This is a genomic window from Marinilactibacillus sp. 15R, assembly GCF_001895285.1.
Classification (GTDB): domain Bacteria; phylum Bacillota; class Bacilli; order Lactobacillales; family Carnobacteriaceae_A; genus Marinilactibacillus; species Marinilactibacillus piezotolerans.
In genome coordinates this window covers 1,038,086-1,095,756 of the sequence record NZ_CP017761.1, presented here as the reverse complement: position 1 = coordinate 1,095,756, position 57,671 = coordinate 1,038,086, and the positions used below count along the sequence as shown (strand labels likewise).

Genomic DNA, 57,671 nt, shown 5'->3' with positions numbered 1-57,671 from the left:
GCGTTTGCGGGAGAAATACGGAGCCGATAATGTGATTGCGACAGATATTCACAAACCAGAAAATTCTACCGTGGTTGAAAATGGCCTATTTGAATACTTAGACGTTACAAACCTTACAGCAATCGAAGACTTAGTGAAAAAGCATGAGATCGATACGCTGATCCACCTTGCCGCTCTTCTATCAGCTGTTGCTGAAGCTAAACCGCAATTAGCTTGGGAATTAAATATGGGAGGATTGATGAATGCTTTAGAAGTTGCACGAATTCATAATTTGAAATTTTTCACTCCTAGCTCTATTGGTGCTTTTGGCCCTCAAACGCCTAAAGACCAAACCCCACAAGTAACTTTACAGCGTCCAACAACGATGTATGGTGTAACAAAAGTCAGTGGAGAACTCCTTTGTGACTATTATTATCACAAATTTGGTGTAGACACCAGAAGTGTACGTTTCCCCGGCTTGATTTCATATGAAGCTTTACCTGGTGGGGGAACAACAGATTATGCGGTCGATATCTACTACGAAGCCTTGAAGAAACATGCTTATACTTCTTTCATAGATAAAGGTACATACATGGATATGATGTATATGCCAGATGCAGTAGAAGCAATTATTCGCCTAATGGAAGCTCCCGCAAATCAACTTATCAATCGTAATGCGTTTAACGTCAGTGCAATGAGTGTTTGTCCAGAAGACTTCGAAAAAGCCATCCAGAAGCATATATCTGATTTCAAATTATCATTTGAGGTAGATCCTGTTCGCCAGACGATCGCAGAGTCATGGCCAAACTCAATTGATACTACTAGTGCACGTGAAGAATGGAATTTTTCTCCCGAGTATAGTCTCGAGAGAATGACCACTGATATGTTAGAGAAGTTAAAAGAAAAAAGTAAAGCTTAATTGAACTGAGATACTAAAAAGGCAGAATTGCAATCAATAAAAGGAATGCGATTTTCTTGAACAAGAAAATCGCATTCCTTTTTTACATTTAAGCTGTTACTTTCTTCACCGACTGCTTATTTCAGTAAGTTTAATCTCAATTATTAATCGTTCATAGCTTTTACTGACAATAAACGTTTATCTTTTCAATAATTATCTATTTTTATTTTTTCAGTAATAACTCTATTTAATACCCTTATCTATTTACTACTTCAACAACTGGTCCTTCGCTAGTACCTACGATGACAGTATTGACACAATTTAAGAAAAGTCCATGTTCAACTACTCCGGTTAACGAATCTAACCATTTCGCTAATTTTAGTGGTTCTTCAATTAGACCCATGTTCAAATCAATAATCAAATTACCCGAATCAGTTACCAGTTGTTTTCCTTCTTTATCGTTTCTCCAAGTTGGCTTGTAACCTTTTTTCTCAAATAATTTAAATAGCTGACCCGAACCAAAATGAACAACTTCTATCGGCAAAGGAAATGCCCCTAGTTCGTCAACTAGCTTACTTTCATCCACAATCCAGATATTTTTATCTGACAAATTAGCGACGATTTTTTCAAATAAGTGCGCAGCACCTCCACCTTTAATTCCCTGATATTGACTAGAAATCTCATCAGCGCCATCAATGGTTAGATCAATTTTTTCTACTTCGTCTATATCTTTTAGAGGAATACCCAAGGCTCTTGCGTGATCAGCTGTTTTAAATGAAGTCGTCACTCCTACAATTTGCAGTCCATCTTCTTTGACACGTTTCCCTATAGCTTCTACCATATAATAGGCCGTTGAACCTGTTCCTAAACCAACTGTCATCCCGTCTTTCACAAATTCAGCAGCTTTATATCCTACCATTTCTTTTAAATTCATCGAATTGTCCTTTCCTTTGCTTTCTCCTATGTATCGCTTTCATTTCCATATAATTGTACCATAGATCAAATTAATTCCACGCTTCAAATTCTAAATTAATTCTTTCTCAAATATATCTTTCTTTTTAAGATTAAAAAATGATATAATTATCATTAAATATTTTTAACGGAGTGAGATTATGTATACTGCACTATCCTCAAATCTAATAGAAACAATAAAAGATCATGAACAGACAGTGCTTAATTATAGAAGGAAATTTCATGAATTCCCAGAACTATCTTTTCAAGAAGTTAAAACGAGTCAATTTATTTTTGATGAAATGAGTGCTCTTGATAATGTTGAAGTTACTCGTCCGACAAAAACTTCCGTTCTAGTTAAAATTACCGGAGCAAAGTCTGGATTGAAAATTGGATTACGTGCAGATATTGATGCCTTACCAATTCAAGAAGACCGCCCCGATATTCCATTCGCTTCACATGTAGATGGAGTAATGCATGCTTGTGGGCATGACGGACATACCGCTTTATTATTAACAGCAACAAAAATTTTGTCTGAACACACTGATCAGTTAGAAGGGGAAATATATAGTATCTTTCAGCATGCTGAAGAAAGTCATCCAGGTGGAGCGAAAGAAATGGTTGCAACCGGTTTGTTCGATGACTTCGATTTTATATATGGTCATCACTTGGTTTCAAGTTTAGATACAGGGCTTATTGATGTCAAAACTGGTGCTTGCTCTGGAAATTCAGACCGCTATGAGGTGACGATTTACGGGAAAGGCGGACATGCAGCAAGTCCTCATGAAACAATCGATCCAGTAATCATCGGAGCTCAAATTATTGATAAATTTCAAACCATTATTTCTCGGAAATTAGATCCTTTAGCTTCTGGAATTATTTCCAATACTGTATTCCAAGCAGGAGATCCAAACGCAAAAAATATTATTCCTGATAGCATTATTCTCGGTGGAAGTGTTCGTACCTTTGATGCAGATGTAAGAGCATTAATTGAAACTGAGATGGAACGAGTAATTCGCGGGACTTGTGATAGTTACGGCGCTACGTATGATTTCAATTTTCGTCATGGTTATGCAAGTGTGATTAATAATGCAGAAACTACTAAATTAGTAGAAAAAATTTCTAGAGATCTTTATCCTGAACAAATTGTTTCTTTACCACCTTTTATGGGAGGAGAAGATTTTTCTGCCTTTTCAGCTATCGTTCCTTCAACCTATTTATTTATAGGTTCTAGAAACGAAGATTTAGGATTCGATTTCCCTCATCATCATCCAAAATTTGGGTTGGACGAAAACAGTTTCTTAACTGGAATTACATTATTTGTCAGTGTTGCGATGAATTACTCAAAATTAGCTTCTAAATAAATCGACAGAATAAAAAGCCTTACTTTACTGATTCCAACAGTAATCTAATAGATTACCCGCAGTTAAACAATAAGTAAGGCTTTTAAATTATTTAATCTCTTCTCAGCATTTTAAACTCTAAAAATAAATCATTATATTTCCCTAAATACTCATAGCCAAGATTTTCATAAACTTCAAGATTTTCCATCATTTCGTCTGTGGGATAAAACTGTACATCATTAATAGTTTCTTCTGGTAATAATGCCATAGCATCTTGATTAGGTGTGCTGTATCCAATGTAGTCTGCATTTTGTGCAGCAATTTCTGGTTTAAGCATAAAATTGATGAAGGCATACGCAGCTTCTGTATTTTGAGCTGTTTTAGGAATGACCATATTATCAAACCATAAATTCGATCCTTCTTCAGGCAAGATGTAATGCAGTGATTCATTTTCCCACATCATGTCAGCTGCTTCTCCTGAAAATGTTACAGCGATAGGTGCTTCTTCCTGGATCATATACATCTTGATTTCATCAGCTACCAGGGCTTTGACATTTGGCGCTAACCCTTTCAATAACTCAAACGCATCAGCAAGTTCTTCATCGTTTTTCGAATTCAATGAGTATCCTTTTGTCTCTAGTCCAATACCGATGATCTCTCTTGCTCCATCAATCAGCATAATATCTTCATTATATTCAGAATTCCACAGATCACTCCATGACTGAATTTCATCTTCGCTGATCATTTTATCATTATAAATAATCCCTAAAGTGCCCCAGAAGTAAGGAATAGAGTATTGATTATCAGGATCAAAAGCCAAGTCTAAAAACGCTGGATCAATATGCTCCAGTCCTTCTATTTTAGAATGATCAAGCGGAAGTACCAGTTCTTCTTGAATCATACGATCAATCATATACTCACTTGGTATGGCCAGATCATACGCTGTTCCACCTTGTTGAACTTTTGTGTACATTGCTTCGTTTGAATCAAACGTTTCGTAAACGACGCGATACCCTGTTTCTTCTTCAAATTGTTCAAGTAATGCTGGATCAATATAATCTCCCCAGTTAAAGATATTCAATGTATCGGAACTCGCAGTTCCTTCAGAACGGTCTACATATAAACTTCCAATGTATAGCAATCCTGTAACACCTAAGATGATTACAGTAAGTTGAACGAGCCTTTTCATTAAGGAGACACCGCCTTCTGGTGATTCGCTGAATCTATATCCGTTAATTTGCGTTTTCGGTTTCGTTGTTGTTTTTGAACAAAATAATAACCACTTACTAACCCTAATGCCAGAATAAATAAAATGGTACTGAGGGCATTGATTTCCAAGCTGATTCCTTGTCTTGCTCTAGAATATATTTCAACAGACAATGTTGCAAATCCATTTCCAGTAACAAAGAATGTCACCGCAAAATCATCTATAGAATAGGTGAATGCCATAAAATATCCTGCTAAAACCCCTGGCGTAATGCTTGGAATAATGACACTTTTTAATACTTGCCAGTTATTGGCACCTAAATCTTTTGCTGCGGTAATCATATTCAGATTCATTTCTTGTAATTTTGGTAACACCATCAAAACAACAATGGGAATACTGAATGCAATATGAGAAAACAAAACAGAATAGAATCCTAATCGAAAGCCAGCCATTGTAAAGAGTAATAAAAAGCTAGCACCTATAATTACGTCTGGAGAAACCAGCAGAACGTTATTCAACCCTAATAAAGCTGCTTGTGTTTTTCGTTGGCTTACGAAAAAAATCCCGATTGCTCCCAGCGTTCCAATAATTGTTGCTATTAAAGAAGAAAGCAGTGCAACTCTAAAAGTATCTAGTGCTATTCGAATTAATCGCGTATCGTCTGCAAGTGACCCATAATGTTCTGTTGTGAAGCCGGTAAACTCGTTCATCGTTCCAGCCTGATTAAAAGAATAATAAATTAAATAGATAATAGGCGTATAAAGTAGAGCAAATATTAAAAATAAATAGGCATTCGACCAACTAAATTTTAACTTTTTCATAGTTTACGAGCCTCCTTTTTACGTCCAGAGGTCAACAGCATTATGATAATCATCAACAATATCAGTACGATACCAATCGTAGAACCCATTCCCCAGTTTTGTGTCACGAGAAAATGCTGTTCAATGGCCGTTCCCAAAGTAATGACCCTATTTCCACCGATCAACCTTGTTAACATAAATAGTGATAATGACGGAATAAATACAACTTGTATTCCACTTCTTACTCCTGAAAGAGATAAAGGAAAAACAACTGTTTTGAAGGTATCCCAACTGCTTGCTCCTAAATCACGGCTAGCATGCAGTAATGAAGAATCAATCTCTTCAATCGCATTGTATATCGGAAGGAGCATAAATGGAATTTCAATATATGTTGCAACTAGCAAGAAACTTGCATTTGTAAAGAGTAACTGCTGTCTACCAATTCCGATCCAGTCAAAAAATCCATTTATACTACCGTCCTGACTTAGTAAACCAATAAAAGCATAAGCTTTAAGCAAGACATTGATCCATGTAGGTAAAATCAGCAAGAGCATCCATAAATCTTTGCGTTTTGTCTGTGTTAAAAAATAAGCAGTTGGATAACTGATACAAAATGTTAGAAGCGTAATGATAAAAGCATATACAAATGATTGCAATGTCATGGTTAGGTACGTAGCTGAAGTAAAATAAGTGAGAATATTATCAAATGTAAATTCTCCATTTATCCCGATAAAGGACTGATACACAAGTAATCCGATTGGAATAAGAACAAATAAGCCAATCCAGATAAAATAAGGGAAAAAGAGTACTCTGTTTTGCTTAGACGTCATAGTTCAACTCCACTCCCTTTTCAATATCAATAGCTGCTTGTACACTAGTACCACTGTTGATTGCATATTCTGCTAGACGAGTATTGAAGGCTTCTTCTGTTTCTCCTATACGCATAATGTGGATATCTCTTGGTTCAAATGCAAGGCCTACTTCATCACCAACTTCTGCTTTACGCGTCGTATGGACCATCCATTCGTTTTCTTCTGGATCTTCTCCGATAATTTCGTAATGGACACCTCTGAATAGTTGCGATTGAACTTTCACTTTCAAGTTACCCAGTACTGGTCTAGTCATTACCAAATCTTCTGGTCGAATCACGATTTCTACTTGTTCTTCTTCAGTCATTCCGCCATCCACACAATCAAATATCTGTCCGGCAAACTCTACTTTGTAGTCTTTAATCATTTTCCCAGTAACAATATTACTTTCTCCAATGAAATCTGCTACATAATTATTCAAAGGTTCGTCATAAATATCAATAGGTGTACCACTCTGAATGATTTCACCTTCTTTCATAACAAAAATCTTGTCACTCATAGCCAGTGCTTCTTCCTGATCATGGGTAACAAAAATAAAAGTAATTCCTAGTCGTTGTTGTAGTTCTCTTAATTCATACTGCATTTCTGTTCTTAATTTCAAATCTAGCGCTGATAAAGGTTCGTCCAGCAGTAATATCTCAGGTTCATTGATAATTGCTCTAGCGATAGCAACACGTTGGCGCTGCCCACCAGACATTTCTGAAATTTCTCTTGTTTCAAATCCTGTTAAACGAACAGATTTTAATGCTTCTGTTACTTTTTGTTTTATTTGATTCTTGGGTAACTTCTTTATCTTCAATCCGAATGCAACATTGTCATATACATTCATATGAGGAAATAAAGCATAATCCTGAAAAACTGTATTTACTTTACGTTTATTAGGTGGTAGAGTGTTGACTTTTTTGCCATCTAGAATAATAGATCCAGAAGTGGCTTGAGTAAATCCTGCAATCAAATTTAAGATTGTTGATTTCCCACAACCTGACGGACCTAACAAGGTATAAAATTTACCTTTTTCTAAATCAAAAGAAATATCTTTTAAGATCATGTTTTCATCGAATTGTTTGTGAACATTTTGAAACGAAATTATGGTATTTTCCGCCACAGTCTAACACTCCTTTTAACTACTTTTTCATAAAATATTGTGAAACCTATATAATTATATCTTTAAGTGGGATAAAATCAATCACTTTTACCGATTATATCTTACAATTTATTAGTCTCTTATTCACAATTGAATGTTATTTTTCCTATATTTCTTGTAGCAACAGATATTATAAAGTTGAATTAAACATTTTAAAAACGACCGTTCCAATAGAACGATCGTCTTAAGAATGAATATCTATTTTATTTTCACAGTGAATAATATGATATTTTCAAGAAAAAGTTACTACACTTTCCTTGAAAATCAATTATAGAATTAATTAGAATCCCGCATTTTCCAAAATTGTTTCACAAACTTCATGGCTCTGCAAAACAGAGTCCAAAGGTACTGGATTCACTCCATTTGTTTCCACAGTTTCTAAGAAAACATCAATCATTGAAGCAAATCCTCTTTTATATAGTGTGTTCTCCCAGTCGCCATAGGACTTGCTGAACAAACCCGATTCATTATATCTTGTAAAATCTGCAAGATTTTCTAAACGCACAGTCTCATTCGAACTTTGGACTTCCATTGTTTCAAGTCTTGCTCCTGATTCTGTATTTACTGAAACCATTGTATTAGCTGATTCTGACTCCAGCATTACCCATGCACGTTTCAATGCGTCTTCTGTACCGACTATTCCAGTACCAATGATTCTGACAGGACCATCCACCATGTGTAAAGCTGTATCGATTGGATGAATCATCAAGTCATATATACGATATCTTGAAGCCTTCGTCGGTTGATTAGCCTGATTTTTTTGGAAAAAGATCATATTTTTGTTCTGAATTTCTTTTAATTCTTTAACTCTTGGTGCAAATCTGCGATTGAATCCTGTCATTAGTAAAGTATTTGTCTCTTTAGATAGTTTAATCAGTTCTTTAGTTTCCTCTAGTCGATCACTGATTGGTTTATCCACAAATACTGCAATTCTTTTTTCAAGCATAGCACGAATAATTTCAGCATGGGTAGTCGTAGGAGTGTGAATAAAGACCGCATCTATATCCAAATCCAATAGATCTTCCCAATCTGTATGTAATTGCTCAGCATTTATTCTATATTTTTTTCCTAAAACTTCTAGTTTTTCTTTATTTCTAGTGCTCAAATGCCATTCTACTTCTGGATGTTCTGTCATCATCATGGGTAAATAGGCTTTTTGTGCAATAGTCCCTAATCCAATCACGCCAACTTTCATTTAACTTCCTCCTAATATTTTATAATGCTTTTCTACTTTCTTCTTATATTATATAGAATTTTAAGCGTTTTAATATAATAAAATAATAAAAGCATACCTATCAGACATTTTTATTTTAAAAATAGTCTTCCTTGTATGCGTTTATTTAAAGCTCGTCAGCTAGTTGAACGGATTGTTCAGCATTAATTTTCTTCTTGAACTCCTTTGTTGCTTTTTTGATGATATTCTTCGCATGTACAATCTCGGTTTCAGTTGGATCTTCCCCAATAATGCGGACTTCAGTTTCTAATTGAACATCGTCTTTATCTAAAATAACCTCTTTAATATGTTCGATCAATTCAATATAATCTGTTGCTGTTGCCTGATTTACATTTACAATAAACCCTGCATGTTTTGTAGAGATCTGAGCTCCACCCCAAACCAACCCTTGTAAACCCGCTTCTTGAATAAGCTTACCTGTAAAGTAGCCTGTTGGACGTTTAAATACTGACCCGCACGAAGGATATTCAAGAGGTTGTTTTGTTGTACGGAGCATTGTTAATTCATTCATACGCTCGATAATTTTTTCTTGATCCCCTTCAGTTAGTAAAAATGTCACATCAATTACGATATCGCCTGTCTGCTGAATTTTACTGTTTCGATAAACAAATTCCATTTCTTCATTTGTTACTTCTTTTAATTCTCCTGTACGAGATAGTACAGTAACTTTCTGAATGACATCTTTAATTTCTCCATCGTAGGCTCCAGCATTCATGAAGACAGCACCACCTACACTCCCCGGAATCCCGCAAGCAAATTCAAGTCCGCTCAAACTGAAACCAGAAGCTTTTTTACTAACATCAATCAAAGCGGCACCAGCTTGTGCCACGATAGACTTTTCATGTACAGAAATCTGATCCATTTCAGTTAAAATCAGTGTGACTCCACGGATCCCACCGTCTTTAACGATTAAATTACTGGCATTCCCTAAAATGGTCAACGGCCAATTCTTTTCATGAATATAAGTTACGATTTCTGCGATTTCTTCTTTTCTTTTAGGGAATACTAGTACATCTGCAGGTCCACCAGTTTTTGTATAAGTATAATGCGCTAAGGGCTCATTTATTTTAATAATTGAATCTTTAAATTTTTGTTGGAATATTTTCAAGTCCATGTATCTTTACGTTCCTCTCAATATAATATCCGTTCTAGTCTGGTAGGCAATTTTCTGAAAAACTAAATTATCAGTTATTTTTTATTTTAACATGAATATACCATATGTAATAGTTATAATTCTAATTGTAACTAAACCGACAACCTTTTCACTCTAAAACATCATCATTCATTAATAAACGTACAATTATAATCTTTCGTTTTTACATTTCAGATTATATTAGATATGATTAGAGTAACATATATTGGAGGAATTACTTATGAAATTGATATCTTGGAACGTAAATGGCTTACGTGCGATTGTTCAAAAAGATTTTTTGAATCAATTCAAAAATCTAGATGCTGATTTTTTCTGCTTACAAGAAATCAAACTTCAAGAAGGACAAATTGACTTGGAATTTGATGGATATACTTCCTATTGGAATTATGCAGATAAAAAAGGGTATTCTGGAACAGCTATTTATACTAAATATGATCCGAAAAAGGTTAGCTATGGTATCGGTATTGATGAACATGATTCACTAGTGTTGCATTAAATAATTTAACTGTTTCAACACATAAAAAAGTCCTTTATAATGGGGTTGGATGACTTATCCAAGACCAAAACAAAGGACTTATAGCATGGATAAGTATAAAACAAAAATGACCATAAATAAATGGTTTTCGTACATTTCTTTAGAAAAATTAAGTGAAACGTCTCGACAGGTTATCGGTCAGTTTAATCGCTATTCAAAAAAGTTAACGTTTAAGAAAGTACTGAAACTCTTTCTCTATGCGATTAATGATGAAACCGATAGCCTACGGCATTTGGATCAACAGTTGGTCAACCCAAAATTAAAAAAAGTGATGGGTATTGAGTCTATTAGCTATTCTCAATTGTCACGTGCCCTGCGAAAGATGGAACCCTCCGTATTGATGGATATTTTCACGCAATTACTTTCACTGGTTCATGAAAAAACAGCGGTGCAATCAAAAGAAAGAGTGTTCTTAATTGATTCGTCCACTTTTTCACTGAATAAAACGCGGTATCCCTGGGGCACGTTTCGCCCGACTAAGTCGGGAATCAAACTGCACTTAAAAGTCTGTCATATGAAAGAAGGATGGGTGCACCCTGAACAATTCGAACTGTCCAATGCCTCTGAACACGACCATGATCACTTGAACGTCTTTATTAATGAGAAACGGGCGACCTATGTTTTTGATCGCGGGTATCTGGATTTCACTCAGTTTGATCAAATGAACTGGGAGGGCTACTTTTTCGTCTCCCGCATTAAAAAGAATACAGCCGTTCATGTTCAAGCGCACTTGGAAGTGTCTCATGAATCAGGGATTATCAGTGACCAATTGGTTCAGCTGGGCAAATCGACCTACCTGACGGGGTTGTTTCGTTTAATAACGATTGAACGTAAGCATCGATCGAATCTGCGTATCCTGACGAACCGAATGGATCTTTCAGCAGAGGACATCGGAAAAATGTATCAATCAAGATGGCAGATCGAGTTGTTTTTCAAGCATATCAAACAACATTTGACCATTAAAACGTACTATTCACAGTCTGAACAAGGTGTAGAGAATCAGGTGATTCTTGCGATGATAGTCTACTTATTGACGTTACTGATGAAACTTGAATTAAGGTTGAAATCAAGCCTCTTCACAATTTTGAGACAAATCAGAGCGTTACAGTATGAACCGTTTGAGTGTTTCAAAGCATCGTTCGCACCTGGTTAAGTGAAAGAAAGTGCAAATAGACTAAGCGACAACTGAATAACCCTAAAAATTTCTGGAAAAAGTCATCCCTTGCGCCAGCAATTGACTTTTTTGGAAATTTTAATGAAAACTACTTGTGATTAAAGTAACAATATATAAAAATCATTTATTCTAAGTTTTATGCAACACTAGTGAACATGATTCAGAAGGTAGAGTAATCACTTTAGAATATGATGATTACTTTATTGTTACTTGCTATACGCCTAACTCTCAGTCAGAATTGAAGAGAATTGATTATCGTTTACGCTGGGAAAAAGACTTTCAGGCTTACATCCGGTCCCTTAATTCAGTAAAACCAGTAATTTTATGTGGGGATTTAAACGTAGCTCATAAAGATATAGACTTAAAAAATCCTGATAGTAATCGCAGCAGTGCTGGATTTTCTGATGAAGAACGTTCTCAGTTTACTGCATTCTTACAAAGTGGATTTATAGATACTTTCCGCTACTTCTATCCTGACCAAGAGGAGATCTATTCTTGGTGGAATTACCGATTTGGAGCTAGAAAGCGGAACGCAGGATGGCGTATTGATTATTTTGTAGTTTCAAAACAGTTAGAAGACAAATTGGTAGATGCTAAGATCCATACTGACTATACCGGTTCAGATCATTGTCCCGTAGAACTACAAATAAGATTATAAACCAAAAGACTTTCTTGAGAAACTCAAGAAAGTCTTTGTGCTTTTATACATATGGATATTCAATAATTTCAGCTTCTGCTTCATCTATTACAACAGACGTAAAAGCATTTGCATTATGGAACATTCTCTTACAATCTTCACTAAGACGAATGATCTTAAACGTTTTACCCGCATCTTCATAACGCTTTGTGATGGAGCTGATCGATTCAACAGCTGAATAATCTGAAACTTTAGCATACTTCAAATCTAGAATAACTTTATCTGGGTCATTATCAACATCGAAAAGTTCTTTGAAATTTAATACAGATCCAAAAAATAGTGTACCATTGATTTTATATGTTTTTTCTCCGACATTCGTTTCTTCAACATTAGCGTAGATAACTTTCCCTTTTTCCCAGGCAAAAATCAAAGCTGAAACGATAACGCCTGCAATAACTGCTGTGGCTAAATCAGCAAAAATTGTAATAACAGATACGACTATCACGACAAGGATATCCTGTGCAGGAACTTTTCCCTTGTATCGTAAACTTTCCCATTTAAAAGTTCCAACTACAACCATAAACATTACTCCAACAAGTCCAGCTAAAGGAATAGCATTAATGAAACCTGAACCAAACATAATGAAAAACATCAACGCAGATGCAGCTACAATTCCAGATAAGCGATGTCTCCCGCCAGACTTAATATTTATGATGGATTGACCGATCATCGCATCTCCTCCCGTACCGCCGAAAAACCCATTAACGGTATTAGCAAGTCCTTGTGCAATAATTTCCTTATTCGTTCTTCCTCTTGTATTTGTCATTTCATCAAGCACTTGTAAGGTTAAGACCGCTTCTGTCAGTCCAACTAACCCGCCAATTACAGCATAAGGGGTAATAATACTTAATGTTTCAAGGTTTAAAGGTACTTGTGGAATATGAAACTCTGGTAATCCTCCTACAATTTCCATACCGGCAAAGTCTTGAACATTCTGAAGATGAATACCATATGATCCTAATACAACTGCAATGATCGTCATTACAACGATTGCAACCAAACTTGAAGGAATCGCTTTGGTGAATTTAGGAATAAAGTGAATCATCAGCATAGTGAATCCTACAAAAGCAATCATGAGTGTTAGATCAACCCCTTACATCCAAACTGATTCTGTTACAGATACACCATCCACTTCTGTTACTTGATTAACTTTAAATTGATCTAATTGAGCTATAAAAATTACAATAGATAGTCCATTTAAAAACCCTAGCATAACTGGATATGGAATTATTCTTGCATATTTACCTAATTTTAAAAGTCCTATACTGACTTGAATAATACCCACTAACAACACCGTCGCAAAAAGATATTCCAGCCCATGTGTTGCAACTAATGATGCAAACACAACTGCCATTGCTGCTGTAGAAGAACTGATCATTCCAGGTCTTCCGGTAAATATTGCCGCAACTAATCCAATGATAAAAGCAGTCTGCAAACTAAGTATTGGACTGACACCTGCTACAAATGCAAAAGCGATCGATTCTGGAATCAGTGCTAAAGCAACTGTTAGTCCTGATAACACATCATTTTTAGCTGCTGACTTATTATCTTTTAAAAATTGCAATGGTCGAAACCTACCATTCTTCAACAAACTATTATTTCCCATTCTATTCTCTCCTTTTTCAGCTATTCTATCCTAGCAGCTGCAATTAAACATGTTAACACATAAATTATTTAAAACAATGAAAAAATCACTTATAAGTGAATAAGTTAATTTTTAAGTGTTTCCATTATGAGAGTTCTCTTTTTTTAACCTGTTATTCATGCTATCATGTCTCTAGTATGTAAAAACTCAATCGAGGTGCTTTTATGGAAATCGGACCCAGAATCAAAGAACTTAGAATCGCTTCAAATATGACAGCCAAAGAATTAGCGCACAAAATCGACATATCTCCTTCATTCATTTCAGCAATCGAACATAATTCTACTAAACTATCTTTAAAGACTTTGGAGCATCTCTGTGAAGCATTAAATGTCAGTCTGGCAGAATTTTTCAATGACGAGATCAGCCCCATCGAGAAAAAATTGATTTCATTGATTCAATCTTTACCCGAAGAAAAGCAGTATGATCTATTGAAATTTTTAGATGGTTTAGTTATTAAAAGATAAATATATATCACTTTAAAATATGTAAAATTTAAATATCTTGCTTTTAAACATATACTTTTATATAATGAGTTCGACAATAAAATATGCTTACGGGAGTAACTTGCAGTGCAAACTGTTACAGTGCCACCAACCGTAGATAGTTCATATCTGCTGGTGCTGTATTAAATAGTGAGACGTATGCGGAGATTTTCCAACTCCGCATACGTCTTTTTCTATCTATTAGGGACCCTAAAACAGAAGAGAAAGGATTAAATGAATGAATTTTTATCAGCAATCCCCTGAAGATGTATTATCTTCTTTAAACACGACCGACAAAGGTTTAACTTCTGAGGAGGTTAAGAAGAAACAAGAGGAACATGGTTACAATGAATTAGAACAAAAAGATCGTCAATCCTTATTTTCATTATTTATTGACAGCTTCAAAGATCCTATGGTTATCGTTCTACTGATTGTTGCCATTATACAAATCGTTTTAGGAGAGACAATCGAATCTATTATCATCCTTACGGTTCTGATTATCAATTCTATTTTAAGCGTAGTTCAAACTCGAAAAGCAGAGGATTCATTAGCTTCGTTGAGAGACATGGCTGCGCCATCTGCAACAGTGGTTCGTAATAATAGCACACAGAGTGTTCCTTCTAAAGAGATCGTAGCAGGGGATATCGTTATTCTTGAAGCCGGAAACAATGTCCCGGCTGATGGTCGCTTACTCGAAGCTGAGTCTTTACAAGTTGAAGAAGGCGCCTTAACTGGGGAATCTGTTCCTTCTGACAAAGAAGCGATTATGATCAGCGAAGAAACTGCTTTAGCCGATCGAAAAAATATGGTCTATAGTGGAACGCTTGTGACTTATGGTCGTGCTCGTTACGTAGTTACTGGAATTGGTAAAGAAACCGAAATGGGCAAAGTTGCTGAACTGATACAAAACGTATCTGCTAAGCAAACTCCACTCCAACGTAAGTTAGAATCCTTCAGTAAAAAATTAGGATTTGTGATTCTTGGTTTATCAGTATTGATCTTTGCAATTCAGGCATTCAGAATTTTCACTGGTGAGGGACCTGAAGATCTGCAAATTGAGTTACTCAATGCTTTCATGTTTGCAATTGCTGTAGCTGTTGCCGCTATTCCAGAAGCATTACAATCCATCGTAACTATTGTATTGTCTGTTGGAACAAATAAAATGGCGAAAAAACATGCTATTATACGTAAACTTCCAGCTGTAGAAACCTTGGGATCAACAGGTGTCATCTGTACAGATAAAACAGGCACATTAACTCAAAATAAAATGACTGTTGTACAAGCTTACCTTCCCGAACACAAACAAGAACTCTATTCATCTGAACCAACTGATTGGTCCTTTGGTGAAAATAGATTAAATCAGATCGCTGTATTAGCAAATGACTCTTCTTTAAATGAAGAAGGCGAAGCAAGTGGCGACCCAACTGAAGTTGCTCTAATTAATTACAGTAATAAAATCGGACTGCCATTTTCTGATTTACGTAATAAATTTCCTAGAATTGAAGAATTACCTTTTGACTCAAGCCGTAAATTAATGTCTACTTTACATGAAATTGATGGTGAAAAGCTTTTACTAACTAAAGGTGGTCCGGATGTCGTATTCAAACGCTGTTCAAAAATTTTGATCAATGGCGAAGTTGTAGAAATGACAGAAGAGTATTCCAAAACACTTTATGAAAAAAATGAAGAGTATTCTAATCAAGCTTATCGCGTATTAGCGTTTGCCTATAGACCATTATCTAAAGAAGCGTTAGATTTAGAAGATGAAAATGATCTTATTTTCGTAGGTCTGCTTGCTATGATTGATCCACCAAGAGAAGAAGTTTCTCAGGCAATCAAAGAAGCAGCAGAAGCTGGCATTCGTACAGTTATGATTACAGGTGACCATAAAACAACCGCTCGTGCAATTGCTCTTGATTTGAACTTGTTCAAAGAAGATGATATTGCTTTGACCGGTCAAGAACTAGATGCTTTATCTGAAGAAGAGTTAATGGAAAAATTAGAACATATCAGTGTTTATGCACGTGTTACTCCAGAAAACAAAATCAGAATTGTTCAAGCTTGGCAAAACAAAGACCAAATTACTGCAATGACGGGAGACGGAGTAAATGATGCTCCTGCCCTTAAACAGGCAGATATCGGAATCGCAATGGGAAGCGGAACAGATGTGTCGAAAGATGCTTCTGCTATGATCCTGACAGATGATAATTTTGTTTCTATCGTAAGTGCTGTTGCCGTTGGTCGAAATGTTTACAGTAACATCAAAAAAGCAATTGCCTACTTGTTCTCAGGTAACTTAGGTGCTGTTGTTGCCATCATTGCTGCGCTACTCATGAATTGGATCAACCCATTCACAGCTTTGCAGTTATTGTTTATCAACTTAGTGAACGATTCCATTCCAGCTATTGCTTTAGGAATGGAAAAAGAAGAACCACATATTATGAAACAAAACCCAAGAGATCCTAACGAAGGGATTTTTACTGGTCAGACCTTACAATCTGTCATCTTAAGAGGATTTACAATTGGTATAGCTGTTATCATTTCTCAAGCTCTTGGAATTTACTATTTCGATTCACCAGAAATCAGTGTAGCTATGGCATTTACCACATTGATTTTATCAAGAACTTTACAAGTATTCCCTGCTCGTTCGAATACTCAAACATCATTACAGGCAGGGTTCTTTTCAAATAAATATGTTGTTGGAGCATTTGCAGTATGTATGACACTTTATGGAATTACCATGCTTCCATTTATACGTCCAATTTTTGATATTCCAAGTACATTTGGATTAACAGAGTGGTCAATTGCGGCCGGTCTTGCACTAGCAACTACGATTATTCTAGAATTAAAAAAACTTGTCTTTCCATCAAAATTAGCTGATTAGTTCTAACTATCGGCTGATACAAATATTTCAAAAAGCCACTAGAGAAATCATTTTCTGATTTCTCTAGTGGCTTTTTCGTCTAAATCTTAAAGCCAAATCCTACAATTAAAAAAGTGTTATATCCATGTTACACTGTTAGTAGAGACACTATTGTTTACCCATAAAGTTATTCAATAGGATTACATAACTAGGAGAGAGAATATATGAAACATTCAAAAGTATTTTTATTAAGTGTATCAACCTCTACTTTATTTTTCCTTTCAGCTTGTCAACAGACTGATGATACTATTGATACAAATAGTCAGTCAGCTGATACTCAACAGGCGAAAGAAGAACAGGAAATAGTTGAACGACAGACCGATGCACCTGAATCAGAAGATGTGAGTTCAAATATTCCTGATAATACAGAAAGCAAATCAAATTCGACGTCTCACGATGTAGCAGCTGATTCTAACCAAACTACTAGGCTAAAAGAAGAATATATGGCAAAACTTGAAGATGAAAAAGAACAAACAGAAGAATTAAGAGCGAATCCTTCTGACTCTTCTACATATGCTATGAAAGAAATTGAAGGAAACCTTTTCGATACTTGGGACAGACTTTTGAATGAAATTTATGGCGTCTTAGAAACCCAGCTTTCTACTGAAGTTATGGCATCCTTAAGAGTAGAACAGCGTGAATGGATTAAGTACCGCGATAATACTGCAAAAAAATCTTCTTTAAAATACGAAGGAGGTACTCAAGAACAGCTTGAGTATGTAGCTGTTGAAAATAACTTAACAATGGATAGATGCTTTGAATTAGTAAAAAAATATATGTAATACTTTACTTTTTTATCCAAACAACGAAAAGCCTGAAGACTGCAAATCTTCAGGCTTTCCATATATATTTTATACTTTTTCTTTAACGTTTGTTTTCATCAATTCATCAACATTCTGAACTGTTTCAGGTTGGTTTTCTTCAATATCTCTGATTTTGTCAGCGAATTGTGGAAGGTATTCTTTATGTGCATAAAGCATCTCATCTAGAACCGTTTTAGCAATTGTTCCGCCTGGAATCAACGGATTAACAGTGAAGGCTTGTAAGGCAGCACCGTAATTTCCTTCGATTGCAGCTCTAATAACTGTTTCTTCCATTCCTTTCATATTCTGGATGATGCCCCGAGCTCCAGCGTTAGGGAATTCTCCCCAGTTGTATGGTTCAAATCCGTGAGCCGTTACAACACCTGATACTTCAACTGCACAGTCATATGGTAAATCAGTGATTGTACCATTATTTTTAGTTGATACAACCATCTCAGTATGTTTATCATTTTGGATTGAAGCAATGATCTCACATGCTGCATCGCTATAATGCGTTCCGCCACGTTGGGATAGTTCTTCTGGTTTATGATCCAATTCCGGATCTTTGTATAGTTCAAATAAACGCGCTTCCGTTTCTTTAACAACCTGTGCTCTAGTCTCACCATTTTCAAATTCTTCAATTGAATGTTCCAGCATTTCATCTTCAATATAATAGTAACGATGGTATCCACAAGGCAACATATGCAAATCTTGAATTTGTTCATAATGGAATAATGCACTGTGAATATTCTTCAAATGATTATCATCTTCATTCTGATTAGGTCCATAAATCAAGTCGATCAAATCATCCGTCCGCTCTTTACCTGATTTATCCCAGACTTTATGCCAGTGGAAATGGTTGATTCCTGCAAATTTGAAGAAAAGATCTTCTTTTGGCAACTCTAGTTTTTCTGAAGCTGTTTTAACGTGCCCGATTGGTACGTTACATAATCCTACTGTTTTTTCCCAACCACCATGTTTGATAGCTGCTTCTGTTACCATACCTGCCGGATTGGTAAAGTTAACCAGCCAAGCATCCGGACACTGCACCTTCATATCTTCAATAATGTCTAAGATAACTGGTATTGTACGGAATGCTTTAAAGATTCCCCCTGCACCATTCGTTTCTTGACCTAAGATCCCATGAGATAATGGAATTCTTTCATCTTTTACACGAGCATTCAATAGCCCTACGCGAAATTGAGTCGTAACAAAGTCAGCATCTTTTAAAGCTGTTTTACGGTCTAATGTTAAGGTTACAGTCCAGTCAAGACCTGCTGCTTCTACCATTCGCTTAGCCATAGCCCCAACGATTTCAAGTTTTTCTTTACCATCTTCAATGTCTACCAGAACGATTTCTTTAATTGGAAGTTCATCTTTACGTAAAATATACCCTTCGATTAATTCCGGAGTGTAGCTTGATCCTCCACCAATTGTAACGATTTTTAATCCATCTTTTGCCATTATTCATTTCCTCCTTAGGTAAAAACACTTATTAAAAAACGCTTTCATTTCTTTACATACTTACTCTATTCTATGTAATGGTTTACACACAAGCTTATTTGTTATTTTATTTGAAAAAAATTTATCTTGTATCACTAAAAAAGAGTAAGCCGGGAATAATTATTCCAGACTTACTCTAAAAGATTTTATTTATATAAAGGATACTGCTTAGTCAATTCGCGAACTTCTATTTTAATCTCATTTAATATGTCATCATTATATTGATTTTCAAGTGTTTTAATAATCAATTTTGCAACTTTCTTACTTGCTTCTTCATCAAATCCTCTAGTTGTAATAGCAGGCGTGCCGATACGAATTCCACTGGTTTTAAATGGACTTAATGTTTCATATGGTATTGTATTTTTATTAACAGTAATACCTACTGTATCCAGTAACGCTTCAGCTTGTTTTCCATTCATATCAAAGTTAGTTACTTCAAGCAATAACAAGTGATTGTCTGTTCCACCACTGATTACGCGGCCTTTAGATTCTTTGAATACTTCAGCCATGATTTGAGCATTTTTGATGATTTGCTGCGTGTATGTTTTAAACTCAGGCTGCAGTGCTTCTTTAAAAGCAACTGCTTTTGCAGCAATGACATGCTCAAGGGGACCACCTTGAATCCCGGGGAAGATGGCACTGTTCAACCGTTTAGCATATTCTTCTTTAGCTAAGATCAAGCCACCTCTTGGACCTCTTAATGTTTTATGTGTAGTACTCGTTACAACATCTGCATAAGGAACTGGATTTGGATGTTCTCCAGTAGCGATCAGTCCCGCAATATGAGCCATGTCAACCATTAAAATTGCGCCTACTTCATCTGCAATCTCTCTGAATCTCTGGAAGTCAATTTCTCTTGGATAAGCGCTATAGCCTGTGATAATCAATTTTGGTTTATGCTCCAAAGCCAGTTCACGAACTTGTTTGAAATCAATGGTTTCTGTTTCTTTATCTACACCATAAGGAACAACGTTATATAACTTTCCACTGAAATTCACTTGTGAACCGTGAGTCAAATGTCCTCCATGTGACAAATCCATTCCCATATAGGTATCTCCAGGTTCTAAAAAAGTCTGAAAAATCGCCATATTTGCTTGAGAACCTGAATGAGGTTGAACATTTGCATATTCAGCGCCAAACAGTTTTTTTACTCGCTCAATAGCTAAATTCTCAACAATATCGACAAATTTGCAGCCTCCATAATATCTTTTGCCTGGATAACCTTCTGCGTATTTATTGGTCAGTACGCTTCCCTGTGCTTTCATCACCTCTTCAGAAACAAAGTTTTCGGAAGCAATCAGTTCAATATTTTCTTCTTGTCTCTTTTTCTCTTGTTCTATAGCATCAAATACTTCTTGGTCAAAACTCAATGCACACAACTCCTTCATGTGATATAAAAAGAGTATAGCATAGTGAAACGATTCAGACTTATAATCTTGAAAATTTATCAATGAAAAATCATGATTATTCGGGTATGGAAACTTAAAGGTATATTTAAGAAATAGAGCTTATAGGAAATTAATTTAAGCTTATTTTACTATTGAAACATGTCTGATTCATGGTATACTTTATAAGAATACACGTTCGTTTTAGACAGATATTTTAATAGATCAACTTAACCGCTCACTTAGAAAAGGCAGGGATATAATGAATTTTACTGCGATCGATTTTGAAACAGCAAACCGTCAGACTCATAGTGCTTGCTCAGTAGCCCTTACTGTTGTAAGAAACAATCAAATCGTGGATGAATATTATACTTTAATCAAACCCGATACTTGGTTTGATGCAACAAATATTCGCATACATGGTATTCGAGAACAAGATGTGCTGCACTCTCCTTATTTTCCAGAAATCTGGGAAGAAATGTCTTCCTACTTCACAGCAGAACAACTTGTGGTTGCTCATAATATGCCATTTGATAAAAGGATACTACAAGGAACATTGAACTATTATGGCGTAGAGCAACCATCTTTCCAAACTTTATGTACTGTTCAATCATCAAGACGATTGTTGAAGCAGCTGCCTAATCATAAATTAAACACTGTTGCCGCTCATTATGGTATTTCATTAAACCATCACCACGCATTAGATGATGCCAGAGCTTGTGCTAAGATATTAATCAACCAAGAAAAAGAAAATGGTATAGAAGCTTTGAAAAGTTTAGTAAAATATTCGTGAAAACAATACCCCTCAGTGAGATTATGTTAAATCTCATTGAGGGGTATTTTAAATCCGCTTTAAGTATAATCTTCCTATATACTGCGGTTATTTAGTCATTATATTCTTTCTATAATATAGAGATATAAGGATTTGCACTTAGCTTATTGAATGAAATACTTTTGAGTTATATCTAAGACTTTTTTTCGTCCAGCTCATGCTTTGTTTCGGCTTGCAAGTTTGATGGCATACGGTATTTCCTTCTAGCTCATGACTGGTCCAGCTTGCGAGTTTGATGCAAACTAGATTTCCGTCTAGCTCATGACTGGTTCAGCTTGCGAGTTTGATGCAAACTAGATTTCCGTCTAGCTCACGACTGGTTCTACTTCTGAGTTAGATGCAATCTGGATTTTCGTCTAGTTCACGGCTTGTTTCTACTTGCGAGTTAGATACAAACGGTATTTTCTTCTAGCTCATGTCTTTTTCTACTTACGAGCTAGAAGAAAACAAATTTTCCATGTTACTCACGATCTCAAGTGGATTCGAGTTACTATAAAGTCCCCTTTCAAGGCTAAATCAAATTAATTTCGACATCATACAAACCGGCAAAAATTCTCCATCGTCTCTAACACCTCTTTGCATGACACCTTCTAGTTCAAACCCATATTTTTCATACAAATGGATTGCTCGTTCATTTCTTTGTTGGACTTTTAATTCAATACGATTAATTGTCTCTGAGTCTTCTGCCCATCTTAGAACTTCCTCAAGCAGTTCTGTACCGATTTTAAATCCCCAGTACTCTTTATCCACTACTATACCCAGTTCTCCTATATGATTGATCTTAGGTTTATCTGATGCATGGATCGATGCCATTCCAATGATTTTGCCATCTAATAGGGCAACAATTAAGCAATTATTTGGAGAATCAAAAATTTGAGCAATATGACGACTTTCTTCCTCTATAGTCAATCCTGCTCCTTCTTCTCCCATTGTCATAAACCCCGTTTGCACAGCTGTTCTTTCTAGACAGTCCAGCAAAGCTTCAGCATCTGCTGGGATAGCTTCTCTAATGCCAATCTCAATCTGTTCTCTCATCTTCTAACTCCTTCAATACTGTTTCATACGCTGCTCCTACAGCAGAAATTGTCAATGTCCGCTGATTAATATCTATTAAAGAGGTGTCAATTTGAATCAGTAAATGACTTTCTGGTAATTCCTCTTCCACTACAGATCCCCATTCAACTATACAGATACCTTCACCATCGAAGTATTCATCTAATCCCATTTCTTCCGCACCAGTATTTTCCAATCGGTATAAATCCATATGATAAAGCGGTAACCGACCTTGTGTATACTCTCTAATAAGCGTATAGGTGGGGCTCTTAATAATTCTTTCAATTCCAAGGCCTTCAGCAAACCCTTTAGTAAAGGTAGTTTTTCCAGCACCCAACTCTCCTTCCAGCAGAATGGTCATACCGGGCTTCACAAGCTGAGCCAATCTATAAGCTAATGCTTTTGTTTCAGCTTCTCCATTTGTTTCAAAGACCTTAGTCATACGAATTCTTCCTTTACATAATTTGAAATTATTTTACCATATCCACTTTTAAAATCCTATAATCTTTGAAGGAGGATATTTATTCCATCATATGTTAACTTAATTCTTGATAAACCATTTATTTTTATTTTCAAACTAAAAAAACTTAATATTCTTAGCTTTTTATTCAGACATTATTTTGTGCTTTTCAGTTTTATTTGTTCAAGTGACTTTACGTATTTAATGTTAAATCTTCTTTTATTTAGAGGAACTAAAGCAGTCGAATAGAAAATAATCAAACATTTTTATTTTTAAAAAGATGTTTTTTTCTGGGAAATAAGTTTCTTGCCGTTCTCAATGTTATTTCTTATTTAAGAACGACTGCATTCCCCCTCCTCTTTATAAATACAATAATGCATTTAAACAAACTATTTTTACTCATTATGTCTTGGATAAGAAATAAAAATATATAAATTTCAGTTCTCCTCTTCTTGTTTTTCTTTATGTACAGTATCCTATAATCAATAGACACTTAGAAAGAAGATGACTTATGCCAACTTTATTCAGCCGAATGCATGATGGTTTATACTATGCTGAACTTGTAAAAAACAAATTAGCTTCTCCAGAAGAATTAGTCATGGAAAGTTTTAAGCAAATCAAAAAGAATAATACAAATTTAAACGCAGTAATTTCTACTAGAAAAAATGCTGCTATGCATGAAGCACGTACACGCCACTTTAATGATCTTCCTTTCGGTGGGGTACCTATATTATTAAAAGGGCTAGGCCAAAATTTAAAAGATGAACCAGCTACATCTGGATCCCGTATCTTAAGAAATGTAAAAGCCCAACATACAGCTCATTTTGTGAGAGACTTGGAACAGGCGGGATTCATTCCAATCGGTCACACAAATGTACCAGAATTCGGATTTACCAATATTACAAATCCTGATTTATATGGTCCAGCTAAAAACCCTTGGAATAACCATTATAGCCCCGGAGGTTCCAGTGGTGGTGCCGCTGCAGCCGTTGCTTCTAATATTACATCTATTGCAGGAGCCAGTGATGGCGGTGGATCTATTCGTATTCCAGCTTCTTTTACGGGACTAGTCGGATTGAAACCTACTCGGGGTCGCACCTCTGTAGGACCAGGAAGTGGGCGCGGATGGCAAGGTGCTTCTATTAGTTTTGCATTGACTAAATCCATTCGTGATACTGCTGCTTTATTAGACGTTCTTCAAGTTATCCAGCCTCAAGCTGCTTTTCAGACCCCATTATTTGAAGCAGGATATCGAAATGTTTTTTCTAAACCGTTAAATAGACACTTAAAAATTGCAGTAAATTTAAAGTCACCTAGCACTCACTCTATTTCAAACGAAGCAACCCAGGGCGTAAAACAAGCCGCTTCCTGGTTTGAATCAAATGGCCACTATGTAGAAGAAGCTAAACCTGATATCGACACAATCAAACTCATGAAAAGTTATTATACAATGAATGCAGGAGAAACAGCAGCACTTTTCGAGAACCTTGAACACAAATTCAATAAACAATTTACAATAGAAGACATGGAATTATTGACCTGGACATTGCTTCAGGCTGGAAAAAAGCTACCAGCTGCAGCTTATTCTAACGCTCTTGCTAATTGGGATCAAGCCGCTGAAAGATATCATTATTTTCATCAGGAGTATGATTTATTACTGGAGCCTGCTACAGCAGATGCAGCACCTGAATTAAACCGTAAATATTGGTCTGATACTCTCAAAGATAAAATGCGCTATACACAGGAGTACTCATCAAACGAAGCTCAGAAAATTATATGGGATATGTTTTCAAAAAGTTGGGACATTACCCCTTTCTCTCAGCATGCCAATTTAACAGGACAACCCGCCATCAGCTTACCGACTCATTTGACTGAACAAGGATTACCACTCGGTATACAACTTACTGCGCCTAAAGGGCAAGAACATCTTCTACTACAAGTTGGTTATCAGATGGAACAAGCTGGATTATTTATTTAAAATAGCCACATAAATAGAACCACTAGTATGAACTGGTGGTTTTATTTATGGCTGGAAGCTTTTTTCGACTTCAGATTGGAAGCTTTCTAGCATCCTCGGCATAGCCAGAAAGTTCAAAAACGTATAAAAAAGTGTTGATATAACAAATATATTCGTATTGTATCCAGACTCTAAAAGTTGGTAATATCACTTTTATTAATAATAAGTTAGTTCATGTTTATTCATTTTAGATTATCTCTGCTGTAACGTAAAAATTATATAAATTTTTCCAGTGCTTTGCTGACGCCATCATTATCGTTACTTGATGTAATATAATTAGCAGAGTTCTTTAATTTTTGAATAGCATTTTCCATAGCTATGCCTATCCCAGCTGATTTGATCATTTCAATATCATTCTCCTGATCACCTATACATAGTACATCTTCTAATTCAATATTGAAGTTTTTGGCTAATTTTTTTAAAGAATTTCCTTTGGAGCACTCCTTCCGCATAGCCTCAATGTAGTCTTTATCTGATTGAGTAGCTTCTAGTCCAATATCATTCCAAAATTCTCTCATATATTTCAAAATATCTTTATCAGCATGGTGAATGGATAGTTTATTAATTGGATAAGAATTTTGTATCATTTTCATACATTCTTTAAGGTCAGAATAAACAAAAGCCGAGTTGAAAAGTGGATGGGTTTCCTTATCATTGTTAAAGAGTATAGAATTAAAACCAGCATTACATACAATACCTATTCCAAGTTGTTTTACTTTGATTAAAGTCTCCTTTACATCATTATAAGATATAAAAGTCTGTTGAATCGGTCTACTCGTATAAGATTCTCCAATAAAAGCTCCATTTAAAGAAATGTAATATCCTTTAATTTGAAGAATTTCTTCTATTATATATTTCGCAGAATTAGGAGATCTTCCTGTAGCAATTACAACAATTATTTCTGATTGAGATACTTTTCTAAGCGTCTCAATATTACGATTTGAAACGATTCCTTCACTGTTCACCAACGTGCCATCTAAGTCTATTGCTACCAGTTTAACAGTCATAACTTCACCTTTTTATTTCTCTTCCATAAACCTCAACTTGGGTTAAAGCAGGGAAAGGAGAAGAATCTTTATTTTTTATCAGATTTTTTAGAGTAATGCTATTCGTAACCTTATTCTCTATTTTGAAAAATTGCCTGTCTAAATCATTAGTCGTTTCAACAGTTACTTTTTCTCCATCAGAAAATCCAAATGTGACATTTGTCCAAAAGCTGTCATGCGGATAATCAGCGCGTAAAACTAAGGCAACTTCCGAAACATCCACTTCCCTTCCAAAATCAATTGAGAGTTCGGCATCTTCCTGTTGATTAATTCCCCATGATTGATAGGGGAATGAACCATGCCCTTGATTGGCTATCATTCCATCAATCGCATTTCGAGCAAAAAAGGTGGAATCATTTCTTGTTTCTACATTGGCAGAAGCATGTGGATATGCCCCGGAATCATCTCTTTGATCATGAGCATTGCGAGCTAAATTTCTATAACGGTTTCTATCTATTTCAGATACTTTATACGCTCTAATATAGTGACGCTCACCTTGAAACAATTTTGGAGAATATGCTTTTTTCAATGATTCGTCTAAAATAACAGGATATGTCCATACTTTCTGTTTCATATAAATTAAACTAGGTTCTAACGCTTCATCTACTTGTACCCAAATGAATTGATCAGGTTCATCAAGTTCAACTATAATTTTTTCTCCATTATTATATGTTCTATTCTTATAAGCTAGATACGTTTCTTGAATATGACTTCTTTTATCGATGACATTATTGTTTTGGTCGCATAATTTTAAAGTTATCATTTCATACTCCTAACTTTTGTATTATCCATTGACAAGAAAAGTAATCATGCTGTGGTTTAGGAAGAGCTAATCCTATTTGCATTAATTCATCTCCTGTTTTTTTGTCTTTATTATTTATGAGATAGTCTGTTTTTGGCTCTAAATCGATTAATTTTAATCTTTTTGGTGCAGTATTAGGCTTAGTTAAAATATCGACATGACTCACTATTATTTCATTTCCTGATAAATTTTTTTTCATCCAAGCTTCTTCGTTTTGTTCATCATAAACGGGTAAACGATAATGTTTTCCTAACTGAATTGTATTTCTATAGGCTTTGTATTCAGAAATAAATTCTTTTATTTCTTCTTTTTCTTGGATAGAAAGTTTATTTAAATTTATTTCATAACCTACATTACCTTGTTGAGCAACTATTTGCCTTGTAAGTAAAGGGGTTATTCTACCAACTTGATGATTTGGAGATGAAGAAATATGACATCCCATGGAAATTGGAGGATAGATCAAACTTGTTCCTTTTTGAATAGATAGTCTTGCAATAGCATCTGTATTATCACTCGTCCAAGTTTGCGGCATATAGTACAACATTCCAGGATCAAATCTTCCTCCACCTCCAGCACAACTCTCAAACAGCACATCTGGATGTTTTTGCGTAATTTCAGTTAGAATATTGTATAACCCTAAAATATAGCGATGAGAGAATTCCTTCTGACGATCAGCAGGCAGAGTTAAGGTGTAAGCATCTGTAATATTTCTATTCATATCCCATTTCACATAATCAATAGCATTCTCAGTTAGTAATTTGTCTATAGTCTCTATTAGATACTGCTGTACTTCTTTATTTGTCAAATCCAATACATACTGATGACGGACTTTTTGTTGAAACCTTCCTGGTGCAGCTATAGCCCACTCGGGATGTCTTCGATACAATTCACTATCTGGCGAAACCATTTCCGGTTCCAGCCATATTCCAAAAGATAATCCTTTGCTCTTTATTTCTTTAATTAACTCAGATAAATTACCTAGTTTTTCTTCATTCGGAAACCAATCTCCTAATGATGAAGTATCGTCTTGTCTGTTTCCAAACCACCCGTCATCAACCACAAATAATTCTATCCCTAAGCTTTTAGCTTCATCTGCTAACTGTATAAGAATTTCCTTATCAAAATCGAAATAAGTCGCCTCCCAACAATTTAACAGCACTGGACGTTCTTCTTTCGCATATTTACTTTGTAATAAGCAATCTATATAAAATCGATGAAATTTTTGGCTCATATCGTTTAATCCATTTTCAGTGGTTACAAACACTACTTCCGGTGTATCAAAGCTTTCATTTGGTTTTAACGCCCAAGAAAATTCAAATGGATTGATTCCTATTTGTAAGCGACTGTTTTGATGCATATCTACTTCAACACAAGCTTTAAAATTTCCACTATAAATTAGATTACATCCGATGACATGCCCTGAAAGTTCGTTCGCTTCTGGTGATACTAAGGCAATAAAAGGGTTTTGTCCATGTCCGCTAGCTCCTCTTTTGCTGTCTATTCCTTGTATTCCCTGTTCTAATCTTCTTCGTGAAATGGTATTTTCTCTGCCCCATGCTCCTGTCAAAGTAATCAGATCGAGCTTATCTGTTAATAAATCTAAATTAAGAGACATCATTTCTTCTATCTGAACAGTTTCTGTTGAATTATTTATGAATTTTACTGACTGAGAAAACATATCATAATCCTCAAAAGCCGAAATCGTTATTACTATCTCGTTTTTCGTCAACTTATCTCTTAATGTTAACAATAAGGTTTCTGTTTTTTTATCTGATTGCGTATGGGGTAAATGATTTAATTCAGGTTTTTCTTTAACTAATGAATGGGACGCATATCTAAAATCTGATATACGCGTCCCATTACCATAAATTTCCTTATGCGCAGGACTTCTTAAATCTGGATTTCCATAAGCAGGGTAAACTTGTGGAATTTGTTCTAACTTAAAGTCTTTCTTCCCATCTGTATCCGCCAGATAACTTACACGTTCAATATCCTCAACAATATACCCTACGTTATTAACAGAAATCTTCTTCCCAAAATAGAGCAAAGAGACATATCCAGATTCCAATACACCTATAGTTAATTGAGAGTTTTCGGTTTTAAGCGTGATAGTTTCTTCCACTTTAATATTCATTAATTTGAGCCCCTTTTACCAAATCAAAAAATCTTTATCAAGTATACGTAAAACAGCTTCTACAAAATAGTAATCAGTATATATAATTGGAACTTCTGTCCACTTCTCATCATGATAGCTTCCTGTTGCACCAGTAATTATTCCGTCTTTTGAGCTATCCCAGTTAGCATAATGCTTTTCAACTGCCTTTAGGATATTTACTGCCGCATCTATATATAAATGTTTGTCAAATTCATCTACATGTTGAGCAATCTCTAAAAAGCCACATGCTGCACAAACCCCAGCTGAAGTATCAACCATCTTAGGTAATTCTGGAGCTCTAAAATCTACTAACGGAATCCAATCTGTCTTCTCAATTTCTGAAATAAAATAATGAGCAACTTTTTTCGCTGTATTTAAATATTTAATATCTTTTGTATGAAGATAACTCAAAGCAAATCCGTAAATAGCCCAAGCTTGTCCTCGAGACCATGAAGATCCTGGAGCATAGCCTTGACCTCTCGGTGTGTCTAACAATTCCCCAGTATGAGGATCAAATACGCCGATATGACTGACTGAACCATCTTCTCTAACAATGTGGTTCATTACTTTATCAGCATGATCTTTTGCTACATACCCAAATCTTGGATCTTCAATGGTCTTTTCTGCCCAATAGAGTAAAGGAATGTTCAACATGGAATCAATAATAACCCACCCTGATCTATCACGATTCCATGAACGGATAAAACCTCCACGAGGATTATATCTACCTGCTAATAAATGAGCAGCATGTAACCCGCGAGCTTTTGAACGTTTATTTTCCGTTAAACGATAATTAGCGACGGCTGTGTGTAACCACATAAAGCCAACATCATGATGCAATCCTGTATAAATTTCAAATGCAGCATCCAGCCTTTCTTCATTAGATTCAGCTGTTTTTTTATAAAGTTCATTATTTGTAGCATGATACATTTGCCACATAACTCCAGACCAAAATCCATTTGTCCACCATACGGGATCAGTTTCTCCCATATCTTCTTCGTATAAGAATGTTTTTTCATCCGGAATATACGGAATCTTATTTCCTAAACGTTTAGCTTCGGCAGATAACTTGTCGTCTAGTTTTTCAAAAATAGATTCCGCCCACTTTTTTGTTTCATTTTTATACATATTTAAAGTTCTCCTTTTGAATGCATATATTCTTTTCTTCAATAACTACTTTATATTCTTTTACATTAGACGATATTTCAATCTTTGGAATCTCCATTTTTTTTCTTGGAGAACCTACTACCATACTACTTAATGTATATTTACCTTTTGTTAATGTAGTAGTCAAAGCAGGAATAGCATTTTTTTCATAAGAATAGATATTGGTATTAGGGCCTTGATCTACATATATTGGAACTCTATTATTGGACAAGTCAATAATACTAGAAATTCCGTTTTCGTTTTTGAGTTCAATAGAAGATTTTGTACTCAAAGGTTCTGAATATTTTTTATTCCAATTAAATAAGGGAAATCCTCCTTCTACAACATCAATATTGTAGGGGGTTTCTATTTCATGAATTCGTATATGAACATCACTGGATATTGGTATTAAATAAGTGTAAATTTTTACTTTCCTCCAAACATCCCAATAAGATACTCCATACTCTTTATAAATTTTTGATTTTAAAATCCTACTTCGGGGTTGATACTGTTCATGACCACTAATTGAAATTGAAAGTGTTGAATCAACAGATGTTTTTTCTATATTTTCCGATCCTCTCGAGAGATTAAACCCAAAATATGATGAATATGCAAATTTACTATATTTTTCATGATGATGATATAACAAGTGATTAGTTGAATACTGTGTACTGGACAAAGCTAAAGTGTGATCATCTGAATGCTGAAAATGAAATCCTGCATGAGGTTGAACGATTTCTTTATTGCTATTCTGTTCTAATTTTTTTGTGCTACATTTCCAAAAAGGATGATTTTCCTCTAATTCAAGTAATATAAATGTTTTAAAAGCCCACATTGTTGATCCTAAAGAATTATAATCTTCTGATAACAATAAATTTCCATAGCTATAACCAATAGAAGGAGGATTTTCACTTGATATTTGAATTGGTTGTGTACTCCAAAAATTTAAATTCCTATAAATGATTCCTTTTATTTCACTTAACGATAATGTTGTTTCCTTATAGGCACCAGTAACTACAAGAGCACTCCAATAGCATACATGTGCAAAACGGTAAGTAAGACTTCTACCAAATGGTATTGAACGGCCTTTAGCATCAAACCAATGAGTAAAATATTTTGAAAACTTTATAGCTCTATCCAAAAATTTTTCTGCAAATTCATCTTTGCTTATACGTGAATAAAGTAGTCCGTAAAAATGAAAGGCAAATGCGATATAGTAATCCCTTTGCTTATTTTCTCCATCTGTATACCATCCATCTCCTAAATAAAGTGTATCTATTTCTTTTAAGGCCCATTCTAATTTTTCTTTAGAGTACTTTAGACGGTTCTCTTTAAGCGAACTATTTATTAAAATCACAAAAAATAACCAATTTCCTTTAGGTATATCTATTTGATTAACTTCGTTAAGCCAATCAACAAGATACTGTTGACCTTCCGTGCTAAATAGATTAAAAAAATTATGCTTATATGTCCCAATTGCATAACTTAATACTGCTGTTTCAACAGCAATTTGTCTATTTTTTGTAGAAATAGGAGGTAATTTTTGCTTTTCCACCATCTCTTTTAAATTTTTGATGTATGATTCACATTTTTCACTTTTTACACCTGAAAAATAAGCAGGCAATATTCCCCATAATGGTCGCAAGCTTCCCTCTAATAAACGAATTTCTGGTAAATAAGAGGCTCCTAACTGATTTAAATACTTAAAGTTATTTGGAGTTAACTGATCCATCCAATCTGCAAGCGATTGTTTACCTTCTTCAATCATTTTTTCCTCCTTTATACTCAAATACATATAGATAAGTAGAAGAGCTTCTTTTTTGAAGCTCTTCCTTTTTTTATCCAGTTATACCTAAAAATGTTAAAGCCAAACCTAAAATAAAGATAAATATCAGTAATCTTGTCGGTTTATTCTTCTTACGTAAGTACCAGAAGCACCCTAGTGTAAGAGATAGCGGAAGTAACCCTGGCATAATTTGATCAAGTATATCTTGCAATACAAATTCTTGCCCAGCAAAATCTGTCTGTAAAGTTGTAGCAAAATTAACATAATTTGCTACCATAGCGCCAACCATCATTAAACCAACTATTGAAAATGCTTTGGTAATAATACTTAACTTTCCAGTTGATATCGCTTCACTAATATACGACCCACCTAATTTATATCCTAAAACTCCTCCATAGTAACGAATTAAGACATTTGGAATATTAAAGGCTAGTAAAAACAGTAGTGGACCTAACGGGCTACCACTTTGACTTAAACCTATAGAAATAGCAGTTGCAATGATTCTAAAAGTTCCTAAAAATATAGAATCTCCTATACCTGCAAGAGGTCCCATTAAACTCGCTTTAATAGCTTCGATTGAAGAGGTATCAAAAGTTCCTTGGTTTTTCATATTTTCTTCTTCCATCGATATATTTAAACCAAAAATAAATGGAGCCATTCCCGGGGCTGTATTAAAGAAAGTTTGATGTTCTGTCATTCGATCATAGAATTCATCCGTTTCTTTTCCATAAATCCTTTCTAAAAAGGGAATCATCGTCCAAGCATAAGTCGTCCCTTGTTGTTTGGTATAACTTGTACAAAACATTAAATGAGCCGTTCTCCAAAATATTTTATTAATTAATTTTTTCTCACTTCTATCGAGTTTTAATGAATTTTTGACATTTATTTCTTCTACATTACTAGTCATTAAAGAAATCCTCCACTTCATCTGTGTTTGTTGTAGCCACTGCAGCTTGAGATTGTGATTTTATGTCATTTAATGCAATAAATACAGCTACAGCTACGGCGACAAATGCCACACTAATCAAATCTCCGCCAAAGAATGTAACTAAAGCAAAACCAATAAAGAAGAAGGCGGCCGTACTTTTATCCCAAATAGTTTTTAATAATAATGCCATACCTAATGCAGGCAACATGCCAGCTGCAACTTCCAGACCATTTATAATTACTTCTGGAATCATATTGACTAATGAATCGATTGCGTCTGCTCCCAACAAGAATGCAACAAAACCGATTACAAAATAAGACAGTAAGAATACCGCATATTGTATTTTCCATAATCTTTTAAACGTTCTCAAATTATGTTCTTTTGTATATGTTTCAAATTTCTCAGCAACAAATGTTACTCCCCCTTTAAAGAAGGTATAATAAACTGATCCTAACATTCCAATTGGAATAGATAAGGTAATTGCAACTGAGGCGTCTTGTCCGTAAACTAGTGCAAATGCACCACCAAAAACTGCTCCAGCTGTAAAATCTTGAGGCATAACCCCTCCTAAAGAAATAGTTCCAAGATAAACTAGTTCAATAGCTGCCCCCATCATAATTCCTTCAGTAGGTTGTCCTAACAGTAATCCGAGTAACGCTACAATAAATATCGGTCTTGATAATTGAGTGTTCATCCACCAATCTAACCATTTAGCTAAAGCAAGTACAAATCCTACTACAAAAGCTTCATACATATCACTCTGCTCCTTTTAATAATTCTTTTAGAGATTTTTTCTTATCATTTGGTAAAGGCTGATATTCAAAATCTAATCCTAAGTTAAAAATATCGTTAAAAGTCTTCTTATCTTCTTCCGTTACATAAACAGTTTCAGTAATCTTTTCTTTATCAGATAAAGTACCGCCAATTCTTCCATAATTTGCAATGTTTAAGCGAGGTTTTTCGTTAATTTTTTCTAGTAACTGTAAAATATTGTTTGGAGAATCCGTTACGACCATCACTCTTTTATTTTCTGATCGAGGATCATTAAGAATTGTTGCAGCTTTTTCAATAGATAATACAAATGCCTTTACCGAAGATGGTGCTGCCCCTTTTAACACATTTGCTTGAATTTCATTAGCTGCAATTTTATCACTTGCTACAATAATTCTGTCTACATTTAAATCCTTCGACCATATAACTGCTACTTGCCCATGAATTAAACGGTCATCAATTCTTGCCATTACAATCATAATATGCCTCCAATTAACTTATTTTAAAAAAAGAAATCATCTTCTATTTTTTCTAGCTTCATATGCTTAATTGATGTTTTAGCTACTTCAATTACTTTCTCAATTTCTTCATCTGTTTGTGGTTTTGTTAAAGCAACTTCAATAGCAAGGGGAAGGTTCACTCCAGCAATTAATGTTACATTCGGATACTCCAAAAGTGTCATTGCTGTATTATTCATACTGCCTCCAACTAAATCAGATAAAATAATAATTCTATCTTCTTCCTTGATTGAATCTTTTACTTTATTAATAATAATTTCTGGATGCTCTCCAGGTATTAATCCATATGCTTCTATAGAAGCTTGTTTCCCAACAATCATTTCTACAGCACTCTTGATCCCAACAGCAAAATCACTGTGTGAAATTAAAATAATTCTTTCATTCATATTTTCCTCCATCAACTACTTAAGGGAACTTTGCTATTGCTAAAATTTCCTTATCTATTTATCTTTATACGAAAAATGTAGAAAATCTGTATAACTTATTTTTTCTTTTAAATCAATTGCTGTTATTCCAACCATAGCTCCTGTATATGCCCAGCCATCCACTTTTTCATCTGACAAAAATGTCCCATCTATAATTTGACCAATTGAATGTTCTGGCTCATTATCATGTGAATAATAACATTGTATTTGAGCATTTTCTACACTAAATTTTAGCTTAATTTTTTCACAGTCATTCGGAAGGTATCCGTATAAACCACTTAAAGGTTCACTTATACTACCATTTTTATTCAACAATAAATTAACTACTCGCTGATGAGATATTTCATCTCTACTAACATATAGGAACAACCAGTTTTTTGTATTGTAATAGCAAACTATCCCGCTAAGTTCTTGATAATTATTTGGATTAAATCTAAAAGTCGTTTCTGTATTAAAATCAAAAGATTTCCATTTTCTTGCGAGCAAAGATTGGTTGAACAATGATGACAAACTATCTCCACCATACATTCGTAAAAATCCTTCGTTTAACTTTATTCTTTCACCGATTGGTCTTCTTAACATAAACCATTCTTTATCAAGGACGCCATTATTAAATGAGGTAGTAAAATATTCACTGTTTTTCTTTCTTGCCGGTAAACTTTCAATATTTACAAGAGGAGAATAATCAGTTCCTTTTAAACGTGGCCATCCGTCTTGCCATATTATTTCTTGTATAGCAGACTCCCTTCCAAGTTGACAAACTCTAGATTGTTCAGATATATATCTACTCGTTAAATGAACAAGGTACCATCGACCTTCATATGACTGAATAATATTTCCGTGTCCTGCTTTTTGTAATGGATTACCCATGTCATGGAATGAAGTAATGAGTGTCCCATAAGGTGATAGCTCATATGGTCCAGTCAATTGCCTTGATCTAGCTACGACAATAGAATGATGCCTTCCTGTTCCACCCTCAGCGCAAATCAAGTAATAGTAACCGTTCTTTTTAATAATATTTGGTCCTTCAGCCCCTCCTGTTGCAGTCCCCGTAAAAATAGTATGAGATTCTCCAACAAACTTACTTTTTTCATAAGAAAATTCTCTTAGTTCAATTCCTTTGAAACGAACTTTACCGTTAGTTGATCGATAGTCCCATTGTGGATTCAATACATATTTTCTATCCCCATCATGAAATAATGATGGATCAAATCCCGATGAATGTATATAGATTGGACTATCCCACTCTCCATTTATTTTTTCACATGTGGTAATATAATTTTCAACATCTTTAAATACTCCATCAATTTGTTTACAGATTGTATAAAACAACCAAAACTTCCCATCATGATAGGAAAGAGCTGGTGCCCAAATCCCTCCACTATCTGGTATACCTGTGAGATTCATATGCTTTTCATGAACCAATGGTCTTTTTACTAAATCCCAATCAACCAGATTAGTAGACTCCCATATTTCTACCCCGGGGTACCATTCAAATGTTGAGGTAGCTAAATAGTATTTGCCATTTGCCTTACAAATACATGGATCTGGAGAAAATCCTTTTATTATTGGATTAGTACTCATAATCTTTCACCTCCTTTTCCCTTCACTTATATATAAGCAAATAGTGTGCCAACTGATTTATCTGATTTAAACCGCTTATATGAAAGCGTTTGTTCAAGAAAAGAAAAAAGTGTCCAAATCCCTTACATTTAGCAAGAGAAATTTAGACACTTTTTTAAACACTACCGTACTCCATTAATTATTTGATAGAGTAAGGAAAGCTCATATGAGTTAATCTTAATATTAAATTTTTTATGGATATCATCAAAAACATTATATGTTACATCGGCAAATTCTTTTTCACTCTCACTTTTTGGCAACCACTCTTGATTTAACTCTTCAGGTTGAGTAAGTAATCGCTCGGTCATTAATGCTAAATGCATATAAAGATTTAACTTAACTTGTTCGGTAAAAACAACATTGTAATAATTCTCATAACGATTAATTACTTTTTCAATCTCATTGATTACCACTTTAGGATTAAGCAATGTTAATCGATCTGAAATTCCTTCAATTGATAAAAATTTTAGAATCTCATTTTTTAAAGCTTCAAATGTATGATAATCAATACTTTCTTTCAAAGCTAGCCAAAAGCTATTCTTTCCTTCCTCTTTAAAAATATCGTAGATATTCATACTTGGAATATTCAATTTATGATCTAAGTCAGTTGTTGTGATAATTAATTTTGTTTCTTTGAAATGACTTTCTTCGTTATTTTCAAGTATTCCAACTAGTTTATTGTATTCCATTGTAAGGATTTCTATTTGATGGTGAGAAATAACAGTAGAGATGATTTCTTTTAATTTTTCTGATAGTCCTAGTCCTGACATACAAGAAATAACAATATTATTCTTATTAGAAAATCCTTCGAAAAATTGAGTTTCAAATTTATAATTATTTTTAGAACTTTCAGCAATCAGATCAAAATTTTGATTATGTTGGATTTTTAATCCAATATCCAACGCTACTGCTGTGGTAACATTATTTATAATAAGCAAGTTTCCTTTTAAATTAGACTTAATTTCAGTGTATAACTCTCTTAAAGTCCCCATATCTACTAATAAGATTAATCCATTTGATGTATCCAGTTTTTTTAAGTAATCATTTACTTTTATTACTATTTGCTCAACAGATGTATCTATGGGCATATCCATTGCCTCAAAAATAAATGAACTACATAGATTATTTACTACTTCTTTAATACTTGTTGCAGTACTACTCCCATGCGCAACAATTAACCCCTGGAGTTCAACATTTTCATCAACATGCTTTTGGATAATGAATACAATAAAAAACAAGAGACCTTCTTTATTGCTAATATTTTTTATAAAAGGTTCTTTTTCCAATAAAATCTTTGCAATATAATAGGATCTCGGAAATAGCTCTTGCATAAAATCCATTATTTTCGAGTTGGGTTTATTTTGATTACGTGGATTTCCATTAAAATAATACCAATAATTATAGATTTGTCTCCTAGTTTCATCAGATATATTTAATCCATATGATTGCATTAAGTTTTCAATATTTTCTAAAAACAAGTACTTAATATTTTTATCAATTAAAGAAGCCTCTTTATTATAGGTATCATATGAAATTAAAAATTCGCGAGTAAATTTCTTGAAATATAACAATAATTCAACTTCATTGATATTTTCTTTATAAAGGAATTTTTCAATTTGTGTATAAAAATTTTCAAACACTTTGTTATCTAAAGTTTCTAAATCATTTGATAAATCCAGACTTTCTTCTTTTGAAATCGTAAATTCCTTTAAAGGATAATATGAATCTGCCGAAGGAGAGAACGCTTCAAGAGACAGGTGTGATAACTCGATTACTAGCCTTTCAGAATTTTGATTTTCTTGGTAAGCATTTGCACAACTTAGTTGAATGGTAGATTTTAATGTACCTATATTTCCTTTTACTCTATCAAAGCATAGTCTTTGTAAAACTTCTTTTGTTAAAGTAAAAGAGATACCTAATTTATTTGCTTCTCCTAAATACAGTTTTTGAACAAGTTGTAACCTCTCTGATAAAGGGTAACTTTGCAAATTAGGCATCTGTACTTTTAATGAAATTCTGCGACTGAACGTATCCAATAAAACTTCTTCATTTTTTTCTGTTGTTGCAAAGATAAATCTTACATTTGCTTTCTTTGATACACTGGTCTCGCCAAGTGGATAGTATTCACCAGTATCCATGAAGACAAATATTTTTTCTTGATTTTCTAGCGACAGACGATGCACTTCATCTAAAAATAAAAACCCTCCATCTGCTTGTGAAAGTAATCCCTCTTTGTCTTTGTCCGCTCCCGTAAAAGCACCTCTTTTATAACCAAACAAAGAAGCAGAAAGTAATTCAGGGTTATTTGCATAATCTGCGCAGTTTAATACCTTAAACGGTGCTTTTTTATTAATTACTTCAGTTTTTGTAGCATATTCGTATATAAGATTTGCTAAAAAAGATTTTCCTACTCCACTTTCTCCATTTAAAATAATAGGCATGCCGTTTGGAGGATAAGATATTGCTGCTTTACATTGATTGATGATTGTTTTTAAGCTTCCATTAGCACCAATAAATTTATTAAATACATCGGCCTCTTTTCTACCTTCTCTAGCTTTTTGTTTTAGCTTCCAGTAAACAGGACGAGTATTTTGCTTTTCTACATATCCTTCTTCTAATAATCTCGATAAATAATGACTTGTTACTTGTCTACTTAAAGACAACTTTTCAGCGAGATCATTTGTTGTCACAGTATAACTATTCTTTTCTTTAATTAATTCTTCTAGAGAGTTTAAAACTTTTTCTTTTGTTTTTTCTTTCAAGTTCCCCGCTCCTTAAAACATACTCTTATGTTTCCTAGTGTTGCATTAAATTTTTAGACGGTTCAATGGCACAAAAAAACCCTTTATAATCGGACCGGATGACTTATCCAAAACCAATACAAAGGACCTAAACAGGATAAGTATAAAATAAAACCGACCATAAATAAAGGGCTTTCTTTTATAAATGTAGAAAACTTTAATTTAATCACTTGAAAATCAATTCACCCGTTTGATATTTAGGTGAAAAAAACAGCTTTTGGCCGCATTTTAAAATAGTTATTTTACGCAAGTGATATCAAAACAGAAAGTTTATATCATTTTGACCAACAGATAGTGGAATATGACCAAAATAGTTTAGGATTAATGGATTCAGATATTCTCAACTTTCACGTACACTGAAAAATATAGATACAGCTACGAAATTCCCCCTGAACAAGAAACAACCTGACACAAATAGAATTTTGGTGTCAGGTTGCCACATAGAATTTTTTGTTTTTTCACTATTTAATTAATAGGACATAATTCCCATGCGTCCTCGTCCTAACCATTATTCTTATCATCTATTTTTTACTTTCAAGCGCTCCGTGTCCCATAAATGCTTGTAACATCCAAATTGTTTGATCTACTCCAGCTTTTTGAGAAATGAGCAAATCATTCGTTACGTCATCTTTTTCTTCGTCAGTTAACTGAATCCCTTTTGCAAGTTCATCTCGTAAGACTTCATAATCATCAATTACACTTTGTACCGTATCTTTCTGAGAAAGATTTTTTGAGTCTTTAGATTCTTTGATCAATGAATGAGATAGAAATTCTTCTAATGTAGCATAAGGTTCGCCACCTATTGCAAGTAGCCTCTCAGCTACATCATCCATTTGAACTGTCAATTCATCATAATATTCTTCTAATTTAGGATGTAGTGAGAAAAAATTCGGTCCCTTAATATACCAATGCGCCTGATGAAGTTTCACATAAAATAATCCTTGAGTAGCGACTAATGTATTGAGATATTCTTTTACTTTTTCATTTGCCATTGTACTTCCTCCTATATATTTATTCTACTATTACTATATGCTTTATTAATCACAAAGTCTAATAATTTGTCTTCCTTCGACAGTTCCATCATTATTCGATATAATGGAGAGAATAATGAGAAATCATTTGACCATATAACATTCAAAATGCATTTCGGGAGGAAGTCTAAATGATACAAGTACGACAAATCGTTACTGGAACTATTGAAGAAAATTGTTATATCGTATATAAAGACAATAAAGCACTTATTATCGATCCAGGAGATGAAACAAGTAAAATCAAAAACGAAATTGAAGAGTTGGAAGTTCAGCCTATTGCTATCTTGTTAACTCATGCACATTTTGATCATATTGGGTCTCTTGAAGACATTCGAGTCGACTATGATATTCCAGTTTATGTCAGTCCTGAAGAAAAAGACTGGTTAGGCGACCCTATTGCAAATTTATCTTTTAATAATCCATTTACTGTAACTGCAAATCCAGCTGAACAGCTTTTTGCACCTGTTCAAAAACTGACGATCGATGAATTCACTTTTGAAGTTGTTCCGACTCCAGGACATTCTCCAGGTAGTGTCAGTTTTATTTTCCATGAAAATCACTTTGTCATTTCTGGAGATGCTTTATTCAGAGGAAGTGTCGGTAGAACAGATCTTCCCGGAAGCCAACCCGAGGTCTTACTAGACGGGATAAGAAAATATTTATTTTCATTGCCTGATGATTATACTGTTTATCCTGGTCATGGTCGAGATACGACGATTGGTAATGAAAAACATACAAATCCTTATTTTAATTGATTGTGAGTGAATAATTTGAAACATATTTTAATATTGCATACTGGCGGAACGATATCTATGAGTACTGATCAAAGTACTGGCGTTGTAAAACCCAGTTCCGAACATCCTTTAAATGAATATAGTTATATGTTTGATAAAGAAGTTCGATTGACTGAAGAAGATATACTACAGCTCCCTTCTCCTCATATGACACCAGAACATATGCTTATCGTAAAAAAAAGAATCGATGCAGCAATTCGTTCAAAAGAAATCGACGGCGTCGTGATTACTCACGGAACGGACACATTAGAAGAAACGGCTTATTTTTTAGATTTAACAGTTGAGTCAGTCATTCCAATCGTACTGACTGGTGCAATGAGACCAACTAATGAAATCGGATCTGACGGCGTAAGGAACCTTCAAAGTGCTGTTTGGACAGCTATGTCAGATAATGCTGCTGAAAAAGGAGTATTAGTCGTAATGAACGAAGAAATCCATGCAGCCAGGTACGTAACGAAAACACACACCACTAATGTAGCAACGTTTAGGACACCTACCTTTGGTCCAATTGGAATTGTTTCAAAAAAAGAAGTTATGTTCTTCCAGAAACTAATTAAAACAGAGTATTTCCCAATTGAACAAGTTACTAAGACTGTGCCGCTTTTGACAGCTTACGCTGGTATGAGCGGAGCGTTTCTAGAAGCACTAGCTCAGACTGGTATTGACGGAGTAGTCATTGAAGCTTTAGGGGCGGGTAATCTTCCACCAGCTACATTGAACGGTATACAACTACTATTAGATCAAAATATCCCTATCGTTCTGACTTCTCGTGCTTTCAATGGTATCGCACAAGATATTTATGATTATGAAGGTGGCGGGAAACAATTGAAAAATGCCGGAGTCATTTTTGCTCCTGGATTGAGTGGTCCAAAAGCACGATTAAAGCTGCTAATCATATTAGAGAAGTCTTCTAATCATGATTATATATCCGAAGTTTTTGAAATTACGTAACTATATAGTAAACCCCGCAGGAATCAGAGTAGCTCAATGATTCCTGCGGGATTATTTTATTGGGCAGCATTTAAATCCCATTTTTTAACTTGAATCCTAGACCTACCTTCAAATTGAATCTCTCTTAGATTACTATTAGGATAGATTCTAGTCGTCATAACAAACTCTCCATCATTAATAAATATTTCCAGAGAAGATGAATCAACAAATAATTGGATACTTGTCAAAGTTGATAGTTCAATAGACCTCGTTTTCCTGCCATATCCTGATTCTCCTAACTCAAGTGTGAATAAATTACCATTAAAAGTAATCTTTACATCCTGAGACAAGAAAATTTTTAGTGGTTCAGTCGGTTTTTCTATATCAACGATCATTTCGTATGCATCACTTGTTTCTGAAACAGTGTAATTCGTTTCTATTAAGTCCACTCTTTGTGACCATTCATTTTTTCTAAGAACACGATATTCTTCCAATGGCCTTTGTTTCAGCTTACTATTTTCGATAGTTAATTCTCTTGGCATCGTCATAGCATGCTGCCAGCCTCGTTCAATGGTTGGGTTTGAATACTCCGGTTCTATATCCGGCAAGCCCATCCATCCCCAGAGAATTCTACGACCTTTTTCATCTTCAAATGTCTGAGGAGCATAAAAATCGAATCCTCTATCTAATTCTTCAAAATCCGTATTCGGTAAAAATTTCAATGTGCTCCAATCCGTTTCGCCTATTAAGAAGCCAGATTGATAGACATTTTCAAACTTATATCCTTCTCTTAGTACTCCTTGAGGAGACATCAATAGTATGTCTTGTCCGTTTAATGTAAAAAAATCCGGGCATTCCCACATATATCCTAGACCCGACTGGTTATCTAGTAAATTGCCTTTATAGTTCCAGTCATTTAAATTCTCCGATTCATATAGTAATATGGCACCCTTGTCCTGACTTGTACGTCCACCTAATACCATATAAAACAAGTCATCTTTTTCAATGATTTTCGGATCTCTGATATGTTGTGTAAATCCTTCTGGATATTCGTTTGCATCAATCACAACTTCTCGGGTATCAATTGCGAACCCGTCCTTACTTGTCATATGGACCGTATTCTGTTCCCTTCCGCTCACTATATAATCATGTTCCTTCCCAATATGCTTGACATTACCTGTATAAAAGAAATGTATAAGCCCATTTCTTTCAAAAGCACTTCCAGAATAGACGCCGTGACAGTCAAATTTCTGATCAGGAAACAAAAATACTTCTTCTTCTTTAAAATAAACTAAGTCTTTAGAGGTTTTATGGCCCCAATATTTCAACCCACCAGAAGCTTCTAATGGGGAATATTGATAATATAAGTGATATATTCCATCCTTTTGATGAACACCATTCGGATCATTCAACCATCCAGTTGGTGCTTGTTGATGGTACTTCAGTCTCCATGGGTCTATTTCAACCTGTTTCAATAATTCTTTTTGTCTAGCTCGGATTCCTTTTTGTAATTCTTCTCTTATCAAGTTCATAAACCCATTCCTTCATATTCTTAGTTAGCAGATTTGATTGTTACTTCATATTCAATTCAGCATGCACTGGACGGCTTTGTAGTTTGACTAAAACAAATCCTATTACAAAAGCTACTATAATTACGAGTAAATACTGAAGTAAGCTACTGATACTATTCGTATACAATAGAAGTCCCGGAATGAACGTAATGCCCATACCAGTTGCAGAAAGCCCCAAGATATATGTTAAAAATCCTCCAGCTGCTCCACCAATCATTCCAGAAATAAATACGCGCATTGATCTAAGGGTTACTCCGAATAGTAGCGGTTCTGTAATTCCGAATAAAGTAGATGCACTAGCACTTAAAGCGTTAGATTTTTTTAATTTGCTGCTCAATTAATAAAGCTGCACTTACAGCTGCTCCGAATTGTCCTGCCATACTAGCTGTTCCAAGCGTTTGTAGTACGTTTGATCCATTGTTATTCAATAAACTAATTTCAATAATACTAATTGAATGATGCAGACCCGTAATTGTAATTACTTGTTGGAAACCTGCATATATAATATAGCCAATACCAAAAGGAGCTTCTATTAGATAAATAATACTATTGATAACACCTGATTCTGCTATTTGAACAATTGGACCCAATAAAAATAACATAACTGATATTGTAATTACAATCGTTAAAAAGGGCGTAACAATTAGATCCATCATTTGAGGAACAAAAGTCCTAAACCACTTTTCTAACTTAGAAATCATCCATCCTGCTATTATGGCGGGGATTACCGAGCCTTGATAACCGATAATATCTACTCCAAGCAAATTCAAAGGTTCAGCATCACCACCAGCTACAGAATAAGCGTTTGGTAATTGCGGAGCTACCAGCATTAGACCCACTACAATTCCAAGTATGGGATTCCCACCAAATTTTCTTGTTGCGCTAAAAGCTATCAATACTGGCAGAAAAGCAAAAGCAGTATCAGTAAGCATCTCGAACATTGTTAACCAGTCCGGGCTCATCTGAACACCAAGTTCAATAATCAATCCTCTAATTCCCATTAACAAACCGGTTGTAACAAGTGCTGGAATAAGCGGTACCAAAATATCAGCTAGAGTGCGTACAACTTTCTGCACAGGACTCAAATTTTGATAGACATCATCTTTAAAATTACCTGAAGATTGATCGGACAAAGAGCCACCCATTCTCTGTTCCATTTCACTATAAACAGAATTAACTTTTCCTGTACCGAATATAAACTGATGCTGTCCAGTATTGAAAAAATATCCTTTACTTTCAGGGACTTCATCTACTCTATCTTTATCTAATTTGCTATCATCTTTTAAAATAATACGCAGTCTCGTTGCACAATGTTCAAAGTTTCTGATATTTTCTTCTCCACCTACTACGTCAATCAACTTATCAATTGTTTCTTTGTGCTTCATAATTGATCATTCTCCTTTTTAATTTTTAGCAACCGGTTCCATCATTGCTTATAAAATAATGTAACATAATCAAAATGATCAGCCTTAATAAGAACCGGTTCCTTTAAAGTGCTTTTCATTTTATCAGGAACCGGTTCTGTTTGCAAGAAAAAAAAAGAAAGCCAATACTTTTCAGACTCTCTTCTTTCTTATGGTAGAGTTTTTTACAATTAATTCATTAGGAAGCAAAGTTTCGTAAGGAATATCTGTACCTTCTAATAGCTTAGTTAAATTTTCAACTGCCTGAATACCCATTTCCTTATAAGGATAGCTCATAGTAGTAATAGTTGGTTGAACATAATCCGTTTCTTCATATCCTCCAAAGCCACTGATAGAAAATTTTTCTGGAATGGAATATTCTAATTCAACTGCTGCTTTCAACACAGCTATTGCAATATTGTCCGTTGCGCAAACTACATATGAAGCTGTTGATTTCGGAAGAGAGGTCAGTGCATCTTGATAAGCTATTCTTTTAGAAAAGCTTGTCTCAATAATCGTAACATTAGTTTCTGTTACATTTTCAAGACTGTCTAAGAACCCGTTTTTTCTTTCTGAACCAACAGCTTTATCCTGCTCTGAAACTCCAAAGAAAAGAAAATCTCGATGCCCTAATTCCACCGCATATCGGCCTATAGTATAGCCAGCTTCATAATCTGCATAAGCCATTGAATGTATTGCTTCCGCTTTTTGTCCAAGTACTAGAAAAGGAATATTTGCATCATTAATAAGCTTTCTATGACTTTCTGTAATTTCTCGTGCTAGTAAAATGATACCTTCGACTTTTTGTTTAATCAGTGTTTGTATATTTCCTAGTTCTCTTTGCATATTCTGATTTGAATTAGTAATAATCAAATCGTATCCATTTTCTCGGGCTTTTTGATCAATTCCACTTAATACTTCGTTCGTAGAAGCTGAATTTAATCGAGGTATAATCACACCAATCATATTTGTTTTCGCAGCTTTTAAACTTCTAGCAAAAGTATTTGGTGTATAGCCAGTCTCTTTAACAATTTCATCTAGTTTTTTCCTTGTGGCAGAACTAACGGATCCATTATTCAAGTATCTAGACACTGTACTTTTAGCGACACCTGCTTGTCGGGCAATATCATTGATGGTAACCACTATTATTCCCTACTTTCTCAATATAACTATGCTCTATTTTCCCACTTAAAGCTGGCACTGCAATTTGTTATGCCTTCTGTTCTAATTTTATGTGCTGATAAACTAGTTTCTTTATTTTCTGTTATACTTACATAACTTTGGATTACTTGACCTTCATAGACTTCTTTATCAAATTTCACGTTTGCATAAACTAATTTATGATTACTTAAAAATTCTCCTCCCAGCGTATTCAATGTCCAATCCAAGTATTTAGAATTATTTACATGCTGATTTGTATCAATGTCAAAATAGCGAACATGAAAGGGTTTAGAATAAGCTTTTTCTTCGTCAATCTCTACTGGCTTAGGTGTTCTTTTTACTCTTTTATTGAACGTTGCTTTGTAAGGTACAACGATTTCTTCCGGTATTCTTGCCATTTTTCTTTTAGTAAAGTCAAATAATGCAAAAGTGGAATGAATCATAATCAATTCATTTCCAGTCAGGTCGCGAATGACGAAATCACGATAACAGAACAATTTGTTGTATTCCGTGGCGTATGTCTCAATTTCAATTGTCTCTTTATTTTTCGGAAAGCGATCAATCTCGAATTCGTACTGTAATATAATCCAAGAATATCCTTTTTCCTGCATAACCTCTTCGCCTAATCCTAATTCTTCCGACTGTTCTCCGGAAACTTCTAATATTAAGTTCACAAGCATAGGTAATGTCAGTGTATGCGTTCGGTCACACATATAGTAACTAATTTCTTTTGTATTTTGATATTTTTTTACGGCCATCTTTTTTCCTACTTTCAATTCAAACTACACTTATAATTTTATCACACATCAAGTAATTCCAGATATTAAATTATAAGTTTTAGCTATCACTATTTTAAATTAAAAAAAATGAGAATGTCAACGTTTACTTTTTAAAAATATAACTAATATTATGATAATTGTTGAATCATTTTCACTGTTTGTATTAAACTCGATAGAGTACTTTATATTTAAAGTATCTTTTTTATTCAATAAACTATTTAAGATATAATGTTCAAACATTATTAAGGAGGATTTATTTATGAGTGGTTCTGAAAAGAACACAAACAAAGGTTTACTTGGAATGATTGAACGAGCGGGTAATAAACTACCTCATCCAGTCATCATCTTTATCATTTTTGCAATTGGTATTATTTTTATTTCTGAAATTTCAGTGCGCTTAGGACTAAGTGCCCCAATGGCCAATCCCGAAACGGGAGAAGCAGGTATAATAGAAGCTGTTTCATTAATGAACAGTGAAGGCGTGGCACATATATTCAACAGTGCCGTTTCAAACTTCACTGGCTTTGCACCATTAGGAACTGTTCTGGTCGCTATGTTAGGTGTTGGTGTAGCTGAGTGGACTGGCTTGATTTCTTCTTCTTTAAAGAAGCTATTAAGTAATGTACCGGCATGGTTATTGACTGCTATGGTAGTGTTTGCTGGTATTATTTCCAATATTGCATCAGATGCTGGATATGTTGTAGTCGTTCCACTTGGCGCTATTATGTTTGCAGCTGCAGGTCGTCACCCAATTGCTGGTTTAGCTGCTGCTTTTGCTGGTGTTTCTGCTGGATTCTCTGCAAATCTGATATTCGGTCCTACTGATGCTTTGTTGGCTGGAATTACAAACGATGCCTTAAGTTCCGCAAATATCAGTTATGAAGTAGAAACCACAGGTAACTGGTACTTTATATTTGTATCAACCTTTGTATTAACTGGTGTTGGTGCTCTCATTACCGAAAGATTTGTGGAACCCAGACTAGGAACTTACGATGGAGATTATAAACCTACTCAAGAACCGCTATCTTCTAAAGAAAATAAAGGTTTACTATATGCGTTACTTACTTTAGTTGCCTTTTTAATTATTATGGGTCTATTAATGATTCCACAGAATGCACCACTTAGAGCACTTGATGAATCTACTGGTCAAATGACCTTGAGTAATTTCTTATCTAGTGGTTTACTATTCATGATTTTCTTACTATTTGCTCTGCCCGGCTTAGCATACGGCATAACAACTGGAAAGATTAAATCATCTCACGACTTTGTGCAAGGTATGACTGAATCAATGAGTTCTATGGGCGGATATCTGGTATTGGCTTTTTTTGCTGCTCAATTCATTGACTATTTTGCTTATACGAATTTAGGATCTATTCTTGCAAGTAATGGAGCTACTTTGCTGGAAAATATAGGATTTATCGGTCTGCCTTTAATCTTGGCCTTTATTTTATTCACATCCTTTATCAATTTATTCATGGGCTCTGCTAGTGCTAAGTGGGCTATTATGGCACCGATATTTGCTCCTATGATGTATAATTTAAATATTGCTCCTGAAATGACTTTAATGGCTTATCGTATTGCTGATTCTTCTTCAAATGTTGTCTCTCCTTTAATGAGTTACTTTGCTATGATTTTAGTATTTGCGCAAAGATATGATAAAAAAAGCGGTCTTGGAACGATCATTTCTACTATGATTTACTACACAGTTGCTTTCCTTATAGCATGGTCAGTCTTATTGATCATCTGGTACTCATTCGGATTACCGTTAGGACCTGGAGCCCCAGCTACTTTATAAATGTAAATAAAAAAACTCACTACGACCGATAAAAGTCTGTAGTGAGTTTTTTAATCCTTATTTACTTTAATTGACCGCAAATGATAAATAAGACCGAATATTTGCAGACTCAATATTGGCATCAGAGCTACTAATGCAATCATTCCAAAGCCATCTATTAAAATATCAGCTGATGGTGTCCCTTGCGCTGCACCTTGAATAAATGCCAGTATGAAAGTAGCGGTCATAGGTCCAGAAGCTACTCCTCCTGCATCAAAAGCCATCCCTACAAACACTTTTGGTACAACAAAACTCAATCCAACTGCCAGCAGGTACCCCGGAAGTAAAAAGTGCCATAATTCTAAACCTTCAATAACGACTCTCATAGTTGAAAACAAAATTGCTGATCCTACTCCGATAGACAATGTTGATAAAATTGCTGCTGGTTTAATTGATCCAGATGTCACATTACCGATTTGCTTTGTCAGAACACTTACCGCAGGTTCAGCTAAGATGCTGACAAATCCTAGTGAGAAGCCAACAACAAACAACATAATAATAGAATTTTGTTCAGCCAATGCAAATCCTATCAAACTACCCACATTCATAAATCCAGCATTAACGCCTGCTAAGAATACAATTAGACCTACAAATACATACCCTAGTCCCTTCCAGATACTTTTTAACTGTCTTCGAGGAAGTTTTAATTTGAATTTCTGGAAAAGACTAAAAATAATGACTATGGGAGCAATGGCAATAAACACATCAAGTGTTTGACTAATTAGCTCACTGCCAAAATTAGTAAAAAATCCTCTTTCAGCTCCTACGCTAATCTCTAACGATCCTGTTAATTCCTCCCCCATTGGAGAGAAAATATTGACGATCATAACGGATAGAATTGCCCCTGTAGAAGCAATCGCAACCAGACCAAAGCTATCCTCTTCTGAGGTTTTACTATTTTTCTTAAGTCCTGCAATACCAGTTGATAAAGCTAACAAGAATGGAACGGTTACAGACCCTGTCGTAGCACCCGAAGCATCGAAAGCAATTGATAAAAATTCAGACGATGTAAAAAATGAAAGAATAAAAATAATCCCATATGCTATGGTTAATACGTAAATCAATGAGAGACTATAAACAATCCGTAACAATCCAATAACCACCATAACAGCAATTCCTATTGAGACAACTCCTATGATGAACATACTCGAAACAGCATTCCCAGTAACTGTTCCAATCTGGTTTCCGAGAACAGCTAGACTTGGCTCTGCTGCAGAAATGAAGAAGCCTAAAATCAAACCAGCAAGCACAACTACAATTACTTTATTGGAGAATGCTATTCCTTTTCCCATGTTAGTTCCGATCGGGGTAATGGCAATATCAATCCCCACTAGAAAAATTGTCATACCGATAATAATGGCAACTGCTCCCATTAAAAATCCAACTAGAGCCGAACTCGGTAACGGTACAACCATAAAATGAATCAGCACAACTAAAATTACTATAGGAAGCACTGCTCTCAGGACTTCAAAAAATCTTTCTTTGAGTGCATTCACTATTAATCACCTTCCTATATTTATTGTATTCCTCGTGTTTCATTAAGATCGACTACGAATACAATTCCTTTGTTCGGTTCATTAATATCCTGTTCTCGACTAATTTTTTGTACGATCTGCTCTACTTGACTCTGCTCAGAGATAATCAGGATCATTTCTTTTTCAGGAACAATATCCATATTAAATATCTTTTTAGCTTCTTTGGAACCAGAACCGCGTGCTTGAATGATTGTTCCGCCTTGGGCACCAGCTTCTTGAGCGAGGTCCATCACATCTTCTGCTTCACCTTTATTCACTATTGCGAATATACCCTGATACATTTTTTTATACTCCCTTTCTTCTATTTGCTGTATCTTTTCTTGAATGGAGCCAGTATAAATTCCTAATACCTGGCTCAGTGATAGACGAAAGCCAATCCCTTTATTCTTAACATGCATTTTCTTTTTAAAAGCAATATAGTCTAATGCTTCTGTTGCTTGTTTTTCAGGAGCAATCAGTAAAACGATTTCCTTTCTTACTGTATCTAATCCTAATGCTGCTAATACGCCTTTACTTGACGTTCCTTCGCCATAAAAGACCGTCCCGCCTTCTATCCCTTTTTTTCTTGCTAATTCAATTACTCGATCTGCCTCATTGGGATTTACTATACAAACGACTAATTCCATTGAATGATTTGTTAATTGCTGCATTTTTTTACTCCTTTCATCCAAATATATCTTTTAACTAAAAACAACTTATCTATATACTTATGATACCACCTAGCCAACTTTTTCATTCATACCATCCGCAACAAGCGGTCTTGAAAAAAATTCAGTCTGCTAAAATATGTAATATTGAATTGAGAAGTACAATGAATTTTAATATATGACTATTTTGATTGAACGGGTTATTCTCGTGTATTTGCTTAGCTGAGTGTGAGGGAATATCACATTAGTAAGCTAAGAGCTGTATCAAAACATATAAAATAAAAAGTGTTACTTCATAAGCTTACCATATTCAAAGGAGTTTCTAAAGTAAATAGCTGCATAATACCAATAATGTTTTAGGATAGCTGAAATAGTATAAAAAATGCGAGAATCTTGAATAATACAGGATTCTCACATTTGAATACTATTCTAATTATGTTTAGCTCTTATACTCAATTCTTTTTTCTTCAAAATCAATTTTTCAAACTGACTTTCCAGTTCCTGAGAAGGTTCAATACTTATTTTTCCTAGAACTGCTGCAATTTCATTTTCAATTCTCATCAAATCTTCTTCAATAGATGTCAGTTTTTCTGAATGACCCGAAAGCAGATATTCTCGATAGGTTCCTTCAAATAATTTGATTTGCTTATTATCTATGATTAAAAGTCTGTCAGCGATCTGGTTCATAAATCTTCGGTCATGCGTAACAAAAATAACACTCCCTTCGTAAGCTGACAATAAAGTCTCTAACGCCTCAATTGCTTTGGCATCAAGAAAATTTGTCGGTTCATCTAATATCAGCGTATTGTAATCCCCTACAATTAATTTCGCCAGAGCTACTTTTACTCGCTCGCCTCCACTTAAAACATCGACGGGTTTATATACCTCATCTTGCTTAAATAAGAGCTGCGCTAATACAATGCGGATCAGCGTCTCTGCTTGTACTGATTCTTCAGCAACATTTTCTAAAATTGTTTGATTCTCTTTTAAATTACTTAAGTTCTGGGCAAAATAGCCTATTTTCATAGCAGGTGTCTTTTCTATCCCTTCCGAGCCATGTATTATGCGCTGAACCAGTGTTGTCTTTCCGCTACCGTTCGGTCCAACGATAGCTACTTTTTCTCCACCCTTAATAAAAAAGGTTGCTGGTCTCCAAAGGTTTTTTTTAGGAACCTGTACACTAAAGTCAGTTACACGAATTATATACTTATTCATAAACTCTCTAGAATTTGGGATTGTCATTTTGATCGTTTCTGGTTCTTCTGGTTTGTCTACTTTTTCTAATTGATCCATTCTCATATCAATTGACTTAGCAGTTTTGTAAAGTTTTTGTGCTTTTTTCCGAAAATAGAAATGCTTAGATTCATCCGTTATTTTATCTGCTTTATTTTTCTTTTTCTCTACTGCTTCCAGTAACTGTTTTTCCTTTTTCTTGTAAACATCATAAGAAACCTGTTGATGTCTCCGTTCTTTTTGCTTTTCTTCTTTATACGTTGAATAGTTTCCAGCATACTCTGTAATTCGTTCATGACTGATTTCCCATATCTGGTTACAAGTTTTATCCAGAAAGTCACGATCGTGAGATACAATCATATAGGCTCCTTGATATGCAAGAATTTCTTTTTCAAGCCACTCTACATGTTCTATATCTAAATGCGTTGTTGGTTCATCCGCTAATAAAATTTTAGATTTTTCATTTAATATCGAAATAATTGTACTTGCTGTAACTTCACCGCTAATATCGAAATAATTGTACTTGCTGTAACTTCACCGCCGCTTTTTGCCCCTATCACTTCCTTGATTTGAGGAAGCAGCGATACCGATTTCTGACGGTTTACTGTGCCCGATTCCGGTTGGATATTGCCTTTTATAATATTCAGTAAAGTCGTCTTGCCACTACCATTAGTTCCTACCAAACCAATTCTATCTCCTGGTTCAATTGTTAAATGATCAGCTTCAAATAATTTTCTTTCTCTGACTGAGTGTTTGATCTGCTTTAATTCTATCCAAGCCATTTTTATCCTGTCCCTTCTTGTGTAAGTGATTAAACATACAAAAAATTAAGACATCATAAAAACCTCCTATTCTATCTTTTGATAGAACAGGAGGCAGGTTGGCATATTTGTACTTGAAAAAACTGGAATTCTAAACCGTTCTCCAACTTATTATGCGTTTTGCACCCTGTACTATCAAGTTTAAGGCACAAAAAATAACGCTCTTATTCGAACTTTTTTTGACCTTTTGCATTCTGATAATAGGATTAGTTACGCATTGGCTTAGAAAACACCCCTATCTTTTAAATTTGAATTTAGGATACCTTACAAAGAAGTCTTTGTCAACAATCATACAATAAACAAATTAATCAAAACGAACAACTCTATACCAATTATTCTGATTTGTCTTATAATTATCTGTATCAAACCCAGATGAAGCAAATCCTAGAAAACTAAAAGCGATTCCTAGTATAATAAAAGCTAAACTCAACTTAACTATAAGCTTTTTCCCGATTTTCATCTGTTTACACCTCTTTTAAATAATAATTGATTTTTTAGATGATTCGTCATATTCTGACTAAACGTGATAAATTTTCTGCTGGTACTCATCGTAAACAATGTAGCAAGCAACCCTATTCCAAATAAAATCAGTCCCAATCCAAATTGTGTTATTCCAATGTGTAATCCGTCCATAAGAGCTAATGGACTCAATACTGTACTGGCTATCCCTCCAACTACTCCTGCAAAACCTATTGCACCAGTTGTAAAAGGGACACACCAGATCACTATATAGATACTCAATATAATTAAAACTAAAGCTAAGACTAAACTTCCCCATAACGGAAATCCTAAGATCAGCAGAGCGATTATATAAGGATTGAATTTTTTAGATATTGGTAAATTGATTTCTAAAGGTGTTCCTTTAATAGATTCTTTGATCTTTTCTGGACTGTCCACCCTGCTTACAGCTTCTTCGCTTAAACCATCTTCCATGAGGTCTAATATCATTTCATCATAATAGTCAACTAATTCTTTAACCTCATTCGGTTTCATAATATAAGAAAGCTGATTACTTAGTTCTTTAATAAACTCTATTCTACTTCTATTCATCTTCTACACTCCTTTTAATATAGTTATGTATCGCTTCAACTTTTTCCCAAGATTCTAAAAAACCCCGAATACTCTCTAACCCATTTGGCTGTATCTGATAATATTTTCTAAGCCGCCCATTATGCTCTTTAGAATACGTTATGACTTTACCTTGGGTCTCTAGCCTTTTCAAGATAGGGTACAAAGTAGATTCAGTAATCGGCAAATGAGATGATACAGTTTTGACAATTTCATACCCATAAGAGTCTCCATAATTAAGGTTTGCTAAAATATAATATTCAATCAATCCTTTTTTTAACTGTGTATCCAAAGCTTTACACCTCCTTATACGTAATACTATATATTACATAGTATTAAAAAGCAATTATTTTTTCCTTTATATTTATTCATACTATTTTTTTATTATTTATATGATACAATTTATGGACAAAGCCAGATTAGGGGGGATTACGATTTCTAAAGTAAAGCGTCTGTTATTACAATCGCTAGGGTTTATTATTGGACTAGCATTTGGTCTATGGAGACCACAACAAGTACAATTTATGTTACCGGTACTTGGAATCAGCGTAGGAATCGGTTATTTTCTGCTTTCTAAAGTCACCACAGATAAAGAAAAGAACTTGAGTGAAATTAGATGGTTTATCCCCATTCAGATGATAATGTATTTTATAATCGGCGGTGCAATTGGTTCTTCTATTTATCTATATATGGAAATATATTAAAAGAGCTATCTGACTGGGCTAATTCCCCTCTGTCAGATAGCTTTTATCCTGTATTTGGTTACTGAACCATTGCTAAAGCCCCCATTGGGTCCCATGGTTCTAGTTCTGTAACTGGTTCTTTAAGTGCTTTTAACCATTTCTCATCTACATATTTTCTGCTGACAGTGATTTGATAGTTGTATTCTTCAAACCACTTGTCACTCATTGAGTAGATTCCTTTATCTCCTGAAGTATCTCCCCAACTGTTTTCGACTTTCCAATTAATTGGTTTACCATCTTCATCTAAATCAACTCCCACAAAAACCATAGCATGAGTTAATAAACTTTCACCATAATCCAGTCTTTGTGCTTTAGTTAATTCGATAGTGTCACCTAACGTTGCTTCATAGTCATAAGCATGATGATCCATAATCCCAGCTTTACGATCCAGCATTTTACCAACATCACATCCAAACCAGACCGGTTCTCCATCTTTAATAGCAGTAACGGCAGCATCTTTCAAAACATCAATCGGTACATTGATATAAGTAACTGGTTTTGCTTCTTTTACAGTTCCCAGATATTTTACAGTATAAGCTTTACCATAAGGTTTATCTTCAGTAGGCGCATTTATAAGACTAACTCTATCTTCTAAATCCCACGCTACATATTCTTTGAAAAAATCTTGCGGAGTAATATCTTTAATCCGGTGGAACTTATCTTCTTTGTCTTTATATTCATAAGTGAAAGTTGTAGGAACCTCTCCTAAAGTTTTGACTAAAAGATTGTAAACAAAGTATAAATACTCATCCTTCTGCACAAGTAAATCTTCTTTTGTTTTGCCTGCTTTATATGCATCACGCAGTTTAGCAGCAAAATCTCTTAATTTTCCAGTTAATAAGCTATTCAACTCGCGTGTGTTTGATGAATGATAGGTTTCAGGCATCACTGATTTAGGTACAGCTCCATACTTTTCTAATAGTCCAGAGAACATATCCCACTGTCCTCCGTCTTGAATTGGATCAAATAGTAAATGCTGAACTAATCGAGAGTTTAATGGCTCTTCAACTGTATCGATAATATTTTCTAAAAAATAGTTAGATTTTTCAAGTTTATCCCAGAAAAGTGTATAATTTTGTGAAAACTCAAACGTCTTTATGTCAAGTTTTTTCATTGTATCTACTCTTGCTGTATTTAATGCAGCAAACATCCAACAGCGACCACTGGATTTCTGATTAGTGATGTCCCCTCTATTCGTTTCATCTGAAAAAACAAATGAATGGCGTCTAAGCATATTATTGTCAATTGAGGCATCTGCTATACCTACTTTAGCAATCGCTTGCTTAACTGCATGATTGGCTGAATTTGAATTGAATTTCTTTTGGTACGATGTTAAAAGACTTTCATTGATCGTCATCTGAACTTCCCCTTCTTTAATGAATTAGTACTATCATACCGAAGAGCTTTAAAAATGACAAGGTGTCACATAAAAAAACTGACTTATTCATTGTAGAATAAGTCAGTTTTCTATAATTATTGTGGAGGAAAGATGACTCCTCCGATCAATCTATTATCTGATTCTGTATTTCCCATTTCGCTATGGATGATAATCGAAGTACCACTCTCAGTAGCGAGTGTTCCATCTTCTTCAGGTAGGATTGATACATTTTCCAATTCTAAGGTCTGATTAATCACACCATTTTCAGAAACTTCTAGATTTGGTGTATCTATACCTGAGATTGCTTCTCCCGCATCCTCAAAACTAGGCGGAGTTGCTGAACCATTCTTATGAAGTTGTACATTTAATTCTCCAGAATTCACATTTTCAAGACTTAAGGTTAATGATACACTCTCTTCTCCCTCATCTAATATGGCTGTTCCTACGATTTCAGAATCACTATTATATAAATCTACATTTAGTGTAGCCATTTGCGCGTCTGTTTCAGTACTATTTTCTCCCTCTTCTTGATTTGCCCCTGGTGCAATTTCAGGAGCATCTGTATCTGCACAGGCTGAAAGAGAAACGCTAGCTACCAATAGCCATCCCCACTTAATCCATTGTTTCATTATGTTAGCTCCTTAATTTGATTGATTTCTTCTATATTGTACCAACAACGAATCAATATCACGATAATTATGTATTTTTGACTTATTGTCTTACTCTTTTCATGATAAAATAAACAACAACAAACAATAAGGATGATGATTAAAAATGAATTATGGTAGTTACCGATTTACACGTGCAGAAATCGATTTGGATCATATTGAATATAATTACAAAAAAATGAAAGAGTTTCTTTCTCCTAAAACAAAATTTATGTCCGTAGTCAAAGCCGATGCTTATGGTCATGGAGCAGTTGAGGTTAGCAAAAAGTTAGAAAGCTTAGGTACCGATTACCTGGCAGTTGCTGTTTTAGATGAAGCATTGGAACTTAGAGATGCCGGAATCGAAACACCGATTCTGATGTTTAGTCCCATTGAAGAAGAAACAATTACTACAGCTATTATAAATGATATTGCCATCACCGTATTCACAAAAGAAATTGCTCACCTTATCCGTTTGAAAGCTGAAGAATTACAAAAAACAGCATTAATTCATTTAAAAGTAGATTCAGGAATGTCTCGTATCGGTGTTCGTTCATCTGAAGAAGCTCTAGCAGTGATGCAAGAATTAAATTCTCTTTATGTTAAAAATGCCGGAATCTTTACACACTTTGCAGATGCTGAAAATTTAAATGATCCTTCTTTCACTAAAGAACAATTTCATAAATTTATGGATATTGCCGATTATCTAGAGACACAGAATATCTATTTTGAGTTAAAGCATTGTTGTAATACTGCCGCAACTCTGGCATTTCCCGAATTTCATTTGGATATGATACGTACAGGTATATCTCTATACGGCTATCACCCAGATAAGAAAATGGAAAGTTTTGTTAGCCTGAGACCCGCTATGAAGTTAACAACTCACGCTGCTTTTATTAAAACCATACATCCAGGAGACACGGTTGGATATGGTCGAACATTTACCGCTGAAAAAGAAATGCAAATTGCCACTATCCTTTTAGGCTATGCTGATGGTATTCCCAGACA

Annotated in this window: 47 protein-coding genes and 5 pseudogenes (2 of these 52 running past the window's edge); 15 read left to right on the top strand and 37 right to left on the bottom strand. The window is 34.7% G+C overall.

The window, feature by feature from the left end; genetic code table 11:
• Nucleotides 1-898 carry the 3' portion of an L-threonine 3-dehydrogenase gene (locus tag BKP56_RS05355; RefSeq protein ID WP_072694142.1) on the top strand. The gene continues 56 nt to the left of window position 1, outside the view, so the window shows 898 of its 954 coding nt (coding positions 57-954); its start codon lies beyond the left edge, outside the window; the stop codon is at nucleotides 896-898.
• 235 nt (nucleotides 899-1,133) lie between these two features.
• On the opposite strand, the gene rpiA is transcribed toward BKP56_RS05355, so the two are convergent.
• The gene (gene rpiA / locus BKP56_RS05350; protein ID WP_072694141.1) at nucleotides 1,134-1,811 is read right to left on the bottom strand and encodes a ribose-5-phosphate isomerase RpiA; all 678 of its coding nucleotides are present in this window, start codon (nucleotides 1,809-1,811) and stop codon (nucleotides 1,134-1,136) included.
• Nucleotides 1,812-1,989: 178 nt separating this feature from the next.
• Here rpiA and BKP56_RS05345 point away from each other — a divergent pair, with 178 nt between their 5' ends.
• Complete coding sequence (locus BKP56_RS05345) at nucleotides 1,990-3,192, top strand: M20 metallopeptidase family protein (RefSeq protein ID WP_072694140.1); 1,203 nt, start codon at nucleotides 1,990-1,992, stop codon at nucleotides 3,190-3,192.
• Between the two features lie 91 nt (nucleotides 3,193-3,283).
• Here the strand turns inward: BKP56_RS05345 and BKP56_RS05340 are convergent, their stop codons facing one another.
• The 6 genes from BKP56_RS05340 to murB all read right to left on the bottom strand — a co-directional run bounded on the left by BKP56_RS05340 (nucleotide 3,284) and on the right by murB (nucleotide 9,539).
• Nucleotides 3,284-4,360, bottom strand: a complete 1,077-nt coding sequence (locus BKP56_RS05340; protein ID WP_072694139.1) for an ABC transporter substrate-binding protein — start codon at nucleotides 4,358-4,360, stop codon at nucleotides 3,284-3,286.
• Nucleotides 4,360-5,199, bottom strand: coding sequence for an ABC transporter permease (locus tag BKP56_RS05335; protein ID WP_072694138.1), 840 nt, complete (start codon nucleotides 5,197-5,199; stop codon nucleotides 4,360-4,362). Before BKP56_RS05335 ends, BKP56_RS05340 begins: the two co-directional genes overlap by 1 nt.
• Nucleotides 5,196-6,008 (bottom strand): ABC transporter permease, encoded by an 813-nt coding sequence (locus tag BKP56_RS05330; protein WP_072694137.1) that lies wholly within the window; start codon nucleotides 6,006-6,008, stop codon nucleotides 5,196-5,198. Before BKP56_RS05330 ends, BKP56_RS05335 begins: the two co-directional genes overlap by 4 nt.
• Entirely contained in the window at nucleotides 5,998-7,095 is a 1,098-nt protein-coding gene (locus tag BKP56_RS05325; protein WP_072696000.1) for an ABC transporter ATP-binding protein, read from the bottom strand. The genes BKP56_RS05330 and BKP56_RS05325 overlap by 11 nt, the downstream gene beginning before the upstream one ends.
• A gap of 376 nt (nucleotides 7,096-7,471) precedes the next feature.
• Nucleotides 7,472-8,386, bottom strand: coding sequence for a Gfo/Idh/MocA family protein (locus BKP56_RS05320; RefSeq protein ID WP_072694136.1), 915 nt, complete (start codon nucleotides 8,384-8,386; stop codon nucleotides 7,472-7,474).
• A 145-nt stretch (nucleotides 8,387-8,531) separates the two neighbouring features.
• Entirely contained in the window at nucleotides 8,532-9,539 is a 1,008-nt protein-coding gene (murB, locus tag BKP56_RS05315) for a UDP-N-acetylmuramate dehydrogenase (RefSeq protein ID WP_072694135.1), read from the bottom strand.
• Between the two features lie 259 nt (nucleotides 9,540-9,798).
• On the opposite strand from murB, the pseudogene BKP56_RS05310 reads away from it, so the two are divergent.
• From BKP56_RS05310 to BKP56_RS05300, 3 genes and pseudogenes are all read left to right on the top strand, one after another.
• Nucleotides 9,799-10,056 (top strand): annotated as a pseudogene (locus BKP56_RS05310) (endonuclease/exonuclease/phosphatase family protein); the annotation flags it as partial.
• A gap of 103 nt (nucleotides 10,057-10,159) precedes the next feature.
• Complete coding sequence (locus BKP56_RS05305) at nucleotides 10,160-11,266, top strand: IS4 family transposase (protein WP_072693882.1); 1,107 nt, start codon at nucleotides 10,160-10,162, stop codon at nucleotides 11,264-11,266.
• Between the two features lie 172 nt (nucleotides 11,267-11,438).
• A pseudogene (locus BKP56_RS05300) lies at nucleotides 11,439-11,945 on the top strand (exodeoxyribonuclease III); the annotation flags it as partial.
• 43 nt (nucleotides 11,946-11,988) lie between these two features.
• On the opposite strand, the gene BKP56_RS14000 reads toward BKP56_RS05300, so the two are convergent.
• Complete coding sequence (locus BKP56_RS14000; RefSeq protein WP_232226958.1) at nucleotides 11,989-12,504, bottom strand: STAS domain-containing protein; 516 nt, start codon at nucleotides 12,502-12,504, stop codon at nucleotides 11,989-11,991.
• A pseudogene (locus BKP56_RS13995) lies at nucleotides 12,481-13,590 on the bottom strand (SulP family inorganic anion transporter); the annotation flags it as partial. The pseudogene BKP56_RS13995 and the gene BKP56_RS14000, both read right to left, overlap by 24 nt.
• A gap of 203 nt (nucleotides 13,591-13,793) precedes the next feature.
• Here BKP56_RS13995 and BKP56_RS05290 point away from each other — a divergent pair.
• The 3 genes from BKP56_RS05290 (at nucleotide 13,794) to BKP56_RS05280 (ending at nucleotide 17,816) form a co-directional block, all read left to right on the top strand.
• A complete protein-coding gene (locus BKP56_RS05290; protein WP_072694134.1) occupies nucleotides 13,794-14,093 on the top strand; it encodes a helix-turn-helix domain-containing protein in 300 nt (99 codons plus the stop codon).
• A 256-nt stretch (nucleotides 14,094-14,349) separates the two neighbouring features.
• Entirely contained in the window at nucleotides 14,350-16,995 is a 2,646-nt protein-coding gene (locus BKP56_RS05285; RefSeq protein WP_072694133.1) for a cation-translocating P-type ATPase, read from the top strand.
• A gap of 203 nt (nucleotides 16,996-17,198) precedes the next feature.
• Complete coding sequence (locus tag BKP56_RS05280) at nucleotides 17,199-17,816, top strand: lysozyme inhibitor LprI family protein (protein ID WP_072694132.1); 618 nt, start codon at nucleotides 17,199-17,201, stop codon at nucleotides 17,814-17,816.
• 69 nt (nucleotides 17,817-17,885) lie between these two features.
• Here the strand turns inward: BKP56_RS05280 and BKP56_RS05275 are convergent, their stop codons facing one another.
• Complete coding sequence (locus BKP56_RS05275; protein WP_072694131.1) at nucleotides 17,886-19,301, bottom strand: 6-phospho-beta-glucosidase; 1,416 nt, start codon at nucleotides 19,299-19,301, stop codon at nucleotides 17,886-17,888.
• Between the two features lie 185 nt (nucleotides 19,302-19,486).
• Complete coding sequence (glyA, locus tag BKP56_RS05270) at nucleotides 19,487-20,710, bottom strand: serine hydroxymethyltransferase (RefSeq protein WP_442914825.1); 1,224 nt, start codon at nucleotides 20,708-20,710, stop codon at nucleotides 19,487-19,489.
• A 277-nt stretch (nucleotides 20,711-20,987) separates the two neighbouring features.
• Between glyA and BKP56_RS05265 the strand changes: the two genes are divergently transcribed.
• Nucleotides 20,988-21,518 (top strand): 3'-5' exonuclease, encoded by a 531-nt coding sequence (locus BKP56_RS05265; protein ID WP_072694130.1) that lies wholly within the window; start codon nucleotides 20,988-20,990, stop codon nucleotides 21,516-21,518.
• A gap of 555 nt (nucleotides 21,519-22,073) precedes the next feature.
• Here BKP56_RS05265 and BKP56_RS05260 read toward each other — a convergent pair.
• On the bottom strand, nucleotides 22,074-22,592 hold the full coding sequence (locus BKP56_RS05260) for a GNAT family N-acetyltransferase (RefSeq protein ID WP_072694129.1): 519 nt from the start codon (nucleotides 22,590-22,592) through the stop codon (nucleotides 22,074-22,076).
• The gene (tsaE, locus tag BKP56_RS05255) at nucleotides 22,576-23,052 is read right to left on the bottom strand and encodes a tRNA (adenosine(37)-N6)-threonylcarbamoyltransferase complex ATPase subunit type 1 TsaE (RefSeq protein ID WP_072694128.1); all 477 of its coding nucleotides are present in this window, start codon (nucleotides 23,050-23,052) and stop codon (nucleotides 22,576-22,578) included. Before tsaE ends, BKP56_RS05260 begins: the two co-directional genes overlap by 17 nt.
• A 550-nt stretch (nucleotides 23,053-23,602) precedes the next feature.
• On the opposite strand from tsaE, the gene BKP56_RS05250 reads away from it, so the two are divergent.
• Nucleotides 23,603-25,048 (top strand): amidase, encoded by a 1,446-nt coding sequence (locus BKP56_RS05250; protein WP_198034024.1) that lies wholly within the window; start codon nucleotides 23,603-23,605, stop codon nucleotides 25,046-25,048.
• Nucleotides 25,049-25,302: 254 nt separating this feature from the next.
• Here BKP56_RS05250 and BKP56_RS05245 read toward each other — a convergent pair whose 3' ends face one another.
• From BKP56_RS05245 to BKP56_RS05190, 12 genes are all read right to left on the bottom strand, one after another.
• Entirely contained in the window at nucleotides 25,303-26,094 is a 792-nt protein-coding gene (locus BKP56_RS05245) for a Cof-type HAD-IIB family hydrolase (protein WP_072694126.1), read from the bottom strand.
• 4 nt (nucleotides 26,095-26,098) lie between these two features.
• The gene (locus BKP56_RS05240; protein WP_072694125.1) at nucleotides 26,099-26,896 is read right to left on the bottom strand and encodes a hypothetical protein; all 798 of its coding nucleotides are present in this window, start codon (nucleotides 26,894-26,896) and stop codon (nucleotides 26,099-26,101) included.
• A gap of 1 nt (nucleotide 26,897) precedes the next feature.
• Entirely contained in the window at nucleotides 26,898-29,069 is a 2,172-nt protein-coding gene (locus BKP56_RS05235; protein ID WP_072694124.1) for an alpha-galactosidase, read from the bottom strand.
• Nucleotides 29,070-29,084: 15 nt separating this feature from the next.
• Nucleotides 29,085-30,218 carry a glycoside hydrolase family 88 protein gene (locus BKP56_RS05230; protein ID WP_072694123.1) on the bottom strand — a complete coding sequence of 378 codons (1,134 nt, stop codon included), beginning with the start codon at nucleotides 30,216-30,218 and terminating at the stop codon, nucleotides 29,085-29,087.
• Entirely contained in the window at nucleotides 30,211-32,004 is a 1,794-nt protein-coding gene (locus tag BKP56_RS05225) for a DUF2264 domain-containing protein (RefSeq protein WP_072694122.1), read from the bottom strand. The genes BKP56_RS05230 and BKP56_RS05225 overlap by 8 nt, the downstream gene beginning before the upstream one ends.
• A 70-nt stretch (nucleotides 32,005-32,074) precedes the next feature.
• Nucleotides 32,075-32,929 carry a PTS system mannose/fructose/sorbose family transporter subunit IID gene (locus BKP56_RS05220; protein ID WP_072694121.1) on the bottom strand — a complete coding sequence of 285 codons (855 nt, stop codon included), beginning with the start codon at nucleotides 32,927-32,929 and terminating at the stop codon, nucleotides 32,075-32,077.
• Nucleotides 32,922-33,704: a PTS mannose/fructose/sorbose/N-acetylgalactosamine transporter subunit IIC gene (locus BKP56_RS05215; RefSeq protein WP_072694120.1), complete on the bottom strand. Its 783-nt coding sequence runs from the start codon at nucleotides 33,702-33,704 to the stop codon at nucleotides 32,922-32,924. Before BKP56_RS05215 ends, BKP56_RS05220 begins: the two co-directional genes overlap by 8 nt.
• Before the next feature lies 1 nt (nucleotide 33,705).
• Nucleotides 33,706-34,200, bottom strand: coding sequence for a PTS system mannose/fructose/N-acetylgalactosamine-transporter subunit IIB (locus BKP56_RS05210; RefSeq protein WP_072694119.1), 495 nt, complete (start codon nucleotides 34,198-34,200; stop codon nucleotides 33,706-33,708).
• 23 nt (nucleotides 34,201-34,223) lie between these two features.
• Nucleotides 34,224-34,625, bottom strand: coding sequence for a PTS sugar transporter subunit IIA (locus tag BKP56_RS05205; RefSeq protein ID WP_072694118.1), 402 nt, complete (start codon nucleotides 34,623-34,625; stop codon nucleotides 34,224-34,226).
• A 54-nt stretch (nucleotides 34,626-34,679) separates the two neighbouring features.
• Nucleotides 34,680-36,248 carry a glycoside hydrolase family 43 protein gene (locus tag BKP56_RS05200; protein ID WP_072694117.1) on the bottom strand — a complete coding sequence of 523 codons (1,569 nt, stop codon included), beginning with the start codon at nucleotides 36,246-36,248 and terminating at the stop codon, nucleotides 34,680-34,682.
• A gap of 161 nt (nucleotides 36,249-36,409) precedes the next feature.
• Nucleotides 36,410-39,049, bottom strand: coding sequence for a sigma 54-interacting transcriptional regulator (locus BKP56_RS05195; RefSeq protein ID WP_072694116.1), 2,640 nt, complete (start codon nucleotides 39,047-39,049; stop codon nucleotides 36,410-36,412).
• A 560-nt stretch (nucleotides 39,050-39,609) separates the two neighbouring features.
• Nucleotides 39,610-40,080 (bottom strand): Dps family protein, encoded by a 471-nt coding sequence (locus BKP56_RS05190; RefSeq protein WP_072694115.1) that lies wholly within the window; start codon nucleotides 40,078-40,080, stop codon nucleotides 39,610-39,612.
• A 173-nt stretch (nucleotides 40,081-40,253) separates the two neighbouring features.
• On the opposite strand from BKP56_RS05190, the gene BKP56_RS05185 reads away from it, so the two are divergent.
• Nucleotides 40,254-40,874 (top strand): MBL fold metallo-hydrolase, encoded by a 621-nt coding sequence (locus BKP56_RS05185; RefSeq protein WP_198034023.1) that lies wholly within the window; start codon nucleotides 40,254-40,256, stop codon nucleotides 40,872-40,874.
• 15 nt (nucleotides 40,875-40,889) lie between these two features.
• Nucleotides 40,890-41,864 (top strand): asparaginase, encoded by a 975-nt coding sequence (locus tag BKP56_RS05180; protein WP_072694113.1) that lies wholly within the window; start codon nucleotides 40,890-40,892, stop codon nucleotides 41,862-41,864.
• Between the two features lie 56 nt (nucleotides 41,865-41,920).
• Here BKP56_RS05180 and BKP56_RS05175 read toward each other — a convergent pair whose 3' ends face one another.
• From BKP56_RS05175 to BKP56_RS05160, 4 genes and pseudogenes are all read right to left on the bottom strand, one after another.
• Nucleotides 41,921-43,375 carry a glycoside hydrolase family 32 protein gene (locus BKP56_RS05175; protein WP_072694112.1) on the bottom strand — a complete coding sequence of 485 codons (1,455 nt, stop codon included), beginning with the start codon at nucleotides 43,373-43,375 and terminating at the stop codon, nucleotides 41,921-41,923.
• 40 nt (nucleotides 43,376-43,415) lie between these two features.
• Nucleotides 43,416-44,799, bottom strand: a pseudogene (locus BKP56_RS05170) (PTS transporter subunit EIIC).
• Nucleotides 44,800-44,970: 171 nt separating this feature from the next.
• Nucleotides 44,971-45,960: a LacI family DNA-binding transcriptional regulator gene (locus BKP56_RS05165; RefSeq protein ID WP_072694111.1), complete on the bottom strand. Its 990-nt coding sequence runs from the start codon at nucleotides 45,958-45,960 to the stop codon at nucleotides 44,971-44,973.
• 26 nt (nucleotides 45,961-45,986) lie between these two features.
• On the bottom strand, nucleotides 45,987-46,736 hold the full coding sequence (locus BKP56_RS05160) for an acyl-[acyl-carrier-protein] thioesterase (RefSeq protein WP_072694110.1): 750 nt from the start codon (nucleotides 46,734-46,736) through the stop codon (nucleotides 45,987-45,989).
• A 280-nt stretch (nucleotides 46,737-47,016) separates the two neighbouring features.
• Between BKP56_RS05160 and BKP56_RS05155 the strand changes: the two genes are divergently transcribed.
• A complete protein-coding gene (locus BKP56_RS05155) occupies nucleotides 47,017-48,552 on the top strand; it encodes an AbgT family transporter (protein ID WP_072694109.1) in 1,536 nt (511 codons plus the stop codon).
• A gap of 50 nt (nucleotides 48,553-48,602) precedes the next feature.
• On the opposite strand, the gene BKP56_RS05150 is transcribed toward BKP56_RS05155, so the two are convergent.
• The 6 genes and pseudogenes from BKP56_RS05150 to BKP56_RS05130 all read right to left on the bottom strand — a co-directional run bounded on the left by BKP56_RS05150 (nucleotide 48,603) and on the right by BKP56_RS05130 (nucleotide 54,187).
• Nucleotides 48,603-50,087: a DUF1538 domain-containing protein gene (locus BKP56_RS05150; protein ID WP_072694108.1), complete on the bottom strand. Its 1,485-nt coding sequence runs from the start codon at nucleotides 50,085-50,087 to the stop codon at nucleotides 48,603-48,605.
• A 20-nt stretch (nucleotides 50,088-50,107) separates the two neighbouring features.
• Nucleotides 50,108-50,776 carry a P-II family nitrogen regulator gene (locus tag BKP56_RS05145; RefSeq protein WP_072694107.1) on the bottom strand — a complete coding sequence of 223 codons (669 nt, stop codon included), beginning with the start codon at nucleotides 50,774-50,776 and terminating at the stop codon, nucleotides 50,108-50,110.
• A gap of 426 nt (nucleotides 50,777-51,202) precedes the next feature.
• Nucleotides 51,203-52,788: pseudogene (gene abc-f, locus BKP56_RS05140) on the bottom strand (ribosomal protection-like ABC-F family protein).
• Nucleotides 52,789-53,131: 343 nt separating this feature from the next.
• Nucleotides 53,132-53,287, bottom strand: a complete 156-nt coding sequence (locus BKP56_RS13765) for a hypothetical protein (RefSeq protein ID WP_156849223.1) — start codon at nucleotides 53,285-53,287, stop codon at nucleotides 53,132-53,134.
• Entirely contained in the window at nucleotides 53,284-53,877 is a 594-nt protein-coding gene (locus BKP56_RS05135; protein ID WP_072694106.1) for a DUF1700 domain-containing protein, read from the bottom strand. Before BKP56_RS05135 ends, BKP56_RS13765 begins: the two co-directional genes overlap by 4 nt.
• Entirely contained in the window at nucleotides 53,870-54,187 is a 318-nt protein-coding gene (locus BKP56_RS05130; protein WP_072694105.1) for a PadR family transcriptional regulator, read from the bottom strand. The genes BKP56_RS05135 and BKP56_RS05130 overlap by 8 nt, the downstream gene beginning before the upstream one ends.
• A gap of 112 nt (nucleotides 54,188-54,299) precedes the next feature.
• On the opposite strand from BKP56_RS05130, the gene BKP56_RS05125 reads away from it, so the two are divergent.
• Complete coding sequence (locus tag BKP56_RS05125) at nucleotides 54,300-54,599, top strand: hypothetical protein (protein ID WP_072694104.1); 300 nt, start codon at nucleotides 54,300-54,302, stop codon at nucleotides 54,597-54,599.
• Between the two features lie 58 nt (nucleotides 54,600-54,657).
• On the opposite strand, the gene BKP56_RS05120 is transcribed toward BKP56_RS05125, so the two are convergent.
• Both BKP56_RS05120 and BKP56_RS05115 read right to left on the bottom strand, forming a co-directional pair.
• Nucleotides 54,658-55,995, bottom strand: a complete 1,338-nt coding sequence (locus BKP56_RS05120; RefSeq protein ID WP_072694103.1) for an aminopeptidase C — start codon at nucleotides 55,993-55,995, stop codon at nucleotides 54,658-54,660.
• A gap of 116 nt (nucleotides 55,996-56,111) precedes the next feature.
• Entirely contained in the window at nucleotides 56,112-56,645 is a 534-nt protein-coding gene (locus BKP56_RS05115) for a hypothetical protein (protein WP_072694102.1), read from the bottom strand.
• Nucleotides 56,646-56,790: 145 nt separating this feature from the next.
• Here BKP56_RS05115 and alr point away from each other — a divergent pair, with 145 nt between their 5' ends.
• A protein-coding gene (gene alr, locus BKP56_RS05110; protein WP_072694101.1) for an alanine racemase crosses the window boundary here: on the top strand, nucleotides 56,791-57,671 show its 5' portion. It continues 289 nt past the right edge of the window; the window shows 881 of its 1,170 coding nt (coding positions 1-881); the start codon lies at nucleotides 56,791-56,793; its stop codon lies off the right edge, out of view.

Bases quoted from the DNA above. Each gene is read 5' to 3' on its own strand.
- BKP56_RS05325 (WP_072696000.1), bottom strand. From the start codon at position 7,095: ATGATCTTAAAAGATATTTCTTTTGATTTAGAAAAAGGTAAATTTTAT.
- rpiA (WP_072694141.1), bottom strand. From the start codon at position 1,811: ATGAATTTAAAAGAAATGGTAGGATATAAAGCTGCTGAATTTGTGAAA.
- BKP56_RS05345 (WP_072694140.1), top strand. From the start codon at position 1,990: ATGTATACTGCACTATCCTCAAATCTAATAGAAACAATAAAAGATCAT.
- BKP56_RS05145 (WP_072694107.1), bottom strand. From the start codon at position 50,776: ATGCAGCAATTAACAAATCATTCAATGGAATTAGTCGTTTGTATAGTA.
- BKP56_RS05240 (WP_072694125.1), bottom strand. From the start codon at position 26,896: ATGATAACTTTAAAATTATGCGACCAAAACAATAATGTCATCGATAAA.
- BKP56_RS05275 (WP_072694131.1), bottom strand. From the start codon at position 19,301: ATGGCAAAAGATGGATTAAAAATCGTTACAATTGGTGGAGGATCAAGC.
- BKP56_RS05190 (WP_072694115.1), bottom strand. From the start codon at position 40,080: ATGGCAAATGAAAAAGTAAAAGAATATCTCAATACATTAGTCGCTACT.
- BKP56_RS05335 (WP_072694138.1), bottom strand. From the start codon at position 5,199: ATGAAAAAGTTAAAATTTAGTTGGTCGAATGCCTATTTATTTTTAATA.
- BKP56_RS14000 (WP_232226958.1), bottom strand. From the start codon at position 12,504: ATGGTTGTAGTTGGAACTTTTAAATGGGAAAGTTTACGATACAAGGGA.
- BKP56_RS05135 (WP_072694106.1), bottom strand. From the start codon at position 53,877: ATGAATAGAAGTAGAATAGAGTTTATTAAAGAACTAAGTAATCAGCTT.
- BKP56_RS05215 (WP_072694120.1), bottom strand. From the start codon at position 33,704: ATGTATGAAGCTTTTGTAGTAGGATTTGTACTTGCTTTAGCTAAATGG.
- BKP56_RS05115 (WP_072694102.1), bottom strand. From the start codon at position 56,645: ATGAAACAATGGATTAAGTGGGGATGGCTATTGGTAGCTAGCGTTTCT.
- tsaE (WP_072694128.1), bottom strand. From the start codon at position 23,052: ATGACTAAGGTCTTTGAAACAAATGGAGAAGCTGAAACAAAAGCATTA.
- BKP56_RS05225 (WP_072694122.1), bottom strand. From the start codon at position 32,004: ATGATTGAAGAAGGTAAACAATCGCTTGCAGATTGGATGGATCAGTTA.
- BKP56_RS05155 (WP_072694109.1), top strand. From the start codon at position 47,017: ATGAGTGGTTCTGAAAAGAACACAAACAAAGGTTTACTTGGAATGATT.
- BKP56_RS05205 (WP_072694118.1), bottom strand. From the start codon at position 34,625: ATGAATGAAAGAATTATTTTAATTTCACACAGTGATTTTGCTGTTGGG.
- BKP56_RS05285 (WP_072694133.1), top strand. From the start codon at position 14,350: ATGAATTTTTATCAGCAATCCCCTGAAGATGTATTATCTTCTTTAAAC.
- BKP56_RS05175 (WP_072694112.1), bottom strand. From the start codon at position 43,375: ATGAACTTGATAAGAGAAGAATTACAAAAAGGAATCCGAGCTAGACAA.
- BKP56_RS05305 (WP_072693882.1), top strand. From the start codon at position 10,160: ATGGATAAGTATAAAACAAAAATGACCATAAATAAATGGTTTTCGTAC.
- BKP56_RS05235 (WP_072694124.1), bottom strand. From the start codon at position 29,069: ATGAATATTAAAGTGGAAGAAACTATCACGCTTAAAACCGAAAACTCT.
- BKP56_RS05245 (WP_072694126.1), bottom strand. From the start codon at position 26,094: ATGACTGTTAAACTGGTAGCAATAGACTTAGATGGCACGTTGGTGAAC.
- BKP56_RS05265 (WP_072694130.1), top strand. From the start codon at position 20,988: ATGAATTTTACTGCGATCGATTTTGAAACAGCAAACCGTCAGACTCAT.
- BKP56_RS13765 (WP_156849223.1), bottom strand. From the start codon at position 53,287: ATGAAAATCGGGAAAAAGCTTATAGTTAAGTTGAGTTTAGCTTTTATT.
- BKP56_RS05250 (WP_198034024.1), top strand. From the start codon at position 23,603: ATGCATGATGGTTTATACTATGCTGAACTTGTAAAAAACAAATTAGCT.
- BKP56_RS05120 (WP_072694103.1), bottom strand. From the start codon at position 55,995: ATGACGATCAATGAAAGTCTTTTAACATCGTACCAAAAGAAATTCAAT.
- BKP56_RS05320 (WP_072694136.1), bottom strand. From the start codon at position 8,386: ATGAAAGTTGGCGTGATTGGATTAGGGACTATTGCACAAAAAGCCTAT.
- BKP56_RS05290 (WP_072694134.1), top strand. From the start codon at position 13,794: ATGGAAATCGGACCCAGAATCAAAGAACTTAGAATCGCTTCAAATATG.
- BKP56_RS05160 (WP_072694110.1), bottom strand. From the start codon at position 46,736: ATGGCCGTAAAAAAATATCAAAATACAAAAGAAATTAGTTACTATATG.
- murB (WP_072694135.1), bottom strand. From the start codon at position 9,539: ATGGACTTGAAAATATTCCAACAAAAATTTAAAGATTCAATTATTAAA.
- BKP56_RS05210 (WP_072694119.1), bottom strand. From the start codon at position 34,200: ATGATTGTAATGGCAAGAATTGATGACCGTTTAATTCATGGGCAAGTA.
- BKP56_RS05280 (WP_072694132.1), top strand. From the start codon at position 17,199: ATGAAACATTCAAAAGTATTTTTATTAAGTGTATCAACCTCTACTTTA.
- BKP56_RS05220 (WP_072694121.1), bottom strand. From the start codon at position 32,929: ATGACTAGTAATGTAGAAGAAATAAATGTCAAAAATTCATTAAAACTC.
- BKP56_RS05260 (WP_072694129.1), bottom strand. From the start codon at position 22,592: ATGAGAGAACAGATTGAGATTGGCATTAGAGAAGCTATCCCAGCAGAT.
- BKP56_RS05125 (WP_072694104.1), top strand. From the start codon at position 54,300: ATGGACAAAGCCAGATTAGGGGGGATTACGATTTCTAAAGTAAAGCGT.
- BKP56_RS05340 (WP_072694139.1), bottom strand. From the start codon at position 4,360: ATGAAAAGGCTCGTTCAACTTACTGTAATCATCTTAGGTGTTACAGGA.
- BKP56_RS05330 (WP_072694137.1), bottom strand. From the start codon at position 6,008: ATGACGTCTAAGCAAAACAGAGTACTCTTTTTCCCTTATTTTATCTGG.
- BKP56_RS05230 (WP_072694123.1), bottom strand. From the start codon at position 30,218: ATGTATAAAAATGAAACAAAAAAGTGGGCGGAATCTATTTTTGAAAAA.
- BKP56_RS05200 (WP_072694117.1), bottom strand. From the start codon at position 36,248: ATGAGTACTAATCCAATAATAAAAGGATTTTCTCCAGATCCATGTATT.